Raw genomic sequence first — 40,897 nt, forward strand, 5'->3', positions numbered from 1 at the left:
AGGCCGTGGACGAGGACGATGGTGTCAGGTGTGGTGGTCATGGCGGTCTCCGATCGGTCGGTGCGGAGAAGGGTCTACGACCCACCCACCCTACGATCCGCGGTGCGCTCCGATCTGGTTGTGGGCGCACGGTTCTGTGCTCACAGTGTCGCCGGACCGGCTCCACCAGGGATCACGGTCCGGCGTTGTCGCGTCTCCATTGCGACGGCGAGACACCGAAAGCGGCTCGGAACCGTTTGGTGAAGTGCGTGGGGTCGGCGAATCCATGTGCCCGCGCGACCGCGGGGACGGTGAGATGGCGCCGGGTGATCAACGCGTCGCGCGCACGCTCGAGACGCCGGCGGATGATGTAGTTGCTCAATCTCCCTTCCTCGCTCGGCCACTCCGCGTACAGCTTTCGCACGGAGATGTTGTGATCGGCGGCGATGGTGTCCGCGCAGAGGTTCCGATCGGTGAGGTGTTCGGAGATGTAGAGCTTCACCCGGACGAGGAGTTCGGCCGCCGACGACTGCTCGCGGGTTTGCGCAGACGTGAGCAACAGTGATCGCAGCATGTCAACGGTCGGCGAGGCGAGGTCGGGCAGGATGTCCGGGTGCCGTGCGCCGATGCGGCCGAGGTGCACGAGGTGGTTGCGGACGAACGGCACCAGGGGGTTGGTGTCGCGCAGTTCGTCGATGCCGCGGTGGATCGTCTCGTCCGGAAGCGTCAGCCAGGAACACGGAAGATCCAGCACGACAATGGTTCCGGTACCGAATGCGCGGAAGTCGAACAGCAGCGACGGATCTGCGACGACGAGTGCACCGGCATCGGCGGCCCGCATGTGGGTTCCATGGCGAAGTGTCCACCGGTCGTCGTCGGGTACCACCACGACAAGTCTCTGCGCGGTCGGCGTACCCGGTGGCCGCCGCTTGTTGGTTGCCGCCAGCCCGTGATGGCGCACGTGGGTCAACCACATGTCGTCGCCCATCGACCACTCGCGCCAGGCCGGCGCACCTTCCGGATGTCCGTTGGACGCCGAGATGCTGATCAGGTCGGCGATATGTCTGACCATGGGCGCCACGGATCACTCGACCGGGTCGAGGGCGAGGTGTCGCCACGCGCGCGGAGTCATGCCGAACGCCTCACGAAACCGCCGGCTTACGTGCGAGGCGTTGGTCAGTCCCCACTGTCGCGAGATCTGTGCCACCGACCGATGCCGGTATTCGGGACGGGCCAACGCGTCCCGAATACCGTCCAGACGGTTCGCGAGGATCCACTGTTCGAGACTGAAATTCGCGTCCGCGCAGAGCGCGAACAGCTTTCGCACTGAAATGTCGTGTGCGGCAGCGATCATCGCCGGCGACAGGTCCGGGTCGCCGAGATGACGGCGGACGTATCCGCGAACACGGGGTAACAGCACGTCCGACATCGCGGCTCGGCCATAGTCGAGGTCGTAGGCCGACGCCAGCAGCGCCCGGGCCAAGTCGATCGCGGCCGCACCCACGGTCTCCGCTGCGATGGGATCCGCCGCGACGTGATCACCCAGGTCGGTCATCTGATCGATGTGCGCGCGCAGCAATGGGTAGAGCGGACTCGCCGCCAGGCGCGTCGATGCGACCCGGGTGACCTCCGTCGGGAGATCCAGCTCCTCCAACGGCACATACAACGCACGCGAGCTGCCACGTCCAGGCCAGGCGTAGACGTACGGCGAGTTCATGTCGTTGACCATGAGGTCACGGGGTGCCACCAGGCGCTGCTCGCCGTACATCTGGTGGCGTGCCGTGCTGCGCTCCTGCACCGCGATCGCCAGGACGTCAGCGGGACTCGACCGCACCTGTCGAGCCGACCTCGACAGGTGCACCCCGGTCATCTGTGCGCGAAAGATGCTCGCCCGTCCGTAGGAGAACACCTCGATGAACGAGTCGGGCGTCCTCGGCTCGTCGAGTTCGACGGTCGTCGGCCAGGACTGTTCGAGAAATGCCGCTCGGGTAACCTCCTCGCGGTCACCCTCCGCCACGTCGGCGGATCGGTACACGATCGCCATGTCTCTCCCCACACGGATCAGTCGCACGTCGAAACAGCCCTGTGACCTGCAAGGATATCGCGTACTGCGCAACCGCGCTGCTCGCCCGCACCAGGGGGTGCCCCGTGGTCACCACTCATCCCGCAGTGCCCACCAGTCTCGCGGGTCGAGTCCATACGACATCGAGAATGCCGCGGCGAACGAGCCGAGATCAGGGAATCCGTGCGCACGCGCGAACGCCGGATCGGGGCGCGTCGGCGAGTCGGCCAGTGCGGCACGCGCGAGGGACAGGCGCCGGGCCTCGATCCAACGGAGCAGGTCCACCCCCGCTTCCATGGTGGTCCGGAGCAGGTCGGGCTCCGACACCCCGACACCTGCGGCGATGGCCCCGACCGTCAGGTCGGGGTCGATGAGGTGGGAGGCCAGGAAGTGATCCACCCGTCGCACCAGAAGAGCAGGGTCCGGCGCCGCACCTTCTTCGTCTTCTTCGTCCCGGGCTCTCGTGGTCGTCAGTAGTGAACGGACGAGAGTGACCGACGACGCGCCGAGCGATCGCGCCGCGCCTGCGGGCACCTCGGCGTCGCGACCGATACAGAGGTCGTCGATATGCCGCCGCACGATCGGGTAGAGCGGACTCGCGTCGATATGAATGGCGGCGGATCGGATCTGTTCATGCGAGAGCCCGAGCGTCTCGGCGGGGACATGCAGACATCGTGACCGTCCCCATCCCCGCCATCCGAAGTCGTAGGGAGCGTCGAGGTCGACGATCATGATGTCGCCGGCCCGGACCACCCGCTGGTGCCCGAACTGTTCGAAGCGGCCGACACCGAATGTCTGGACTGCGACGCCGACCGTCCCGGCGGGACCGGTCCGTACGTCGCGGGCGGTTCGCCGGAGCCTGTTCCCGGTCATCGAGGCGCAGAACAGGCCGGCGTCGCCGAGGTCCCACGCCTCCATCACTGCGACCACGTCTGGCGAGTCGTCGAACGACACGGTCGACGGCGCGGACTGCTCCTGGAGAACGGTCCGGGCCACGTCGACGCGGTCGCCCGGCGGATGGTCGAGGCTGTCGAAGACGACCGCCATCGTCAGCGCTGCACGGCGGTCGCCGCCGCCAGCACAATGGCGGTCACGTCGGCGGGACGCGAGACGAGCGATGCATGCGAGGCGTCGACCGCAGCGGTCCGGCCGGGAGCGGCCCGAGAAGACATGAAACGCTGCAACGCCGGCGGGATGACCCGGTCCTGCGTTGAGATCAGGTACCAGCTGGGCACCGTCGCCCAGGACGGCGCACCGGACGGTTCGAGGTTCGCCACGAGTGCCGCGGACTTCTGATGGGCGAACATGTCGGCCGCCACCGCAGGTGAGACGTCCTGGGCGAAGATGTCGCGGAAGTACGGGCGGGCGATGTAGCCGTCGATGTTGCGGCCACCGATGCCGGTGGGGTCGTTCTCGACCAGCTTCAACTGCAGCGCCGGCGGCAGCAGACGACTGCCCGGATAGGTGATCGGGTTCAGCAGCCCCTGGACGAACTCGCCGCTCGCCGGGGCGAACGCGGCGATGTAGACATTCGCCCGGACGTCGGGATCGTGGGTGTTGGTGATGACGAATCCACCGTAGGAGTGACCGACCAGGACGATCGGTCCGGAGATGGTCGCGAGCTGTTTCTCGAGCTGTCCGGAATCGTATGCCGGTGACCGGAGCGGATTGTCGAAGGTCTGCACCGGGTAGCCCTCGGAGCGGAGGTTCGCGGCCACGTCCCGCCACCCCGAGGAATCGGCGAACGCCCCGTGGACGAGCACGATGGTGGGCTTCGGGCCCTGCGCGGTCGCCGGACCCGCCGACAGGCCCAACAGCAGCGCCACCAGCGAGAGTACGAGCGCCCCACGGACGACCACCATTCGCGGACAGGATGAGAGAACCGACATGGGTGGGCCTTTCTCGAGACCGGACGCAATCACGGTAGGACGCAGCCGACACGGGGATCTGGCTCTGACCGCAGAGATCTGTGCTCTGCGTGCAGCAGCTCCGAACCGGCGGTGCGCGCAGGTTCTCATCCCACGGCACATACGGGGATGGGATCGTGGAGCCATGTCAGGTCAGTTGGCGGTGGTCCTCGCGGTCACGATCATGGCGATGGTCGCGGTCGCGCTGGCGGTCGTGTTGCGCACCCGCCGGGTCGTCGCCACCCCGAGCGAGTTGGCCGTTCACTTCGCACTGCAGACCGCGGCACAGGCGGCGCGATCGCTACGGTCGGGGCTGTCGGCGGCGTCTGCCCGCGACGCGCTCCCGCATCTGCGCGCGCTGACCGAGGGGCAGGCGGTCGCACTCTACGACGAGCGCGGCACGCTGCTGGCACACGAGCCCGCCGACGACCCGCTGTGGGACGACGATCTCGTCGACGCCGCGGCACGGGCCGCCGAGTCGGCCGAGGCCGAGCAACGCCGGGTGCTGGTGAACGACCCCTGCGGGGAGATGTCGCTGGTGCGCGCGGTCCTCGCCCAACCATTGATTGCCGGTGACACCGGTGTCGGCGTGCTCGTGGTGGCCACCACGCGCCGCCCCGGACCGGGCATGCTCGGTGCCGTCGCCGAGGTGGCTCGTTATGTCTCCAGCCAGATCGAACTGGCGGATCTCGAGACCTCCCGCGCCCGCCTGGACCGTGCGGAGGTCCTGGCACTGCGCGCCCAGATCAGCCCGCACTTCATCTACAACGCGCTCAACACGATCGCGTCGTTCGTCCGCACCGACCCCAATCGCGCCCGTGAACTGATCCTCGACTTCGCCGACTTCACCCGCTACTCCTTCCGCGCGGCCGGCGAATACACGCTGCTGGCCGACGAACTGCGCAATATCGACCGCTACCTCACACTCGAACGCGCCCGGTTCGGCACCGCCCTGAACGTCAAGCTGCAGGTGGCGCCGGAAGTCCTCAACGTCGTCGTGCCGTTCCTGGCCCTGCAGCCCCTCGTCGAGAACGCCGTGCGCCACGGCCTGGCCGCCAAGGGCGGCGGCACCATCACGATCATCGCCCGCGACGAGGGCACCGACTGCGTGATCACCGTCGAGGACGACGGGGTCGGCATGGACCCCGAACTGTTGCGGTCCGGCGACATCGACGCCCTGGGCCCCGACGACGACAAGCCCACCGGCGAATCGCACGGTGCCCGGGTGGGGTTGACGAATGTGGATCATCGGCTGCGCGCCGCCTTCGGCAACGACTACGGTCTAGTGGTCGAAACGGGGATCGGCGCAGGTACCCGGGTCGGTATGCGGGTGCCGAAGTTCCGCGCGGGGATCCGCGCCTGAGACCGTTGGTGGATGGAGGTTTGGCGATGTCGTTGGTCGTCCTCGCCGTCGACGACGAACCTCCGGCCCTCGACGAACTCGTCTACCTGCTCGGCCGCCAGCCCGACGTCGGCGAAGTACTGCAGGCCGGCGACGCCACGACGGCGCTGCGGGTGCTCAACGAACACCGCACGGACGCGATCTTCCTCGACATCAACATGCCGGGGCTGTCCGGTCTCGAACTCGCCGGGGTGCTGACCAACTACGCCGATCCCCCCGCCGTGGTGTTCGTGACCGCACACGACGACAAGGCCGTCGACGCCTTCGAGGTCGGCGCCGTCGACTATCTGCTCAAACCGCTGCGGGAGGAACGCCTGGCCCAGGCGCTGGCCCGTGTCATCGCCGCGCGGCAGAGCCCGGCCCGCACCGAGGAACCGGCTGCCCCGGCGACCCCGACAGCGCCGTCGGCCGACGAGGTGATCCCGGTCGAACTGTCCGGGGTCACCTCGCTGGTCCGACGCGACGACATCTCCTGGGTCGAGGCCGTCGGCGACTACGCGCGGCTGCACTCGGTCACCGGGTCCCATCTGGTGCGAATCCCGCTGTCCACATTGGCGGCCCGGTGGCAGGACCAGGGATTCCAGCGGGTACATCGGTCCTATCTGGTGGCCTTGGGGATGGTCACCGGGCTGCGCACGAGCGGGTCGTCGACGGTGGTGTGCGTTCGCGCGAACGGGGCGTCCGGAGCGGTGGAACTGCCGGTCAGCCGTCGTCAGATGCGCGAGTTGAAGGATCGGCTGATCCGGGATCCGATGCGGCAGTACCGGGGCGGAACCGAAGGCGGCGAATCCCATGGCTGAGCCGAGCATCCGATGACCGACCAGACCCCGCATCGCGAGCGCGTCGTGCTCGCCCGACGCCGCGGCGCGCGGATCGTGCGGACCCGCGTCGAGGTCGAGGAGCAGACCGAGGTCGGCGACGCACTCGTGCGCGGCCTCATGCGCGCCCAACTCGGACTGGCGTTGCGGCTGGCGATCCTCGTGTCCGCGGTCATCGTCGCGATCCCGTTGGTGGGCAGCCTGTTTCCGTGGCTCACCACCGTCATCGTGGCGGGCATCCGACTGAACTGGATCGTGTTGGCGATCCTGCTCTATCCGCTGCTCTACCTCACCGGACGGCTCTACGTCCGGTTCGCCGAACAGGCCGAACGCGATTTCGTCGGTGTGGTCGATGACGACACGTGACCGGTCGTGACCACCGACGTCGACACGCTCACCGCGGTGGCGCTGGCCCTCGCGGCGATCGCCACTGTCGCGGTCGGCGCCTACGGGGGGCGGCTGTCGCGCACGACGTCGGACTTCCTCGTCGCCTCCCGCAGCGTCGGCTCCCGCTGGAACGCGGCGGCGATCTCCGGAGAGTACCTCTCGGCCGCATCCTTTCTCGGCGTCGCCGGACTCGTCGCCAAATACGGCGCCGACGCGCTGTGGTATCCGGTCGGCTTCACGGCCGGATATCTGGGCCTGCTGATGTTCGTGGCCGCACCGCTGCGCCGCTCGGGGGCGTACACGGTCCCGGACTTCGCCGAGTTCCGTCTGGGATCGCCATCGGCGCGACTGGCCGCGATGACCGTCGTGGTGGTGGTGTGTGTGCTCTACCTGATCCCGCAGTTCCAGGGCGCCGGTCTGACCATGAACATTCTGCTGGGAGTACCGGTCTGGACCGGGGCGGTGGCGGTCGGGGCGATCGTCATCATCAACGTCGTCGGCGGCGGCATGCGGTCGATCACCTTCGTCCAGGCGTTCCAGTACTGGCTCAAACTCACCGCGATCGCCGTCCCGGCGCTGGCGCTGACGGTCGTGTTCTTCTCCGACCCCACCGGTCTGGGCCAACCCGCTCCGCCCCGGGTCTCCCACGCGACCGTCGTCGACATCACCACCGACGTCATCGTGACGGTCACCGAGACCGACGGGGTGACGGTGACCGGCGTCATCGACGGCGAACGCGTGTCGGCGGTGCCGATCGCCGTCGGATCGCATGAACTCGCCTCCGGCACCGTCATCCATCTCGACACGGGTGCGGCCACCCCTGTCGTCGAAGGCGCGCCGACGACGGGTTCGAACTGGATCGCCTCCGGCGGCGGCCTCGGCGGCACCCATCCGCTGTTCGAGGTGCTGTCGTTGATAATCGCGACGTTCCTGGGCGCCATGGGCCTGCCCCACGTGCTGGTGCGGTTTTACACCAACCCCGACGGCCGGTCGGCGCGGCGCACCGCGCTGGCGGTGATCGCGCTGCTGTCGCTGTTCTACCTGTTCCCGACACTGCTAGGGGTGTTCGCGCGCGTCTACGTGCCCCAGCTGTTGCTGACCGGTACGGCCGATGCGGCGGTGCTGCTTCTGCCGCACGCCGCCGTGGGCGGGATCCCCGGTCAAATGCTCGCCGCGCTGGTCGCCGCCGGCGCGATCGCGGCATTCCTGGCGACGTCGTCGGGCCTGCTGGTCAGTGTCGCCGGTGCGCTGTCCACCGACGTCCTGCGCGGACGCGTCCGTGACTTCCGCGTCGCCGCCCTCATCGGCGGGCTGATCGCGATCGCGCTCTCGCTGGCCGCCGGATCGCTGGAACTGTCACGCACCGTCGGGCTGGTGTTCGCAGTGGCCGCGTCGACCCTGTGCCCGCTGCTCGTACTGGGGATCTGGTGGCGAGGGCTGACCGCCCCGGGCGCGGTCGCGGGTCTCGCCGTCGGCGGTGTGACGTCCGGTCTGGCGACGAGCCTGGCGATCGCCGGTGTCGTCGACGACGACGTCTGGGGCGGATGGCCGGCCGAGATCATCGGGTATCCGGCCGCGGTCACCGTCCCACTGGCCTTCGCGACGATGATCGGGGTGAGCCTGGCCTCACGCCGCCACCTGCCCACCGATCTGGCCCGCACCTTCGCCCGGATGCATGTGCCCGAACGGCTCGGCATGGGCATCGAACGGCTACCCGGAGACCACTGACCGCTTACCGTTCGTCGGGCCAGATCGACCGCCCGGCGCACAGAAAACCGGCTTCACCGTGTGACCTGCGCCACCCCATTCTCCTGTGACGTGCACCTCAATACTCTTTCGGATCGAAAGCCATCACAGCCATCAGGGAGGTCCGCGTGTCCACCATCGAACATCCGCCGGGGCCGGTGTCGCACTCACCGACCGGGGAGCAATTCATCGCCATGCAGGCGAGTCCACAGTTCCAGGACCTCAAGCGCCGGCTGCGCCGCTTCGTGTTCCCGCTGACGGCGTTCTTCCTCATTTGGTACGCGCTGTACGTCCTGCTCGGCGCCTTCGCCACCGACTTCATGGCGACCAAGGTCTGGGGAGACATCAACATCGGCCTCATCCTGGGCCTGCTGCAGTTCGTGTCGACCTTCGTGATCACCGGACTCTACGTCCGCTTCGCCAACCGTGAACTGGACCCGCGCGCCGAGGCGATCCGCACCGAGATGGAAAGCGAGATTCCCGCATGAGCACCACCGTCGACACCCAGTTCCTGGCCGCCGCGGTCGGTAACCCGGTCGCCAACATCTCGATCTTCCTGGCCTTCGTCGCCGTGACCATGGTCGTGGTGATCAAGGCGAGCAAGAACAACACGTCTGCCGCCGACTTCTTCACCGGCGGCCGCGGCTTCTCCGGGCCGCAGAACGGCATCGCCATCGCCGGCGACTACCTGTCGGCAGCCAGCTTCCTCGGCATCGCCGGCGCCATCGCCGTCTACGGCTATGACGGCTTCCTGTACTCCATCGGCTTCCTCGTCGCCTGGCTGGTCGCCCTGCTGCTCGTGGCCGAACTGCTACGCAACACCGGCAAGTTCACCATGGCCGACGTCCTGAGCTTCCGGCTCCGCCAACGTCCGGTGCGTCTGGCGGCGGCCATCTCGACCCTCGCGGTGTCGCTGTTCTACCTGCTCGCGCAGATGGCCGGCGCCGGCGGTCTGGTCGCCCTGCTCCTCGACATCGAGGGACGTCTGGGCCAGTCGATCGTGATCGCCGTGGTCGGCGCCCTGATGATCGTCTACGTCCTCATCGGTGGCATGAAGGGCACCACCTGGGTGCAGATCATCAAGGCCGTCCTGCTCATCACGGGCGCCGCGGTCATGACCCTGATCGTGCTCGCCAAGTTCGGCTTCAACATGTCGTCGATCCTGGGCTCGGCACAGGACGCTATCAGCGGGTCGTCGAGCGAGAAGGTCGCCTCGCGTGACGTGCTGGCACCCGGCGCGAAGTACGGCGGCTCGCTCACCAGCCAGATCAACTTCCTCTCACTGGCCATCGCACTGGTGCTCGGCACCGCGGGCCTGCCGCACGTGCTGATGCGGTTCTACACCGTGCCGACGGCCAAGGAGGCACGCAAGTCGGTGGTCTGGGCGATCTCTCTGATCGGTGCGTTCTACCTGTTCACCCTGGTCCTGGGTTACGGCGCCGCCGCACTGGTCGGGCCGGACAAGATTCTCGGCGCGGCTGGTGGCGAGAACGCCGCGGCCCCGTTGGTGGCCTTCGAACTCGGCGGTGTGGTGCTGCTCGGCATCATCTCCGCGGTCGCGTTCGCCACGATCCTCGCCGTGGTCGCCGGTCTGGCCATCACCGCCTCGGCATCGTTCGCGCACGACATCTACGGCTCTGTCATCAAGCGCGGCCGCGCCAGCGAGGACGATCAGGTCCGCGTCTCGCGCTACACCGTGGTCGTGCTCGGTGTGCTGGGCATCGTGCTGGGCATCCTGGCCAACGGCCAGAACATCGCCTTCCTGGTGGCCCTGGCCTTCGCGATCGCCGCGGCGGCGAACCTGCCCACCATCCTGTACTCGCTGTACTGGAAGCGGTTCAACACCCGCGGCGCACTGTGGAGCATGTACGGCGGCCTGGGGTCGACGATCGTGCTGATCATCTTCTCGCCCGCGGTCTCCGGGGCCCCGAGCTCGATGATCCCCGGCTCGGACTTCGCTTACTTCCCGCTGGCCAACCCGGGCATCATCTCGATCCCGCTCGCGTTCGCCCTGGGCATCATCGGTACGCTCACCGCGCCGTCCGACCGCGGCACCCCGGAACGCAACGCCGAGATGGAGGTCCGCTCGCTGACCGGTGTGGGTGCGGAGAAGGCAGTGGTCCACTAGGTCACGCTTCCCGGCTGATCGATCGCCCGCTGGTCGAAACATCCCTGACGGATGTCTCGACCAGCGGGCTTTTTGCGTCGCTACGCCCCTCGGCTAGTCGACCTGCGGGGTGGATGCTCGGTCCTGGATACGCGCGAACGGCTGCGCCGCCTCGATCTCGAAGGCCAGCTCGAGCAGGGTGCGCTCGCGGCCGAGGTCGGCGGAGAAGTGGATGCCCAGCGGCAGTCCCTCGGAGGTCTGCGCCATCGGCAGGCTGATCGCGGGCAGGCCCGAGGTGTTGTTGGCCGGCGTGAACGCGACGTAGCGCAGCAGCCGTTGGAAGATCACATCGAAGTCGCCGGCGGGATCGAGGTAGCCGATCTTCGGGGTGGCGTGACCGAGGGTCGGCGACATGAGGACGTCGAACCGCTCGAAGACCCCGCGCACCCGGGCGGTCGCGCGCCGCAGCCCCAGCAGCGACGCCGGGGTACGCCAGAAGGCGCGCCGGTATTTTCGCGACAGCCCGAGGGTGAACGGGTCGAGGGCGTCGTGGTCGAAGCCGTCGCGGATCGCCCGCTTGCCGAGCCGGTCGACGGCGAACGCGAGCATGGCCCAGTATTCGATGAACTGCCGGGCGAAGGTGCCGTCCACCGGTAGCGGGATCTTCTCCACCTCGTGACCCAGCGAGGTGAGCAACGCGACGGCCCCGTCGACCGCGGTGGCCGTGTCGTCGTCGATCGGAACACCGGTCACCGTGTCGGTGAGGACAGCGCAGCGCAGTCGTCGACGACCCGGGCCCTCGACGAGACCGACCAGCGGCAGATTAGCCGGACGCCGATACTTTTCGGCGTCGGAGATGAAGTGTGCGGTGTCGCGGACCGTTCGGGTGAGCATCCCGTCGCAGATGATGTTGATCGGGAGGATCTTCCCGGTCGGTGAGGGTATGACCCGGCCGCGGGACGGTTTGAGACCCACCAGACCGCAGGCGGCCGCGGGGATGCGGATCGATCCGCCGCCGTCGTTGCCGTGCGCGATCGGCAGCGCCCCCGAGGCCACCAACGCGGCCGATCCACCCGACGACGCGCCACTGGAATAGTCGCTGTCCCAGGGGTTGCGGGTCGGGTCACGATCCACGAATTCGGTGCTCGCCGTCAGCCCGAACGCCGGCAGCGTCGACGCACCGACGATATTGACCCCCGTGGAGAGCAGCTGGTCGGTGAACGGTTCGTTGGCGGTGGCGGGCCGGGCGGGCACCGCCGCCGAGCCGGACTGCGTCGGCAGCCCCTCGAACAGGGTGTTGTTCTTGATGATCGACGGCACGCCGGCGAAGGACCCTGCGGGGAAGTCGCTGTCGAGGGCGCGGTCGCGGGCACGCTCACGGTCGTCGACGGCGATCGCATTCAGGTGCGGGTTCACCTTGTCGATCCGGCCCAGCGCGGCTTCGAGCGCCTCGGCGGCCGAGATCTCCCCGGACCTGATGGCGGCCGCGACCGCGACGCCGTCACCGTCGCCGAGCGCGTCGTCACAGAATGCGTGGACGTACTTCATGCGCCGAGACTAGCGTTTTCGGGCGCTCCGATCGGTCATGCGTATGACGTCGGCAGCCAGCGCTTCGGCGTACGCGTCGTCGAGGGCGAGGCCGAAGACGGCGTGGTGATACAGCGGCGCGATCACGTGATCGAGGATCTGACGGACCGACGGCGCATCCTGTCCTCGCGCAGCCGCACGGCCGACCATCACTTCGGCCTGCTCCCGGCGGATCTCCCAGCACGGACATTCCTCGACGACGTCGTTGCGGGCGACCACCATCGCGCGTAGGTATGCGCGCCGCTTCGGACGGCCGATGTCCGCGGCGATGATCCGGGACCACTCCGCGAGGTCGTCGACCAGTTCGCCGGTGTCGGGCAGCGGCTCCCCTTGGGTCAGCGCCGCGACGGCCACCTCCCCGAGCAGCGTCTCGATAGTGCCCCACCGACGATAGATGCTTGTCGGGTTCACGCCGGCGACCGCGGCGACCTCGGGGACCGTCATCGTGTCGCGCTGTCCGGAACCCACCAACTGCCCGACCGCCGCATACACGGCCGACTGCACCCGTGCGCTGCGGCCGCCCGGTCGCTTCGCGCCGGGGGAATGAACGCTCGCCGCTGCGGTTGAACCACTCATGCCGACCATTATTGCAAGTCTGGTTGCTTTAGTGTCCAGGCCTGGATAAGTTCGATCTAAAGCAAATAGCTTTGCTTTAGGAGAGGAGATGAGATGACTCGGTTGCACCCGCGTCGCGCGTTCTGGGTGATCACCGCGACCTTCGTGATGGTTCTCTTCGCCTCCGCCGCACCCTCGCCGCTCTACCCCGTCTACCAGCAACTCTGGGGCTTCTCGGCGTTCACCCTCACCACCGTCTTCGCGATCTACGTGGCGACGATGCTGGTCAGCCTGTTGACCGTCGGATCACTCTCCGACCACATCGGACGACGACCAGTGTTGGCGGTCGCCCTGCTCCTGCTGATCGGGAGCATGGTGTTGTTCGTGTCCGCCGACGACGTCGGTGTCCTGATGGCGGCCCGCGCACTGCAGGGTCTGGCCACCGGCGCCGCGATGGGGACGCTCACCGCCACGGTCGTCGACCTGCAACCGACGCCTCGACTCGGCTCGGCGATCACCGGCGCCGCCCCGGCGATCGGCCTGGCCGGTGGCGTGGCCATCGCGGGACTCTTCGTCGAATACGCACCCGCCCCGCGCTTCCTGGTATACGAGGTCATCCTGGCCTTGTTCGCGGTCCTGCTGATCGCGCTGCTACTGGTCCCGGAGACCTCGGACCGGATCGGATTCACCTCCCGACGGCACCTGCTCGCGACCCTCGCTCCGCAGATGCGGCTGCCCGCACAGGTACGACGAGTGTTCCTCGCGGTCGCGCCGGCCCTGGTCGCCACCTGGTCACTGGGCGGTCTGTATCTCTCACTCGGCTCCTCGGTCGTCGCGCGCGTGTTCGGCGTCGACAACCACGCCGAGGCCGGCGTCCTGCTGTTCGTGTTCTTCGCCTCGGCCGCGGTCACGTCCCTGCTGATCACCGGGAAATCGGCGGCCACCAAACTCGCCTTCGGCTACCCGGCCCTCGCCGGCGGCGCCGTCGTCTCGCTGGCCGGGGTGCTCGGCGAGACATTGCCGCTCTACGTCGCCGGCTCGGTCATCGCCGGCGCCGGATTCGCCGCGACGTTCCTCGGGGCACTGGACAGCATCAGCGCCGCCACGCCTGCGCAGCAGCGGGGCCAGGTCTTCTCGTCGGTGTTCGTCGCGAGCTATCTCGCGTTCAGCCTGCCCGCCGTCGTGGCCGGGATCATCGTGTCGCACATCGGTTTGCGGGAGACGGTCCTCGGCTACGTCGCCTACGTCCTGCTCCTCGCGGTGGTCGGCGCCCTGGTGACCGCCCGTGCCCGGCGGCGCGCGACGACAGCCGCACCGGCGGCGCCGACAACCGTCGCAATGGAGTCCGACCGCGCGATCTCCGCGCGACGCTGACGCGATCGCACGTGGTCGCCGGCCTTCGCGGCGGACCCGGCTTTCGGGTCGTCCGAACAGCGGCATCACAGAGGTGACTCGTCCGCCCGCGCGCCGACGATCCGAGCGGCCATGTCCGCGTGAAAGTCACCGATCTGCTGTGGCGTCATCGCGCCGGACTCCCGGTACCAGCGCGCGACGTCGACCCCCATCGAGAGCAGCAGGGTCGTCGTCGCCTGGGGGTCGTCGACGTCGAAGGTTCCGCCCGCGATGCCCGCGTCGACGATCGCGCTGACACGTCGGGCGACCTCCCGGCGCATCACCCCGATGGCCTCACGATGCTCCGTCGACAGCGAGTCCAACTCGTAGTTGACGACCCTCGACCACACGTGATCGCGTGCGTGGTGGGCTGCGAGCGCGCCGATCACGGCCCGTAGCCGCGCGGTGGGCGGCTGCGCGGGATCGTCGGCGTCGTCGATCAACTCCAGGAACGCACGGTGCCCGGCATCGGAGAGTTCGTAGAGCACCTCCTCCTTGGACCGGAAGTGCACGTAGACCGCTGCCGGACTCATCTGCGCTCCGGTCGCGATGTCGCGGGTGGTCGTCGCGGGGAATCCCTTGGCCGCGAACGCCTCCACCGCGGCTCTCAACAACCGTGAGCGCGCCTGGACAGCGCGGGTCGCCGGTTCCGGGACTGACACGTCGCCGGCCTCCGTTTCCGATGTGTTTCCGATGACATTGACATGTGCCGCTGGTCGAGGCATAGTGGGAGAGTACCACTAAGCAAGCGCTTAGTCAGCAATCGCTTAGTCAGCAAGCGCACCGCCTGGCCCCGCCGAGTTTCGCGTCTGCACCCACACCCCGACCAGGAGTAAGACAGAACACATGCAGCTGAAATACAGTCCCGAGGAAGAAGCGTTCCGCGAGGAGCTGCGCACGATCTTCGCGAAGGTGCCCGAGGACATCCGCAACCGGTCGGAGGCGGGCAAACTGAACTTCCCTGAAGACCTCGTCACCACCACCCGCATCCTCAACGAGCACGGCGTCGCGACCCCGGGCTGGCCGGTGGAGTGGGGCGGCCGGGACTGGACGCCCATCCAGAGTCACATCTACCGCGAGGAGATGAGCCTCGCGCACGTCCCGGACATGCTCGCGTTCAACGTCGGCATGATCGGTCCGGTCATCGCGCAGTTCGGTTCCCCGGAGATGAAGGAGCGGTTCCTCGCCAAGACCGCCAACCTCGACATCTGGTGGTGCCAGGGCTTCTCCGAGCCCGAAGCGGGTTCGGATCTCGCGTCGCTGAAGACCCGCGCGGTTCGCGACGGCGACCACTACGTCGTCAACGGCCAGAAGACCTGGACCACCCTCGGCCAGTACGCCGACTGGATCTTCTGCCTGGTGCGCACCGATCCGGACGCGAAGAAGCAGGCCGGCATCAGCATGCTGCTGTTCCCGATGGACACCCCCGGCGTCGAGTTGCGCCCGATCCAGCTGATCGACGGCGGCTTCGAGGTCAACGAGGTCTTCTTCAACGACGTCCGCGTGCCGGTCGAGAACCTGGTCGGCAAGGAGAACGAGGGCTGGACGCAGGCCAAGTTCCTGCTCGGCAACGAACGCAGCGGCATCGCCCGCGTCGGTTACACCAAGACCAAGCTCGCCAAGGCCAAGGAACTCGCCCGCGACACCACCACGGCATCCGGTGGCACCCTCCTGGAGGATCCGCTGTTCGCGGCGCGTCTCGCCGAACTCGAGAACGATCTGCTCGCCCTCGAGATGACCCAGCTGCGGGTCGCCGCGTCGTCGGCGGACGGCAAGCCGAACCCGGCGTCGTCGCTGCTGAAACTGCGCGGCAGCCAGCTGCAGCAGGACGCCATGGAGCTCCTCGCCGACGTCGCCGGCGCGAACTCGCTGCCGGTTGCCGGCCTCGACGCCTCCGCCGCCAACGGGACCGCCGAGGTGGACTCGCCGGAGTGGGCGCAGATGTCCGTGCCGACCTACCTCAACTACCGCAAGGTCAGCATCTACGGCGGCTCGTCCGAGGTTCAGCGCCAGATCATCGACAAGGCCGTGCTGGGACTCTGAGAAGCCCACCGCCTCATTACTTTTCACGACACACGAGAACCTGGGAACCTTTCATGGATTTCGAACTTTCCGACGAACAAACGATGCTGCGCGACACCGTGCGCGAAGTGCTGACCCGCAAGTACGACATCGAGACACTCCGCGCGGTCACCGACACCGAACTCGGCTGGGACAAGGGGGTGTGGAAGTCGTTGGCCGACATCGGCATCCTCGGCCTCACCTTCCCCGAGGACGACGGCGGCATGGGTGCCGGCCCGGTGGAGTTCACCAGCGTGATGACCGAACTCGGTCGCGCACTGGCACCCGAGCCCTACCTCGACGCGGTCCTCGTCCCGGGCTCGCTTATCGCCGCGACCGGCGACGACGACACCCGTGCAGAGCTTCTCGGCGGGCTCGCCTCGGGTGAGCTGCTGATGGCGTTCGCCCACCTCGAGGCCGGCGACCGCTGGCCGGGGGCGAAGGTCGCCACCACCGCCACCGACGGCAGAATCAATGGCACCAAGGTCCTCGTCGGACACGGTGATTGCGCAGACAAGCTGGTCGTGTCGGCACGCACCGACGATGGTGTCGGCCTGTTCCTGGTCGACGCGGACGCCGAGGGTGTCACGCGCACCGGCTACCGCACCCACGATCGCCGTCGTGGCGCACAGATCGAGTTCAACGACGCCGCCGCGGTTCGACTGGGCAGCGGCGACGCCACGCAGCTCATCTCCGACGCCGAGGTCGGCATCCAGACCGCGCTGTGCGCCGAGGCCGTCGGCGCCATGGAGCGCTCGCTCGACCTCACCGTCGAGTACCTGAAGACCCGTAAGCAGTTCGGTGTGACGCTGTCACACTTCCAGACGCTCACCCAGCGCGCCGCGGACATGTACGCACAGCTGGAGCTGGCGCGCAGCATGAGTCTGTATGCGACCACCGCGCTCGCCGACGGCATCTGTGACCCGACCATCGCCTCGCGGGCCAAGCTGCAGATCTGCCGGTCGGCCCGGGTCATCGGGCAGGAGGCGGTGCAGATGCACGGCGGTATCGGCATGACCGCCGAGTACCCGGTCGGCCACTATCTGAGCCGGCTCACCGCGATCTCGCACACCTTGGGCGATGCCGCCGATCACGTCTCGGTGTTGGCACGGTCGGTCGGCGACTACGAGATGGTCACCGTCGGCTGATCTCCGATCGAGCGTCGCTACTGTTGCCCCCATGGGACAACTGCGCGACAACCTGGGTGACGCCGCCGCGTACAGCATCGTCGGAATCGTGCTGCTGGTCATCGGGTTCCTCGCCCTGGATCTGGTCACACCGGGGCGGCTGCGCAACCTGATCTGGCTGGAGCACAACCGCAACGCGGTTATCCTGTCCACCGCGCAGGTGATCGGGCTGTCCATCGTGATGGTCGCCGGTATCCGCGACTCGCTGGCGCTGGAATTGTGGCGCGGGCTGCTGTACACGGCGATCTACGTCCTCCTGGCCATCGCCGTGATGATGTGGTCGTTCGTCCTCGTCGACTGGTTGACCCCGGGCAAACTCGGCGCTGTTGCTCGACGACGACGGCCACCCCGCGGGATGGATCTGCGGGGCCGTGTTCCTGGGGGTCGGCGGCGTGATCGGTGCGACGCTCGGTCTGTGATCGGCGCCCGGTCTGTGATCGGCCTCGATCGCTATTGACGGTCAGACAACAAGCCCCTAGGGTCGAGCCCGATCTGTCATCGACGACATCGAGGGGAAAACCATGGCCGCACCACTGATTGAGGAATCGATCGAGATCAACGCCTCCGCCGACGACGTCTGGGCGGTGATCTCGGACCTGCGCCGCATGGGCGAGTGGAGCCCGCAGTGCAAGAAGATGTTCATGCTCGGGGGCCCGGTGGCGGTGGGGACCCGGACGGTCAACATCAACCGGCAGGGGCTCAAGGTCTGGCCGACGACCGCCAAGGTGATCCGCGTGTCCCCGGGCACCGAACTGGCGTTCCGGATCGGCGAGAACCGCACGGTGTGGAGCTACACCATCGAGCCCTCGACGAACGGGGTCCGGGTGACCGAGCGGCGTGAGGCCGCCAACGGGACCACGACCTGGATCTCGTCGTTCTTCGTCGACAAACTGCTCGGCGGCAACGACGATTTCGAGGCCGAGCTGAAGGCCGGTATGGCCGAGACCCTCGGCAAGATCAAGCAGGCGGCCGAGTCGGCGGCCACGAACGCCGCCTGACGGCTCGCCGGTTCCTACCGGTTGGCCAGCTTCTCCATGAGGGCCGGCAGGTCGGCGACCGAGTCGATCACGTGGTCGGGCACCGGGCCGAACTCGTCGCGCTGCAACGCGCGCAACGCCTCCTCACGGAACTTGCCGGTGCGCACCAGCACGCCGATGAGGGCCGCCGCCTGCGCGCCGAGGACATCGTTGTACATGTCGTCGCCGACCATGACCACCTGTGTCGGTTCCAGCTGCATGATATCGACGGCGGCCCGGAAGCCGAGCGGCGACGGTTTGCCGATCGCCCGGATCTTGCGCCCGGCGGCCTTCTCCAGTCCCTCGAGGTAGACCCCGGTGTCGATGCTGAGGCCCTTCGCCGTCGACCAGGTCATCGAGCGGTGCATGGCGATCACCGGGACACCCGACATCATCAGCTCGAGCACCCGCGACAGCGCCTCGTGGGTGAACACCGGGCCGGCACCGCCGAGCACCACGACCTGCGCCTGCTCCGGGTCGTCGGTGATCTCGACACCGGTCATGTCCTCGGCGATCGGCCCCTCGTTGATCACCCACACGCGTTTGCCCGGGTGATTGGCCGTCAGATACTCGGCGGTCAACTTGGCCGCGGTCAGAATCTCCTCGGCGCGCACGTCGAAACCGCATTCGGTGAGCAGCTGGGCGATCTCGCCTCGCGATCGCGACGTCGTGTTGGTCAGGAACATCCGCGGATAGCCCTGCTCGGACAGCTCCGCGATGGCGTCCACGGCCCCCGGCAGAGCCTGCCACGAGGTGACCATCACCCCGTCGATGTCCAGCAGCAGCCCGAGCGTCATAGTCTGAAAATCTAGTCGCGTCGGGCGCACCGCGCACGGCCGACGGAATCGGATGGCATGCTGAGCGGATGCGATCGGTGTCAGATCACCAGACTGTCGTCGCCGCACTGTTCGGTGCACCCGGATCGGTGCGGATACCCGCCACACAGGCCCTCGGCACCGTCACGGTCGCCGAAATCGCCGCTCCTCTCGGGCTGCCCGGCTTCGACAATTCCGCGATGGACGGCTACGCCGTGCGGGCCGACGAGATCGCCTCGGCCACCGACGGATCCCCGGTGCGTCTGCCCGTCGCCGAGGACATCCCGGCCGGACGCACCGATCGGTTGACGCTGCAGCCGGGCACCGCGCACCGCATCATGACCGGCGCGCCGGTACCGGTCGGGGCCGACGCGGTCATTCCCGTCGAGGTCACCGACGGCCGCGTCGACATCGTCACCATCCGGTCCGCGGTTCCGGCCGGCAGACACATCCGCACCGCAGGCTCCGACATCGCTGCGGGGGAACCGGCGATCCCTGCCGGGACCCGGCTCGGCGCCCCCCAGATCGGCCTGCTCGCCGCCCTCGGGATCACCGAGGTCACGGTCGCACCCCGCCTCCGCGTGGTAGTGCTGTCGACGGGTTCCGAACTCGTGACGCCGGGGACACCACTGCAGTACGGGCAGATCTACGAATCCAACGGGCCGATGCTCACCGCCGCGGCCACCGAGGCAGGCGCCGATGCAACCCACGTGCACTTCGTCACCGACGACGTGGGCGCCTTCCGCGCCCGCCTCGACGAGATCAGTGACGACGCGGACCTGATCATCACCTCCGGCGGCGTGAGTGCCGGGGCGTTCGAGGTGGTCAAGGACGCACTGGCGGCCTCGGGCGAGGTCGAGTTCGTGAAGGTCGCGATGCAGCCCGGCATGCCACAGGGGTGCGGCCGCTATGCGAGTCCGTCCGGGCGCGCGGTCCCGATCGTGACCCTGCCCGGTAACCCGGTCAGTTCGCTGGTCTCGTTCGAGGTGTTCATCCGGACACCCCTGCGGGCCGCGATGGGCCTGCCGCCGGACCGCCGGCGGGTACACGCCCATCTGGAATCCGACATCCGGTCCCCGGCCGGGAAGCGACAGTTCCTGCGCGGTGTGCTGAGTCGGTCCGAACCCGACGACGCCGAGGGTTTCGCGGTGAAGCCGATCGGCCCTCCCGCATCGCATCACCTCCGTTACCTCGCCCGCGCCGACGCCCTCATCGACATCGCGGCGGACGTCGATGCCGTGAGCGCCGGGACACCGGTAGACGTCATCATGCTCTGACGCGGACCCACTAAGCTGGTACGAGGTCCGGGCCCGCCGGACACTTCGCCCGGTGCAACAGGAGGTTGATGGTGGCCAGGCGCCCGCGTCCGGACGGATCCGCGACCGGAGTCGCTCACCTCGTCGATCTGGCACGCGAGACCATCCCGCCGATCCATCCGGCCGGGGTGCCGTTCGTCGCGGCACCCGCAGCCATTGCGGTACTGGGTCGTCGGCATCCGTGGATCGCCCGGCCCGCCGCACTGACCGCCGCGGCCTGCGCGGCCTTCTTCCGGCATCCGTCGCGGGTTCCACCGACGACACCCGGTGCAGTCGTCGCACCGGCCGACGGAACCATCTCGCTGGTCGACGAGGCGGCGCCGCCGCCCGAGGCGGGTCTCGGCCCCGATCCGCTCCCGCGGGTGTCGACGTTCCTGTCGATCTTCGACGTGCACGTGCAGCGGGTGCCGGTCGCGGGCACCGTGATGTCGGTGACCCACACCCCCGGCGCGTTCGTGTCGGCCGATCTTCCGGACGCCAGCTCGGTCAACGAACGCACGACGATGACGCTGCGCGTACCGGGCCGCGACGCCGTGCACGACCTCGCGGTCGTGCAGATCGCCGGACTGGTGGCCCGGCGCATCGTGTGCGAACCCGTCGTCGGGGACGTGTTACGGACCGGCGACACCTACGGACTGATCAGATTCGGGTCCCGCGTCGACGTCTACCTGCCGGCCGGATGCGAACCCCAGGTGCTGGTCGGCCAACGCGCGGTCGGCGCCGAGACCGTCCTCGCGACGCTGACCTGATCCGATGGTCACCGCCCGCAAATCAGACCGTTCGGTGTCGTCGCGCACGCCGAGCACCCGCGCCGAACGCCGCACCGCCACCCGTGCGACGGCACCGACCACGCCGGGAAACAGGCGCACCCGGCTGGCCCGGCAGGTCCCCGCCGGGCGGATGTTCATCCCGTCGGCGCTGACCATCCTGGCCATCTGCGCGGGCCTCACCGCGGTCCGCTTCGCGGCGAACGACAACATCAACATGGCGATGGCTCTCGTCGTCGCCGCGGCGCTGCTCGACGGCATCGACGGTCGGGTCGCCCGGCTGATGGGCGCCACCACCCGGATCGGCGCCGAGATCGACTCCCTCGCCGACGCCATCAACTTCGGCGTGGTGCCTGCGCTCATCGTCTACCTGCACCTGATGGACGGCGAGGACTTCGGCTGGGTTCTCACGCTGGTCTACTGCTGCGCGATCGTGCTGCGCCTGGCCCGCTTCAACACGCTCCTCGACGACGACACCGCGCCCGGCTACACCCGCGACTTCTTCGTCGGTGTCCCGGCGCCGGCCGCCGCGATCATGGCGCTGCTGCCCATCGGGTTGTCGCAACAGTTCGGGTCGGGCTGGTGGACGTCGCTGCCCGTGGTCGGCGGATGGCTGGTGTTCGTCGCGCTGCTCGCGGTCAGCCGGGTGCCGACGTCGTCGTTCAAGACCGCGTCCATCCCGCCGCGCGCGCTCGCCGGGTTGCTCGTGATGGTGGCGATCGGCGCGGCCGTGCTGCTGACCTTCCCCTACGTGCTGATGATGATCTTGATCGCCGCCTACCTGATCAACATCCCGTTCGCGTGGAGCAGTCAGCGGTGGGTGGCCTCCCGTCCCGAACACTGGGAGGACCGTCCCGCGGAGCGGCGTGCGCAACGGCGGGCCATCGCCCGCGCCCAGCCGGGTCGTCGCCGTCGGCTGACCGTGGCCGGCCGGTCGCAGGCCCGACTGGGTCTGCGACGACCCGCGGCCCCACCGCCCGCCGAGGACTCCACCCGATGACCTCACCGGTCCGGCTCACCCTGACCGCACGCGTCAATCCCTCGGCGGCCGAATCGCGCCGAGGCATCGTTCGTATCCACACCGAGGTGCTCGCCGCGCTGGGGTTGCGGGAATGGGACGCGGTCTCGATCACCGGCGCCCGGGTCACCGCGGCCGTCGTGGCCGCGGCGGGTCCCGAGACGCCGACCGGTACCGCGCTCCTCGATGACATCACCTTCGCCAACGCCGGTGTGCGGGAGAACGCATCGGTGGTGTTGGCGCCCGTGCGGGTACACGGCGCGACCCGCATCCGGGTATCGGGGTCGGCGCTGGCCACCCGCTCCGTCGACGAACCCACACTGCGTCGCGCCCTGTTGGGCAAGGTCGTCACGGTCGGGGATGCGGTGTCGCTGCTGCCCCGCGATCTGGGCCCTGAGTTCGCCGCCGGGGACGCCACCCGGGCCCTGGCGGTGTCGGTCGGGATCACCTGGACGAATGAGTTGCTCACGGTGGCAGAGACGGACCCGCCGGGCGCGGTGAGTGTGCAGACCAACACCGCGGTGCTGTGGGCCGGCGACGGTGCGTCCGGCATCCGCCGGCCGGAGGCCGGGCCACCCCCGACGACGTCCATGGGGTTCGCGGCCGCGGCGGTTCCGGTCCCACCCGCATCGTCCGGCCCGACCGACAGCGCCGCGGCCGTGGCGCCCGGTGTCTCGACCGGCACACCGTCGAACCCCGGCGCGGTCCGCCCGGTGTCCACGCTGATCGGGGTCGACGGGCCGGTCGCAAAGCTGACCGAGTGGCTGTCGATCACCCTCGACGAGCCGGAGGTGCTCCGCACGCTGGGCGCGAGCCCTCGGCTCGGTGTACTGATCACCGGACCGCCCGGGGCGGGCAAGGCGACACTGGCCCGTTCGGTGTGTGCCGAGCGCCCGCTGACCACGATCGACGGGCCCACCGTCGGTGCGTTGGAGGCCAACGCCCGTCTGGGCGCGGTGCGGTCGGCGATCTCGGTGCTGCGCGACACGGGCGGTGTCCTGCTCATCACCGACGTCGATGCGTTGCTGCCCGCTCCGCGGGAATCCGCGGCACCCGAACCGGTCTCGACGCTGATCCTCGATGAACTGCGATCCGCGATCGCCGACGGCGCCGACGTGCCGCATCGGGGCACGATCGCGTTGATCGCCACCTCCGCCGAACCGGTCCGGCTCGACAGCCGGCTGCGTGACCCGTCGCTATGTGACCGCGAACTGATCGTCGGCCTGCCCGACGCGGCGACCCGCGCGCGGCTGCTGGCCGTGATCCTCACCGACGTCCCGATCGACGGTCACCTCGATCTCGATGCCGTGGCCGCTCGGACACCGGGTTTCGTCGCCGGTGATCTCGCGGCCCTGACGCGGGAGGCCGCGCTGCGGGCGGCGGCCCGGGTGACGACCGGGCACGACGACGACGAGCGGCCCGCGACCGCACTGCGCACCGCCGACCTGCTCGGCGCCCTCGAGGTGATCCGCCCGGTGTCGCGGCTGGATTCGCCCGAGGTCAGCGTGGGAGCGATCACGCTCGATGACGTCGGGGACATGGTCGAGACCAAGCAGGCGCTCACCGAGGCCGTGCTGTGGCCGCTGCAGCACCCGGACACGTTCACCCGGCTCGGGGTGGAACCACCGCGGGGTGTGCTGCTTTTCGGGCCGCCCGGATGCGGCAAGACCTTCGTGGTGCGCGCGCTCGCCGCGTCGGGCCGGCTGTCGGTGCACACCGTCAAGGGTGCCGAACTGATGGACAAGTGGGTCGGGTCGTCGGAGAAGGCGGTCCGGGATCTCTTCGAACGGGCCCGCGAGTCCGCGCCGTCGTTGATCTTCCTCGACGAGGTGGACGCGCTGGCCCCGCGTCGCGGGCAGTCCACCGACTCGGGCGTGGGCGATCGGGTCGTCGCGGCCCTGCTGACCGAACTCGACGGTGTCGAGCCGCTGCAGGACGTGGTGGTGTTGGGTGCGACGAACCGCCCCGATCTGATCGATCCCGCTCTGCTGCGGCCGGGGCGTCTGGAACGGCTGGTGTTCGTGCCCCCGCCGGATGCCGACGCGCGCGCGGAGATCCTGCGGACGGCAGGACGCAACGTCCCGCTCGCCGACGAGGTGGATCTGGAGGCGCTCGCCTCCGACCTGGAGGGTTATTCGGCCGCGGATTGTTCGGCGTTGTTGCGCGAAGCCGCGCTGTCGGCGATGCGTCGCGACATCGATGCCGCGACCGTCGGACCCGAGGACGTCGCGGAAGCGCGCCGCCGGGTCCGACCGTCGTTGGATGCGGCGCAGGTGGAGAACCTACGCGCCTACGCCGACCGACGCTGAGGTATCAGGCCCCGGTCGAACCCTGCGGGGTCGTGGTCTGACCCGGCGTGGTCTGGCCCGGTGTGGTCTGACCTGGGGTCTGCTGCGGCATCTGACTCTCCCCCGGCAGCTGACCGTCACCCGGACCGTGCCCATGTCGACCGGGGAACTGACCCATCCCGCCCTGACCGTCCTGGCCGCCGGGCATCTGTCCGAAGCCGCCGTACCCGTCGGCGCCCGAGCCGGCCCCGGGTCCGAAGCCACTCTGCTGCCAGGCGGCGCCGGGCCCCTGGTTCGATGACGACGAGTCGCCGACCGCGTAGCCGACACCGAAGCCGACGAGCGCCATCACCACGGCGACGCCGATGCCGCCGGCGATGATCGCGTTGCGGACCTTGTCGGTCACGCCCTGCGACGGCGCTGCGGGCTGCTGGGCCATCGGCTGTTGGGCCATGGGTTGCTGGGTCGACTGCCACGCCATCGGCTGCTCGGCTCCCGGCTGCGGTCCGGGCGACACCGGGATCTGTTCGGTTTCCGCATCCGGCGCGGGTCCAGGGGTGAATGGGCGCTCCGCGCCGAGCGGCTCGGTTCCCGGGTACTCCGCCCATGACTGGTCCGGCGCCGCCTGGTCCGGCGCCGCCTGGTCCGGCGCCGCCTGGTCGGGCGCCGGCACATCCGCCGACTGGTCGCCGCGGGCCACGTTGTCGTCCTGAGGTGTGGACATCGTTGTCTCTCGCTTTCGTGCAGATGAAGAGTGATATCCACCGTGCTGGCGTCACCTGGTGGGTCGCTGCCGCGAACCTGTCAATCACCTGTGAGAACCCGACAAACCCGACACCCGCCACCCAGCCACCCCGCGCCACCCGACCCCGGCAGAGAACGCGGGCTACCGACCGGCGGTGATCTGGTAGAAGACGGCGCGGGCGCCCGCGGCGCCCGGGGTCGTCCCCACCTGCACCCAGTAGGTGTCACCGTTCTTCGTTGCCGACAGGATCACCACCCGGCGGTCTCCGTCGCTGGTGCGCTGCGACTCGGTGTAGCCCTGTTCGGTGAGGGTCTGCACCGCGGCGTCGAGGACGTTCCCGGCATCGGGGCCACCTTGGACGGTGACCGACCAGCCGTCGGCGCGGTTGCCGTCGGCGCTCAGCACCGTGCCGGTCACCAACGGGACCTGCGCCGTCGGGAAGTCGCCGGGCAATCCGGCGTTACCCGACTGTTCATCGCCGCCCCCACCGCAGCCCGCGAGCACCGCGATCGCCACGAGAAGTGTGACGATCAACGACGACGACCTGGCGAAGCGGATCATGCCAGCAACGGTAAGGTAGACACCGCGGGCGATGCCCGTGACACCCCGCCCGAATCCGAAAGACGGTGTGCCCACTTGATCTCCGTGCTGGCTGCGCTCGCGCTGTGCGCACTGCTCGCGCCCCCGGTGATCCGGTTGCTCGGTACCCGCGGTTTCTATGTGCTCGTATTGGCCCCCGCCGGCGCCCTCGTGTGGGTCATCGCCAACTGGCCCGCCGACGATGCACCGCCGGCCGTCGAGACGGTGGAATGGGTGCCCGTCCTGCACATGGACATCGTCACCCGCTTCGACACGCTCAGCGCGATCATGTCGGTCCTCATCCTGGGCATCGGGGCCCTGGTGTTGTGTTACTGCGCCCACTACTTCGACGACGCGCGACCGCGGGTGGCGGTCTTCGGCGGGGAGATGATCGCGTTCGCGGCCGCCATGTTCGGCCTGGTGGTCAGCGACAACATGCTGGTCCTCTACGTGTTCTGGGAACTGACGACGGTGCTGTCGTTCATGCTGGTCGGTTTCTACGGCATCCGCGCCACCGCGCGGCGCGCGGCCACCCAGGCCCTGCTGGTCACCACGGCCGGCGGCCTGGCGATGCTGGTCGGCATCATCATGCTCGGCGAACGCGCCGGCTCGTTCCTGCTGTCGGACATCCTGGCCAACCCGCCCGCGACGGGGGTGTACGTCGACTGCGCGGTGGTGTTGATGCTGATCGGGGCGCTCAGCAAGTCGGCGATCGTCCCGTTCCACTTCTGGCTCCCCGGCGCGATGGCCGCACCCACCCCGGTCAGCGCCTATCTGCACGCGGCGGCGATGGTGAAGGCAGGCATCTACCTCATCGCGCGGCTCGCACCGGGTTTCGCGACCATACCGGGCTGGCAGGTCCTCGTCGTCGGCCTGGGCATGGTCACGATGGTGCTCGGCGGGTGGCGGTCCCTGCGGGAGCTCGACCTCAAACTGGTGCTCGCGTTCGGCACGGTCTCCCAACTCGGCTTCCTGTCCGTGCTCGTCGGGATGGGTGACGCCAACGTCGCGATGGCCGGCCTCACGATGCTGGTCGCGCACGCCATGTTCAAGGCCTCCCTGTTCATGGTGGTCGGGATCATCGACCACTCGACCGGCACCCGCGACATCCGCCGGCTGGCACGCCTCGGGCATCGTCTGCCCGTGCTCGCGCTCACCGCTGCGGTTGCCGGCGCGAGCATGGCCGGGCTGCCCTTCACCATCGGCTTCGTCGGCAAGGAGACCGCCTTCGGATCGGTCTGGGACACCGGGGCCTTCCTGCCGTGGCAGGCGGAGACGATCGACGTCGTGCTGTTGGTCGGTTCGACCATCACCTTCGCCTACACCTGCCGATTCCTGTGGGGTGCGTTCGGCCGCAAGGTGCGCACCGCCCCGAGCCCGGTGGTCGCGAAGCTGCACCCGCCGGGGCCGCTGTTCCTCGCCGCCCCGATCCTGCTCGCGCTCGGCGGCGTGGTCGCCGGGTTCGCGAGCCCGTGGATCGGCAGTCTCTTCGAACCGTATGCGCAGACGTTGCCCGCCTACGGACACGAACTCGAGCATCTGGCGATGTGGCATGGTTTCGGTCTGCCGGTGATCTTCTCGATCGTCGTGATCGTCGCGGGCACCATATTGTTCGTGGCGATCCGGCTGGTCGGCGACAGGCTGTTCCGCCGCCCGCTCGTCAACGCCGACCGCATCTACGACGCGACACTCCGCGCCGCCGACACCGCCTCACTGATGCTGACCCGCAACACCCAACGCGGGTCGCTGCCGATCACACAGGGTGTGATCTTGTCGACCACGATCCTGCTCCCCCTTGGGGCGCTGGCCCTCGGGTCACGGAATCGGCTGGAGGTCGCCGGATTCGACACCGTGAACCAGCTCGTCATCGGCGGCATCATCGTGGCTGCGGCACTGACCGCGACCGTGCTGCGCAACCGTCTCGCCGCGACCCTGGTGGTGGGCCTCACCGGATACGGGGCGGGCATGCTCTTCGCGCTCTACGGCGCCCCGGACCTGGCGTTGACCCAGTTCCTGGTCGAGACGCTCACGCTGGTGATCTTCGTGCTGGTGCTGCGCAAGCTGCCCGCCGAGCCCGAACCACGGCACGCGACCGGTTTCCGACCGCTGCGTGCGGCGGTCGCCGTCGCCTTCGGCGCAACCCTGGTGACGGTCGGCCTGTTCGCCGCGGCAGCCCGCTCCGAGCAGCCGCTGCACGTCGACATCCCCGAGGCCGCCTACGAGTTCGGGCACGGCGCGAACGCGGTGAACGTCCTGCTGGTCGACATCCGCGCGTGGGACACGCTCGGTGAGGTCTCGGTCCTGATCGTCGCGGCCACCGGGGTGGCGTCGATGGTCTTCCGCAACCGTCGGTTCGGCGCGGTGCCGCGTGTCGCCGACGCCGCCCGGATGCAGGCGGGCTTCAGCGGCGACGCCGACGACCCGATCCCACCCGATCGAACCACCTGGCTGTTGGGCAGCGACTTCCGTGACCCGCGGCACCGGTCGATGATCCTCGAGGCCACCACCCGGCTGATCTTCCCGACCATGGTGGTGCTCTCGCTGTACTTCTTCTACGCCGGGCACAACGCCCCCGGCGGCGGTTTCGCCGGCGGCCTGACCATGGGCCTGGCGCTGGTGCTGCGGTATCTGGCCGGCGGCCGCTACGAACTCGGTGAGGCCCTGCCGATCGAACCAGGACGCATTCTCGGCCTCGGGCTCGCCATCTCGGCGGGCACCGCGGTCACCTCGCTGTTCCTGGGCGCCCCGGCGCTGTCGTCGGCGGTCTTCTCGGTGACGCTGCCGGTGCTCGGCGAGGTCAAGCTGGTGACGGCGCTGTTCTTCGACCTCGGTATCTACTTCATCGTCGTCGGGCTGGTGCTCGACATCCTGCGCAGCCTCGGTGCGCGCCTCGACGTGGAGTCCAGCGCGATCGACAACCAGCCGGCTCCGGAGAGCCCGACCGCCGGGCAGGTGAGCCGATGACCATCAACCTCGGATTGCTGATCGTCATCGGGGTGCTCGCCGCGTGCGGCGCCTACCTGCTGATGGAGCGCAGCCTGATCCGGATGCTGCTGGGTCTGCTGCTGTGCGGTAACGCGATCAATCTGTTGATCCTGGTGGTCTCCGGCCCCATCGGCAACCCCCCGATCCTCGGCCGCACGGCCGAGGCCCGCGCCGCGGACGCGGATTCCCTCGCACAGGCCATGGTGCTGACCGCCATCGTCATCACCATGGGCGTGGCGGCGTTCGTGCTGTCGCTGGTGTACCGGCTGTTCGTCATCAACCGCGACGACGACGATGTCGAGGACGACACCGAGGACGTCAAGATCCTCGGCAGTTCGTTGCAGGACGCCCCCGACCGCGACCGCAGCGACGACCCCGTCACCCTCGCCGACACCACCGCCGGTGACCTCTTCGACGACGAGGGCAATCCGCTCACCCCCGCCGAATACGCCGCGCGCCATCTCGGGGTCATCGAGACCGACCTGATGCCCGAGGACGTGGAGGTCATCACCGCGAACGCCGACGACACCGACACCGTCGAGGGGGCAGACCGATGACCCCGCAGCCGTCCTGGGTAACGGTGCTGATCGCGCTGCCGACGCTGGTCCCCATCGTCGCGGCCGCGCTGACCCTGGTGATGGGCCGCAGTCCGCGCTTCCAGCGCGTCGTCACCGTCGGCGCCATCTCGGTGGCGTTCGCCACGTCATGTCTACTGCTCTACCTCACCAACACCTACGGGACGTTCGCGGTCGCCATCGGCGGCTGGGGCGGACGGGGATACCCCAACGGCCCGCTCGGCATCACCCTCGTGGTCGACCAGCTGGCCGCGTTGATGCTGGTGGTGTCGACGATCGTGTTGCTGTGCGTCGTCCTGTACGCGATCGGTCAGGGTATCCGTGACGGCACCGAACAACAGCCGGTGTCGATCTTCCTGCCGACCTATTTGATCCTGACGGCCGGGGTCTGTAACGCCTTCCTGGCCGGCGACCTGTTCAACCTCTACGTGTCGTTCGAGGTGTTGCTGGCCGCGAGCTTCGTGCTGCTCACGCTCGGCGCCAGCCCGGACCGGGTCCGGGCTGGAGCGTCGTACGTGATGGTGTCGATGGTGTCGTCGCTGATCTTCCTGTCCGGGATCGCATTCGCCTACTCGACCACCGGCACCCTCAACCTCGCGGAGATGGCCACGCGGCTCGATCATGTCCCCGACGGCACCCGCAACGCGCTCTACGCGGTGCTGCTGGTGGCGTTCGGGATCAAGGCGGCGGTGTTCCCGCTGTCGACCTGGCTGCCCGACTCCTACCCCACCGCGCCTGCTCCGGTCACCGCCGTGTTCGCCGGCCTGCTCACCAAGGTCGGTGTGTACGCGATCATCCGGGCCCACACCCTTCTGTTCCCGGGCGGGTCCATGGACGACATCCTGCTCGTGGCCGGCCTGCTGACGATGCTGGTCGGCATCTTCGGCGCGATCGCGCAGTCCGACATCAAACGACTGCTGTCGTTCACCCTGGTCAGCCACATCGGCTACATGGTGTTCGGCATCGCCCTGTCGTCGCGGTTCGGGCTGTCGGCGGCGATCTACTACGTCGCCCACCACATCCTGGTGCAGACCACACTGTTCCTCGTGGTCGGTCTCATCGAACGGCAGGCCGGGTCCGCGTCGCTGCGGCGGCTCGGCGGCCTGATCGCCAGCCCGCTGCTGGCCGGGCTGTTCCTCATCCCCGCGCTGAACCTTGGCGGCATCCCACCGTTCTCCGGATTCATCGGCAAGGTCGCCCTCCTCGAGGCGGGAGTGCAGGACGGTTCGGCACTCGCGTGGGTGCTGGTGGCCGGGTCGGTCATCACCAGCCTGCTGACTCTCTACGTGGTGGCCCGCGTGTGGACGAAGGGGTTCTGGCGTCCACGCGCCGACGCCCCGGAGGGCGATCTGGCCGATCGGGCGCCGTCTGCGCTGATCGACGAGAGCACCGACATCGCCTTCGACGACCGCGCCGACGTCGGGCGGATGCCGATCGGCATGGTCGTGCCGACGGTGCTGATGGTCGTGGCCGGGCTGGTCCTGACCCTGTGGGCGGGCCCGATCCTCGGGTTCACCGACCGGGCCGCGAACGACATCGTCGACCGTGGCGTGTACATCGAGGCCGTGTTGGGAGGTGCACAGTGAAGGCACGGATCATCACGGCGTGGCGGGTCTCGCTGCTGTTCATCTTCTGGAACTTCGTCAGCGCGCTGGTCTGGCTGCGGCAGAACATCCGCATCCCAAATTGGCTGGGCAGCGACTCCCGTGAGGTGTGGGTCCGGCTGTGGACGCTGGGCTGGCTCACCTTCGTGTGGGTGCTGTTGTGGGGCACGGTCACGTGGGCGAACATCATCGGCGGTCTGGTGGTGGCGGTCGCGGTGGTGACCCTGCTGCCGCTGCCGCGGGTTCCGGTCGAGGGCCGGATCCACCCCATCGCGCTGCTGGTCATCCTCGTCCGACTGGTGTTCGATCTGGTCCTGTCGAGTGTGCAGGTCGCGTGGGCGGCGATCCGCCCGGGCCGTCCACCGATGGGCGCGGTGATCCGGGTGCGCGTGGCGATCAAGTCCGACATGGTGCTCACCCTGGCCGTGGACTACCTCAACATGGTCCCCGGCACGATGGTCGTCGAGATCGACCACCGCCGTCGGATGCTCTACGTCCATGTCTTCGACGTGCGCACCGACAAACAGGTGCGGGCCTTCTACAAGCAGATGAAGTTCGTCGAACGCGCCTTCGTCCAGGCCTTCGAGCGGGACAGCGAATGGCACCCGAGCCCTTACCACGGCATCGACGACGACTTCCACAACGTCCGACATACCGACCGGGTGCACGTCGCGGAGCGCACCGCCGGCCCCGACGTGATTCCCGATCAACGCCCCTCGGGAGGCCCACGATGACGATTGTGTGGCTGATCGTGACCGCGCTGCTGCTGGTCTCGGCCGTACTGACGACGATCCGCGTCCTGCGCGGTCCGACGACACTGGACCGCCTCGTCGCCCTCGACACCATCGTCGCCATCTGTATGGGCGGCCTCGCCGTCTGGGCCGCCTACAGCCTGGATTCGACGGTCGTCCCGGCCATCGTCGCCCTGTCGCTGCTCAGCTTCGTCGGGTCTGCCGCCATCGCCCGTTTCCGAGTGCGGGACGACCAGACATGATCATCGACGTCATCTCCGCGATCCTGCTGTTGCTCGGCGCGACCGCCTCGTTGACCACGTCGATCGGCCTGCTGCGGTTCCCGGACACGCTCAGCCGGATGCACGCCGCCACCAAGCCGCAGACCTTCGGACTGTTGCTGATGCTCGCGGGGGCGATTCTGCGGCTCGGCGACAGCGTCGACATCGGCATGCTGATCCTGGCGGGACTGTTCGCCCTGACGACGGCACCGGTGATCGCCCATCGCATCGGCCGGCTGGTCTACCAGGAGCAACGCGCCCGCGACGGGCTGATGTCCCGCGCGGAAATGGAAAACCCCACTCAGGATTGACTCGATGGGCTTGGTGACATCCGTTCGCTGAGGATTGGCCGAGGGCTCGTTTGCATCGCTATAGGTGTGCGACTCGTAGGTAGATGGGCGTTGTTGCTGGGCGGCGCTGGTGGCTGATCGGTCGTTGGAGTCGTTGATTGTCGGTGAGGTCTTCGGGGTTCGTGGGCAGTGCCCACCGCAGGTGTTGGCGGTCGTTGTCGCAGAGTCCGGCCACGGTGCCCAGCAACCGTGATCGGCATCGGTGCGGGCTCGGTTGGCCCATTGAATGATGCATGGCGGGCGCAGCGTAGCCGCGACACCCGCGCCTCGCCGAAACAGCGTGTGCCACCGATGTCGAGGTGCCGCCAGCGGCGCGCCCGGTCAGCGCGGTCGTAACAACCGCACACGCGATTGCAGTGGGGGCATCGGGACCGGGCCCGCGCGTGTGCCTCGACCCGGACCAGCACCAGCGGGCCGTGACCATGGGCCGTGAACTCGGCGTCGACCACCCGACCACGAGCGATTCGCAGGCCTTCCACAGTATCCTGACCACACGCAACGCCTACTCCTTCAGAGTTCAGTCTTCGCAAACCAAATCCATTGAGGGACAAGGTGTTACGGGTTTCATCCTGGCCTGTGGATAACCCGCCAAAGCGTCGCAATTCGCACAGGTGTTCGACTACTATAGGGGCATGCCGATCGACACCCTGCTCCCCACCGTCCGTGACCTGACCATCACCTCCGACGCCACCGGCCGCGAGGTGTACGAGACCACCAAGATCCTGATGGGCCTGCGGAACGTGGTCGACCATCAACTCGCCGTACACGCCGGCGCCCTGGACCGGTTGGGGGTGGCCCGCCAGACCGGCGGGAAGACGCGGGCCCTGTTGATCGAGATGGGTGCCGCACCCGCCATCGCGGATCGGTGGCTGCGGATCGCGGCCGCCCTGACCACCCTGGAACGGGTCGCGGCGTATTCCGGCGATGGGGTCTTCTCCTCAGAACACGTCGACGCGCTGGTCCGCGGCATGGGGCACATCGAGAAGAGGTCGCCGGAACCGTTGAGCGAGGTGTCACGCATCGAACACCAGTTGGCGTTGATCGCCCAGGCGTTTGCCGGGGCCACCCCACGCGAGGTGCTCGACACCGCCCGCAGCATCGGCAACCAGATCGCCGACGACCACGGCGGTGTCCCGGCCGGTGAGGACCGCACCATCAACGAGTGGACCACCACGCCCACCGACGACGGCCGGTTGGAGGTCTCGGCGAACCTGGACATCGTGATCGGGGAGAAACTGGTGTCGGCGATCGAATCCCTGGCCGGTAAACGCCCCGAACCCGACGGCTCTGAGGATGCCCGATCCGCGGGGCAGCGCCGTGCGGATGCGTTGGAGATGATCCTGGACGCGGCCGCACGCGCCGCCAGTTCGGGTGTCGCGGATCTGGTGGCGGCCCCGAAAACGCAGTTGAATCTGACCGTCCCGGCCGACACCCCGGATGCGGCGGCGTTGCAGTGGCTGGGCCCGATCTCGCAGACCCTGGCGAAAACGCTGTCCTGTGACGCGACGGTGACCGCGATCATCGTCGACGGCGAGAAGGTGCCGTTGGACATGGGACACCCGCAGCGCCTGTTCACCCATCATCAACGCAAGGCGTTGATCGTCCGCGACCAGTGTTGTGTCAAATGCGGTGCGGCAGCAGGATATACACAGTGCCATCACGTGCGGCATTGGGCTGATGGGGGTCCCACCGACCTGGACAACGGGTGCCTACTCTGCACCTCGTGTCACGCCCAAATCCACGCCTCCGGCTGGGACATCATCATGGGCGCCGACCGGCATCCCTGGCTGCTGCCGCCGGTGGAGCAGGACCCGACCCGCACCCCGATACCCGCCTACAACCGCCGGACCATGCACCTCGACGACATCGCCGCCTGACCGAAGCATCAACCACAACACCTGACCTGCTGCATCGTTAGCCCGACGTGACCGGCGACCCGAATCCTGGGCCGCGTATGAACTTTGAGAACTCCATAGTGTGAAGAGGCGAGGCCCGGCGTGACCGTCGGAATGGGATCCGAGCGCACGCCGGGCCGCGCCTCGCGGCGTCCCGTCCTGACCCTGACTTGGGTGGTCAGCGGAGTTCGGCGACGACCGAACTGACCACGGCCCGCATGTCCCCGGACTGCTGATACACCGCCCGCTGCCGCTGGTAGCTGGCCCCTGCGGTGACGATGTTGCCGACCCGGGCGAGTTCGGTGACACAATTCAGGTCACGCGCGACCGGTTCGAGCCGGGTGAGGAGCTCGGCGAGATCCTCGGTGACCAGTCGCTCGCGACAGTCCGAGTCGAGAATGACGATCGCGTCCAACCCGTATCGCGCCGCGCGCCACTTGTTCTCCTGGACCAGCCAGGGAGCCATGTAGGGCAGCTCCTCCCCCGCCTCCAGCCGCCGGTCGAGATCGACGACGAGGCAGTGGATCAGGGCCACCAGCGCGGACAGTTCGGTGAGATTGGTCATGCCGTCGCACACCCGCACCTCGATGGTGCCCAGATGCGGTGAGGGCCGGATGTCCCACCGGATCTCGTTGATGTGGTCGATGATGCCGGTGGTCTTCTGGTCGGCGACGAACGCCTCGAACTCCGACCAGGCGGTGAACTGGAACGGCAGACCCGCGGTCGGCAACTGCTGGAACATCATCGCGCGGTTGCTGGCGTAGCTGGTGTCCTGGCCGGCCCACATCGGCGACGATGCGGACAGCGCCAGCAGATGCGGGTAGTACTTCAGCAGCGAACTCAGGATCGGCAGCACCTTGTCGCGGTGACTGATCCCGACATGCACGTGGACGCCCCAGATCAGCATCTGCCGACCCCACCACTGGGTCCGTTCGATCAGTTCGGCGTAGCGATGGCCCTCGGTGAGCAGCTGCGTCGACCACTGGGCGAAGGGATGGGTGCCCGCACCGTAGAGGTCGACCCCGAGTTCGTCGGTGAGGTCACGGACCGCGGCGATCGTCCCTGCGAGATCGGCCACCGCCTCGGGGGTGTCCCGGCAGATCCCGGTGACGAGCTCGACGGTGTTGCGCAGCAACTCCTTGTGGATCTTCTCGCGACGCGACGGCACCCGTTCGGAAACCAGGGCGAACAGAGCGGCCGCCGAGTTCGACAGGTCCCCCGACTCCTTGTCGGTCAGCGCGAACTCCCACTCCACCCCCAGCGACGGGGTCGGAGAGCCGTCGAACTCGATCGGCGTGATCATGACCACGGATCACCGCAGCGCCATGTCATGCGCCGCCTCGATGACCTCATCGACACCAGATCACGGCTGGGCGGGTTCAGACACCGGCGCACTTTCGGTCGTCGACGCCGCAGCGCTCTCCGATGCCGACTCCGGAGTGCTCTCCATCGACGCCGAGGCGCTCTCGGCTGCCGTCTCCAAGTTGTGGTAGGCCTCGCCGACCTCTGGGAGCTCCGGCACCTGGTTGCCCGTGATCACCGACGGGGTCGTGCCGGGGACGTCGCTGGGCGGCTCGTTGGGGGTGCACGCAGCCAGCGCCGCACCGATGATGCCCGCCGCGGCGAGCACGGTCAGCGCGCGTCGAGCGGTCCGGCCTTTCGATCCGGTGGCGGTCGAGGCGTTGGTCGAACTGACGGTCATGTCACTCCTTGCGATCTGAACGGGCCGGTTGTTGTGGTGCAGACTCGGGGCGCCTCGGCGCGGACGGTCATCGTGACACCACGATGACCGGGATGCCGGTGGAGCATCGGGTGAACGAGGACGGGCGGGGATCGACACTCGCGTCACCGCCGAGTGCCTCGGCCACCACCTCGGCCTGTGCCTTCTGGCCGTCGTCGTAGAAGATGGTGTTCTCGGTGATCGACGACGTGGACAGGTTGCCGGGGGTGGCGGTCTCGAATCCCTGCGCCTTCAGTTCGTCGGTGATGTCGCCCGCGAGCCCGGCGATCGTCCCGGCGTTGTAGACACACACCCGCGGTTTGTCGGCCGACGCCTTCGCCGACGTACTCGCCGGGGCGGTGGTCGCCACCTGCCGTTGGGCCTCCTCGAGGCCCTTCTCCGGGTTGTCCCCGGAGGTCGCCGCGGAATGCCAGCCGAGACCGACGAAGACGATGGCGACCGCCAACAACAACATGGCACCGGCCCGCAACGGCAGGCGGCTCGGTTCGCGATCAGGATTCATCACCGAGAACCTTAGCTCACGCCGGCCGATCGGCCGGTCGAGGTGGCCCCGCGGTCACCTACGTGATCTCGAAGCCCAGACGCCGTGCCGCGCGCGCCTTCTGCCGGGACGCGCGGAGCCGGCGGAGACGCTTGACCAGCATCGGATCGGCGGCCAGCGCCTCGGGTCGATCGACGAGTGCGTTGAGCACCTGGTAGTAGCGCGTCGCGGACAGACCGAACAGTTCCTTGATCGCTTCTTCCTTGGCACCGGCGTACTTCCACCACTGCCGCTCGAACGCCAGGATGTCGCGCTCGCGACGGGACAGGCCATCGGGCCCGACCTCATGAGGGTCGGCGGCATTCGTGGTCGGGTCAGCAGCGGCGTCGGTACGTGTGGGGTCTGCGGGTGTGGGTTGATCGCCCTGTTTCGGGCTTCGCGCAGCTGCGCCGTCCATCTCGCTCCCTCAAGATCGCCTCGTGCACATCACATCGCCGCCATGTTCGCCGACCAGGCCGGTCCGATCAACCGGTGAACTCTCGGGCCGGATTCGTGTCGACGAACGAATCACAGCAATGTGGTTCGGTGATCATCTAACCACGATCAGAGAGCCGCTTCGCGGTGTGACTCGCCATGACTCGCAGGCTCGCCCGACGTCGCTCGGTAATCTGTGGCGCATGGCAATTCTCCCGATCTGCATCGTCGGCGAACCCGTCCTGCACCATCCGACGGAACTCGTCGAACTCGATGCGCAGCGCCGCCCGGCGCCCGGTGTCGTGACGCTCCTCGACGACATGTACGAGACCATGGACGCGGCGCACGGGGTCGGGCTGGCCGCCAACCAGGTCGGGGTCGGCAGGCGATTGTTCGTCTACGACTGCCCCGACGGCGAGCGCTTCGAGGCCCGCCGGCGGCGTGGCGAGGTGATCAACCCGGTCCTGGAGACCTCCGAGATCCCGGAGACGATGCCCGACCCCGACGACAATGACGAGGGATGCCTGTCAGTTCCCGGAGAGCAGTTCCCGACCGGGCGCGCCGACTGGGCGCGGGTCACCGGGGTCGACCGCAACGGCGACGAGGTTGTCATCGAGGGTACCGGGTTCTTCGCCCGCATGCTGCAGCACGAAGTGGGTCACCTCGACGGATTTCTCTACGTTGATGTGCTGATGGGCCGCAACGCCCGGGCCGCCAAGAAGGCGATCAAACGCAACGGCTGGGGAACCCCGGGACTGACGTGGACCCCCGGCGAGGTCACCGACCCGTTCGGTCACGACGACGACGACTGAGCCCGGTGACCGACCGCCTGCCCTTCATCGGCGACCGCGTCGTCGTCCGCTACCGGCTCGGCGACCGGACACCCGCCGACTGGCGCGGTAACCCCACCGCGACGCTGTCGGACGTCACGGGCCTGCTCGTCGATGACGGCGACCCGCTCGTGGTCGACCGCGACGGCACCCCCGAGTCGGTCCCGCGTACCGCGATCTCCTCTATTCGCATCCTGTCGCGGGTGACGGTGCGCAACTCGCAGATCCGCGCGCTGGAAGGCGCCGCCGCAGCCGCGTGGCCGGGGGTGGAGTCGACCACCGTCGCCGGTTGGCTGCTGCGCTCTGGCGGCGGATTCACGCGGCGCGCCAACTCGGCGATCCCGCTGGAGTTCGGTGCGCGCGCCGACGATGCGACGTTCGGCGAGATCCGGGCCTGGTACCGCGAGCGCGGCCTGCCGCTGCTGGTGGCGCTGCCCGACCGGCTCGTGCCCGCCGGGCAGATCACGGGCCGGCCGGTGAGCGGCGAGATCGATGTCCTCGTCCGCGACGTCGACGGTTTTCCCGCGGCCCACGATCGGGCGGTCCGGTTGGCCACGACGCCGACACCTGCCTGGCTGCGCGCCTACCGCGGCCCCGAGGTCGACGTCGACACCGCGACCGCGGTCGTGAGCGCGTCGCGGGGTCCGGTGACCTTCGCGGCCGTCGACGACGACACCGCCGAACTCGGCGGGCCCCGATCGATCGGCCGCGCGTCGGTGACCGCGGCCGACGACGGCACCCGGTGGCTGGGTCTGACCGCGATCTGGACGCATCCGGCGCGGCGCCGCTCGGGTCTGGCGAGCGCCGTGCTGTCCACGCTGGTCGCCTGGGGGAGCGACGAGGGCGCCGAGCGCATCTACGTACAGGTCGAGGGCGACAACCGGGTCGCCGGGAACTGGTATCGCGCACTCGGTTTCGGGCTGCATCACACCGCCCGCTACCTCGAGGTCGGGTGAGGTGATCGGATGACGCACCCCACCGGACCCACCCGACGACCCACAAGACGACCCACCCGACGACGAGGCCCGATCCTCTCCGCCCTCTCGGTGGTGGCGATTCTTACCGTCATCGCGATCGGCTGGTTCGTGGGCGGCGGTGCTGATGACGGCGCAGCATCGACCACCTCATCGACCCCGACGACGACCACCGCGAAAGTGCCGGCCCGGGTGACGCGCACCCTGGCCCTGATCGACGCCGGCGAGTGGCCGGAGGCGGCGAACGCACCCGGAACACAGGGCGGCAACGTCTTCCGTAACAACGAGGGCCTGCTCCCGGCGACGGACGCGGACGGCAAACGCATCTCCTATCAGGAGTGGGACGTCAACCCGAAGGAGCCCGGGCAGAGCCGCGACGCCGAACGGATCGTCACCGGCAGCGACGGCACCGCCTGGTACACCGATGACCACTACCGATCCTTCGTGATGATCCGGGGGCCGAGTTGACGAACACATCCGCGGGTGCACCGATGCCGATGTCGCGGTTCCTGTCCGCGGCGGGCGGTCACGGACGTGTCGTCGGGGTGTGGCCCGGCGACGACGCCCCGGCCCTGTCCGCCGGGGTCCGGTGGGTCGTCGTCGATGCGGCCGAGATGTCCACCATTGCGGCCCTGTTCGACGAGTTCTCCCGGGCCTGGGGGTTCCCCGGCCATTTCGGACGCAACAAGGACGCCTTCGACGACTGCATGCGCGATCTCGCCGGTGACGTCGCGGACGGACACGAACCTTCCGCGTACGTCACCGTCATCGTCAACGCGGAGCACCTGCTGCGCGACGACCCGGACGAACTGCGGTGGTTCGCGTCGTCGCTCGGGTTCTACCGGGATCACTATCGCGACGTCGCCCGTCCGACGGCGACCTTTGCGGCGATCCTGGTGACCGCCCCCGACCTGGCCGAGGGCGTCGAGACGTGTTGGCGTCGTGCCGGTTCACCCGTCGCGATACTCGAGGCCTGAGATGCGTATCGCCACCTGGAATGTGAACTCGATCCGCGCGCGCTCGGAGTTCGTGGTCGCGTGGATGGAACGCAACGAGATCGACGTGCTCGCCATGCAGGAGACAAAGTGCCGGGACGACGAGTTCCCGCTGATGAGTTTCCTGGCGTCGGGTTACGACGTCGCCCATCTCGGTGACGGCGGCTTCAACGGCGTCGCGGTCGCGTCGCGGATCGGGCTCGAGGAGGTCGAATGCGGCTTCGAGGGGCAGCCTGCGTTCGGTGCCGGGGACGCGACGCCGCAGCGTGAGGCGCGGGCGATCTCCGCGGTCTGCGGCGGCGTGCGGGTGTGGAGCCTGTATGTGCCGAACGGTCGCTCTCTCGATGATCCGCACTACCGCTACAAACTGGCCTGGCTCGCGGCGCTGCGGGACATCGGTGCGCTGTGGCTCGCCCACGATCCGGGCGCGCAGATCGTGCTCGCCGGCGACTGGAACGTGATCGGAACCGACGACGACGTCTGGGATGTCACGGAATTCGACCGGAGGACACACGTCTCCGAGGCCGAACGCGCCGCTCTGGGTGCGATCCGCGACGCCGGATTCCGCGACTCGGCGCTGCCGTACGCCGACGGCTACACCTTCTGGGATTACCAGCAGCTGCGATTCCCGCGCGACGAGGGGATGCGCATCGACATGCTGATGTGCTCCCCCGCATTCGATGACCGCGTGCGCAATGCGTTCGTCGACCGGGAGGCACGTAAACCCAAGGGCGCCAGCGATCATGCACCCGTCGTGCTGGAGTTCTGACCGCCCGGACGAGACGGACCGTCAGTAGAGCAGCGGCCCGAGCCCGGCGGCCAACGTCCGGCACCGCGGGGCGAGCTCGGTGAGCACCTCGATCCGCGACGCGACACCGGTGAGCATCACCGCTCCCCGCACCCGACCTGTCACGTCGAACACCGGCACCGCGACGCTGGCCTGCTCGGCGACGAGTTCACCGACGTCACAGGCGAGATCGGTACGGCGCACCTCGTCGATCTCGGCCGCGAGCGTGGCGAGGTCGACGACGGTGTACGCGGTGAGCGCCGGCAACGGCGGACGCACGATCTCCCGCCACTGCGACATCGACGCCAACAACAACTTGCCCGCCGACGACGCGTGCGGGCAGCGCATGAGCTCACGCTCGCCGTAGAAGGGGTGGTCGGGGTCGGCGTCGAGCAGCCGCACCGACGTCGGGCGGAAGTAGACGATGTGCACCCCGAACCGCACGCCCGCCCGGAAGTCC

Annotated in this window: 42 protein-coding genes and 1 pseudogene; 27 read left to right on the plus strand and 16 right to left on the minus strand. The window is 68.6% G+C overall.

Features of this window, described 5'->3' with window-relative positions; all coding sequences use genetic code 11:
- Positions 1–172 precede the first annotated feature (172 nt).
- From GORHZ_RS00760 to GORHZ_RS00775, 4 genes are all read right to left on the minus strand, one after another.
- On the minus strand, positions 173–1,051 hold the full coding sequence (locus tag GORHZ_RS00760; RefSeq protein ID WP_051998712.1) for a helix-turn-helix domain-containing protein: 879 nt from the start codon (positions 1,049–1,051) through the stop codon (positions 173–175).
- Between the two features lie 12 nt (positions 1,052–1,063).
- Positions 1,064–2,023 carry a helix-turn-helix domain-containing protein gene (locus GORHZ_RS00765; protein WP_006329400.1) on the minus strand — a complete coding sequence of 320 codons (960 nt, stop codon included), beginning with the start codon at positions 2,021–2,023 and terminating at the stop codon, positions 1,064–1,066.
- Between the two features lie 108 nt (positions 2,024–2,131).
- Positions 2,132–3,088, minus strand: coding sequence for an AraC-like ligand-binding domain-containing protein (locus GORHZ_RS00770; RefSeq protein ID WP_006329402.1), 957 nt, complete (start codon positions 3,086–3,088; stop codon positions 2,132–2,134).
- A gap of 2 nt (positions 3,089–3,090) precedes the next feature.
- The gene (locus GORHZ_RS00775) at positions 3,091–3,903 is read right to left on the minus strand and encodes an alpha/beta hydrolase (RefSeq protein WP_006329404.1); all 813 of its coding nucleotides are present in this window, start codon (positions 3,901–3,903) and stop codon (positions 3,091–3,093) included.
- Between the two features lie 190 nt (positions 3,904–4,093).
- Here GORHZ_RS00775 and GORHZ_RS00780 point away from each other — a divergent pair, with 190 nt between their 5' ends.
- The 6 genes from GORHZ_RS00780 (at position 4,094) to GORHZ_RS00805 (ending at position 10,429) form a co-directional block, all read left to right on the plus strand.
- Positions 4,094–5,311 carry a sensor histidine kinase gene (locus GORHZ_RS00780; RefSeq protein WP_006329407.1) on the plus strand — a complete coding sequence of 406 codons (1,218 nt, stop codon included), beginning with the start codon at positions 4,094–4,096 and terminating at the stop codon, positions 5,309–5,311.
- Between the two features lie 26 nt (positions 5,312–5,337).
- Positions 5,338–6,150: a LytR/AlgR family response regulator transcription factor gene (locus GORHZ_RS00785; RefSeq protein ID WP_006329410.1), complete on the plus strand. Its 813-nt coding sequence runs from the start codon at positions 5,338–5,340 to the stop codon at positions 6,148–6,150.
- A 12-nt stretch (positions 6,151–6,162) separates the two neighbouring features.
- Positions 6,163–6,534 (plus strand): hypothetical protein, encoded by a 372-nt coding sequence (locus GORHZ_RS00790; protein ID WP_006329411.1) that lies wholly within the window; start codon positions 6,163–6,165, stop codon positions 6,532–6,534.
- Positions 6,535–6,540: 6 nt separating this feature from the next.
- Positions 6,541–8,283, plus strand: coding sequence for a sodium/solute symporter (locus GORHZ_RS00795; protein WP_006329412.1), 1,743 nt, complete (start codon positions 6,541–6,543; stop codon positions 8,281–8,283).
- Between the two features lie 146 nt (positions 8,284–8,429).
- Positions 8,430–8,789, plus strand: coding sequence for a DUF485 domain-containing protein (locus tag GORHZ_RS00800; RefSeq protein ID WP_006329413.1), 360 nt, complete (start codon positions 8,430–8,432; stop codon positions 8,787–8,789).
- A complete protein-coding gene (locus tag GORHZ_RS00805; RefSeq protein ID WP_006329415.1) occupies positions 8,786–10,429 on the plus strand; it encodes a monocarboxylic acid transporter in 1,644 nt (547 codons plus the stop codon). The genes GORHZ_RS00800 and GORHZ_RS00805 overlap by 4 nt, the downstream gene beginning before the upstream one ends.
- 93 nt (positions 10,430–10,522) lie before the next feature.
- Here GORHZ_RS00805 and GORHZ_RS00810 read toward each other — a convergent pair whose 3' ends face one another.
- Both GORHZ_RS00810 and GORHZ_RS00815 read right to left on the minus strand, forming a co-directional pair.
- Positions 10,523–11,956, minus strand: a complete 1,434-nt coding sequence (locus GORHZ_RS00810) for an amidase (RefSeq protein WP_006329416.1) — start codon at positions 11,954–11,956, stop codon at positions 10,523–10,525.
- 9 nt (positions 11,957–11,965) lie between these two features.
- Positions 11,966–12,571 carry a TetR-like C-terminal domain-containing protein gene (locus tag GORHZ_RS00815; protein WP_083877152.1) on the minus strand — a complete coding sequence of 202 codons (606 nt, stop codon included), beginning with the start codon at positions 12,569–12,571 and terminating at the stop codon, positions 11,966–11,968.
- A 93-nt stretch (positions 12,572–12,664) separates the two neighbouring features.
- On the opposite strand from GORHZ_RS00815, the gene GORHZ_RS00820 reads away from it, so the two are divergent.
- Positions 12,665–13,924, plus strand: coding sequence for an MFS transporter (locus GORHZ_RS00820; protein WP_006329420.1), 1,260 nt, complete (start codon positions 12,665–12,667; stop codon positions 13,922–13,924).
- A gap of 65 nt (positions 13,925–13,989) precedes the next feature.
- Here GORHZ_RS00820 and GORHZ_RS00825 read toward each other — a convergent pair whose 3' ends face one another.
- Positions 13,990–14,604: a TetR/AcrR family transcriptional regulator gene (locus tag GORHZ_RS00825; protein ID WP_006329422.1), complete on the minus strand. Its 615-nt coding sequence runs from the start codon at positions 14,602–14,604 to the stop codon at positions 13,990–13,992.
- 184 nt (positions 14,605–14,788) lie between these two features.
- Between GORHZ_RS00825 and GORHZ_RS00830 the strand changes: the two genes are divergently transcribed.
- The 4 genes and pseudogenes from GORHZ_RS00830 to GORHZ_RS00845 all read left to right on the plus strand — a co-directional run bounded on the left by GORHZ_RS00830 (position 14,789) and on the right by GORHZ_RS00845 (position 18,188).
- Complete coding sequence (locus GORHZ_RS00830; RefSeq protein WP_006329423.1) at positions 14,789–15,985, plus strand: acyl-CoA dehydrogenase family protein; 1,197 nt, start codon at positions 14,789–14,791, stop codon at positions 15,983–15,985.
- Positions 15,986–16,038: 53 nt separating this feature from the next.
- Entirely contained in the window at positions 16,039–17,151 is a 1,113-nt protein-coding gene (locus GORHZ_RS00835; protein WP_006329425.1) for an acyl-CoA dehydrogenase family protein, read from the plus strand.
- Between the two features lie 31 nt (positions 17,152–17,182).
- Positions 17,183–17,609 (plus strand): annotated as a pseudogene (locus GORHZ_RS00840) (DUF350 domain-containing protein).
- A 102-nt stretch (positions 17,610–17,711) separates the two neighbouring features.
- Entirely contained in the window at positions 17,712–18,188 is a 477-nt protein-coding gene (locus GORHZ_RS00845) for an SRPBCC family protein (protein WP_006329434.1), read from the plus strand.
- Positions 18,189–18,202: 14 nt separating this feature from the next.
- Here GORHZ_RS00845 and GORHZ_RS00850 read toward each other — a convergent pair whose 3' ends face one another.
- Complete coding sequence (locus tag GORHZ_RS00850) at positions 18,203–19,003, minus strand: HAD-IIA family hydrolase (protein ID WP_006329440.1); 801 nt, start codon at positions 19,001–19,003, stop codon at positions 18,203–18,205.
- A gap of 68 nt (positions 19,004–19,071) precedes the next feature.
- Between GORHZ_RS00850 and moeA the strand changes: the two genes are divergently transcribed.
- The 4 genes from moeA (at position 19,072) to GORHZ_RS00870 (ending at position 24,431) form a co-directional block, all read left to right on the plus strand.
- A complete protein-coding gene (gene moeA / locus GORHZ_RS00855) occupies positions 19,072–20,298 on the plus strand; it encodes a molybdopterin molybdotransferase MoeA (protein ID WP_040529569.1) in 1,227 nt (408 codons plus the stop codon).
- Positions 20,299–20,369: 71 nt separating this feature from the next.
- Entirely contained in the window at positions 20,370–21,086 is a 717-nt protein-coding gene (locus tag GORHZ_RS00860) for a phosphatidylserine decarboxylase (RefSeq protein WP_040529570.1), read from the plus strand.
- 4 nt (positions 21,087–21,090) lie between these two features.
- Positions 21,091–22,104 carry a CDP-alcohol phosphatidyltransferase family protein gene (locus tag GORHZ_RS00865; protein WP_006329449.1) on the plus strand — a complete coding sequence of 338 codons (1,014 nt, stop codon included), beginning with the start codon at positions 21,091–21,093 and terminating at the stop codon, positions 22,102–22,104.
- Positions 22,101–24,431, plus strand: a complete 2,331-nt coding sequence (locus GORHZ_RS00870; protein WP_006329452.1) for an AAA family ATPase — start codon at positions 22,101–22,103, stop codon at positions 24,429–24,431. Before GORHZ_RS00865 ends, GORHZ_RS00870 begins: the two co-directional genes overlap by 4 nt.
- A gap of 4 nt (positions 24,432–24,435) precedes the next feature.
- Here the strand turns inward: GORHZ_RS00870 and GORHZ_RS00875 are convergent, their stop codons facing one another.
- Positions 24,436–25,134, minus strand: coding sequence for a hypothetical protein (locus GORHZ_RS00875; protein WP_006329454.1), 699 nt, complete (start codon positions 25,132–25,134; stop codon positions 24,436–24,438).
- 162 nt (positions 25,135–25,296) lie between these two features.
- Positions 25,297–25,716 (minus strand): hypothetical protein, encoded by a 420-nt coding sequence (locus GORHZ_RS00880; RefSeq protein WP_040529572.1) that lies wholly within the window; start codon positions 25,714–25,716, stop codon positions 25,297–25,299.
- A 75-nt stretch (positions 25,717–25,791) separates the two neighbouring features.
- Between GORHZ_RS00880 and GORHZ_RS00885 the strand changes: the two genes are divergently transcribed.
- Genes GORHZ_RS00885 through mnhG form a run of 6 tightly spaced genes read left to right on the plus strand, consistent with a single transcriptional unit; the run spans position 25,792 to position 32,221 of the window.
- Positions 25,792–28,698, plus strand: coding sequence for a Na+/H+ antiporter subunit A (locus GORHZ_RS00885; protein ID WP_006329456.1), 2,907 nt, complete (start codon positions 25,792–25,794; stop codon positions 28,696–28,698).
- Positions 28,695–29,276, plus strand: a complete 582-nt coding sequence (locus tag GORHZ_RS00890; RefSeq protein ID WP_006329457.1) for a Na(+)/H(+) antiporter subunit C — start codon at positions 28,695–28,697, stop codon at positions 29,274–29,276. Before GORHZ_RS00885 ends, GORHZ_RS00890 begins: the two co-directional genes overlap by 4 nt.
- A complete protein-coding gene (locus GORHZ_RS00895; protein ID WP_006329459.1) occupies positions 29,273–30,880 on the plus strand; it encodes a Na+/H+ antiporter subunit D in 1,608 nt (535 codons plus the stop codon). The genes GORHZ_RS00890 and GORHZ_RS00895 overlap by 4 nt, the downstream gene beginning before the upstream one ends.
- The gene (locus GORHZ_RS00900; RefSeq protein WP_083877149.1) at positions 30,877–31,632 is read left to right on the plus strand and encodes a Na+/H+ antiporter subunit E; all 756 of its coding nucleotides are present in this window, start codon (positions 30,877–30,879) and stop codon (positions 31,630–31,632) included. The genes GORHZ_RS00895 and GORHZ_RS00900 overlap by 4 nt, the downstream gene beginning before the upstream one ends.
- Positions 31,629–31,892: a monovalent cation/H+ antiporter complex subunit F gene (locus GORHZ_RS00905; RefSeq protein WP_006329463.1), complete on the plus strand. Its 264-nt coding sequence runs from the start codon at positions 31,629–31,631 to the stop codon at positions 31,890–31,892. The genes GORHZ_RS00900 and GORHZ_RS00905 overlap by 4 nt, the downstream gene beginning before the upstream one ends.
- Positions 31,889–32,221 carry a monovalent cation/H(+) antiporter subunit G gene (mnhG, locus tag GORHZ_RS00910; RefSeq protein WP_006329465.1) on the plus strand — a complete coding sequence of 111 codons (333 nt, stop codon included), beginning with the start codon at positions 31,889–31,891 and terminating at the stop codon, positions 32,219–32,221. The genes GORHZ_RS00905 and mnhG overlap by 4 nt, the downstream gene beginning before the upstream one ends.
- Here the strand turns inward: mnhG and GORHZ_RS32150 are convergent.
- Complete coding sequence (locus GORHZ_RS32150; RefSeq protein ID WP_373279549.1) at positions 32,212–33,012, minus strand: transposase family protein; 801 nt, start codon at positions 33,010–33,012, stop codon at positions 32,212–32,214. The two genes, mnhG and GORHZ_RS32150, sit on opposite strands and share 10 nt — an antisense overlap.
- On the opposite strand from GORHZ_RS32150, the gene GORHZ_RS00920 reads away from it, so the two are divergent.
- A complete protein-coding gene (locus GORHZ_RS00920; RefSeq protein ID WP_051998713.1) occupies positions 32,893–34,137 on the plus strand; it encodes an HNH endonuclease signature motif containing protein in 1,245 nt (414 codons plus the stop codon). The genes GORHZ_RS32150 and GORHZ_RS00920 overlap by 120 nt on opposite strands.
- A gap of 196 nt (positions 34,138–34,333) precedes the next feature.
- Here the strand turns inward: GORHZ_RS00920 and GORHZ_RS00925 are convergent, their stop codons facing one another.
- From GORHZ_RS00925 to napA, 4 genes are all read right to left on the minus strand, one after another.
- Entirely contained in the window at positions 34,334–35,455 is a 1,122-nt protein-coding gene (locus GORHZ_RS00925) for a glutamate--cysteine ligase (protein WP_040529589.1), read from the minus strand.
- Between the two features lie 63 nt (positions 35,456–35,518).
- Positions 35,519–35,857 carry a hypothetical protein gene (locus tag GORHZ_RS31495; protein WP_006329471.1) on the minus strand — a complete coding sequence of 113 codons (339 nt, stop codon included), beginning with the start codon at positions 35,855–35,857 and terminating at the stop codon, positions 35,519–35,521.
- Between the two features lie 67 nt (positions 35,858–35,924).
- A complete protein-coding gene (locus tag GORHZ_RS00940) occupies positions 35,925–36,398 on the minus strand; it encodes a LytR C-terminal domain-containing protein (protein WP_006329472.1) in 474 nt (157 codons plus the stop codon).
- Between the two features lie 58 nt (positions 36,399–36,456).
- Positions 36,457–36,834 carry a nucleoid-associated protein NapA gene (napA, locus tag GORHZ_RS00945; RefSeq protein ID WP_006329474.1) on the minus strand — a complete coding sequence of 126 codons (378 nt, stop codon included), beginning with the start codon at positions 36,832–36,834 and terminating at the stop codon, positions 36,457–36,459.
- 220 nt (positions 36,835–37,054) lie between these two features.
- Between napA and GORHZ_RS00950 the strand changes: the two genes are divergently transcribed.
- Genes GORHZ_RS00950 through GORHZ_RS00970 form a run of 5 tightly spaced genes read left to right on the plus strand, consistent with a single transcriptional unit; the run spans position 37,055 to position 40,419 of the window.
- Positions 37,055–37,663 carry a peptide deformylase gene (locus GORHZ_RS00950; RefSeq protein WP_006329476.1) on the plus strand — a complete coding sequence of 203 codons (609 nt, stop codon included), beginning with the start codon at positions 37,055–37,057 and terminating at the stop codon, positions 37,661–37,663.
- 5 nt (positions 37,664–37,668) lie between these two features.
- Positions 37,669–38,637, plus strand: coding sequence for an N-acetylglutamate synthase, CG3035 family (locus GORHZ_RS00955; protein WP_006329478.1), 969 nt, complete (start codon positions 37,669–37,671; stop codon positions 38,635–38,637).
- Between the two features lie 9 nt (positions 38,638–38,646).
- A complete protein-coding gene (locus tag GORHZ_RS00960; RefSeq protein WP_006329480.1) occupies positions 38,647–39,123 on the plus strand; it encodes a guanyl-specific ribonuclease in 477 nt (158 codons plus the stop codon).
- Positions 39,120–39,632 carry a barstar family protein gene (locus GORHZ_RS00965; protein WP_083877151.1) on the plus strand — a complete coding sequence of 171 codons (513 nt, stop codon included), beginning with the start codon at positions 39,120–39,122 and terminating at the stop codon, positions 39,630–39,632. Before GORHZ_RS00960 ends, GORHZ_RS00965 begins: the two co-directional genes overlap by 4 nt.
- A gap of 1 nt (position 39,633) precedes the next feature.
- Positions 39,634–40,419 carry an exodeoxyribonuclease III gene (locus GORHZ_RS00970; RefSeq protein WP_006329482.1) on the plus strand — a complete coding sequence of 262 codons (786 nt, stop codon included), beginning with the start codon at positions 39,634–39,636 and terminating at the stop codon, positions 40,417–40,419.
- Positions 40,420–40,440: 21 nt separating this feature from the next.
- Here the strand turns inward: GORHZ_RS00970 and GORHZ_RS00975 are convergent.
- A partial coding sequence (locus GORHZ_RS00975; protein WP_006329483.1) for an IclR family transcriptional regulator domain-containing protein occupies positions 40,441–40,897 on the minus strand: 457 nt, incomplete at its 5' end.

The organism is Gordonia rhizosphera NBRC 16068, from assembly GCF_000298195.1.
Classification (GTDB): domain Bacteria; phylum Actinomycetota; class Actinomycetes; order Mycobacteriales; family Mycobacteriaceae; genus Gordonia; species Gordonia rhizosphera.

Bases quoted from the DNA above. Each gene is read 5' to 3' on its own strand.
- napA (WP_006329474.1), bottom strand. From the start codon at position 36,834: ATGGACGGCGCAGCTGCGCGAAGCCCGAAACAGGGCGATCAACCCACA.
- GORHZ_RS00960 (WP_006329480.1), top strand. From the start codon at position 38,647: ATGACGCACCCCACCGGACCCACCCGACGACCCACAAGACGACCCACC.
- GORHZ_RS00895 (WP_006329459.1), top strand. From the start codon at position 29,273: ATGACCCCGCAGCCGTCCTGGGTAACGGTGCTGATCGCGCTGCCGACG.
- GORHZ_RS00775 (WP_006329404.1), bottom strand. From the start codon at position 3,903: ATGGTGGTCGTCCGTGGGGCGCTCGTACTCTCGCTGGTGGCGCTGCTG.
- GORHZ_RS00770 (WP_006329402.1), bottom strand. From the start codon at position 3,088: ATGGCGGTCGTCTTCGACAGCCTCGACCATCCGCCGGGCGACCGCGTC.
- GORHZ_RS00905 (WP_006329463.1), top strand. From the start codon at position 31,629: ATGACGATTGTGTGGCTGATCGTGACCGCGCTGCTGCTGGTCTCGGCC.
- GORHZ_RS00850 (WP_006329440.1), bottom strand. From the start codon at position 19,003: ATGACGCTCGGGCTGCTGCTGGACATCGACGGGGTGATGGTCACCTCG.
- GORHZ_RS00875 (WP_006329454.1), bottom strand. From the start codon at position 25,134: ATGTCCACACCTCAGGACGACAACGTGGCCCGCGGCGACCAGTCGGCG.
- GORHZ_RS00780 (WP_006329407.1), top strand. From the start codon at position 4,094: ATGTCAGGTCAGTTGGCGGTGGTCCTCGCGGTCACGATCATGGCGATG.
- GORHZ_RS00950 (WP_006329476.1), top strand. From the start codon at position 37,055: ATGGCAATTCTCCCGATCTGCATCGTCGGCGAACCCGTCCTGCACCAT.
- GORHZ_RS00940 (WP_006329472.1), bottom strand. From the start codon at position 36,398: ATGAATCCTGATCGCGAACCGAGCCGCCTGCCGTTGCGGGCCGGTGCC.
- GORHZ_RS00785 (WP_006329410.1), top strand. From the start codon at position 5,338: ATGTCGTTGGTCGTCCTCGCCGTCGACGACGAACCTCCGGCCCTCGAC.
- GORHZ_RS00760 (WP_051998712.1), bottom strand. From the start codon at position 1,051: ATGGTCAGACATATCGCCGACCTGATCAGCATCTCGGCGTCCAACGGA.
- GORHZ_RS00810 (WP_006329416.1), bottom strand. From the start codon at position 11,956: ATGAAGTACGTCCACGCATTCTGTGACGACGCGCTCGGCGACGGTGAC.
- GORHZ_RS00880 (WP_040529572.1), bottom strand. From the start codon at position 25,716: ATGATCCGCTTCGCCAGGTCGTCGTCGTTGATCGTCACACTTCTCGTG.
- GORHZ_RS32150 (WP_373279549.1), bottom strand. From the start codon at position 33,012: ATGGTCGACCACGTTCCGCAGGCCCATCAGGATCTTGGTGGTCTCGTA.
- GORHZ_RS00970 (WP_006329482.1), top strand. From the start codon at position 39,634: ATGCGTATCGCCACCTGGAATGTGAACTCGATCCGCGCGCGCTCGGAG.
- GORHZ_RS00830 (WP_006329423.1), top strand. From the start codon at position 14,789: ATGCAGCTGAAATACAGTCCCGAGGAAGAAGCGTTCCGCGAGGAGCTG.
- mnhG (WP_006329465.1), top strand. From the start codon at position 31,889: ATGATCATCGACGTCATCTCCGCGATCCTGCTGTTGCTCGGCGCGACC.
- GORHZ_RS00845 (WP_006329434.1), top strand. From the start codon at position 17,712: ATGGCCGCACCACTGATTGAGGAATCGATCGAGATCAACGCCTCCGCC.
- GORHZ_RS00920 (WP_051998713.1), top strand. From the start codon at position 32,893: ATGCCGATCGACACCCTGCTCCCCACCGTCCGTGACCTGACCATCACC.
- GORHZ_RS00790 (WP_006329411.1), top strand. From the start codon at position 6,163: ATGACCGACCAGACCCCGCATCGCGAGCGCGTCGTGCTCGCCCGACGC.
- GORHZ_RS00815 (WP_083877152.1), bottom strand. From the start codon at position 12,571: ATGAGTGGTTCAACCGCAGCGGCGAGCGTTCATTCCCCCGGCGCGAAG.
- GORHZ_RS31495 (WP_006329471.1), bottom strand. From the start codon at position 35,857: ATGACCGTCAGTTCGACCAACGCCTCGACCGCCACCGGATCGAAAGGC.
- GORHZ_RS00805 (WP_006329415.1), top strand. From the start codon at position 8,786: ATGAGCACCACCGTCGACACCCAGTTCCTGGCCGCCGCGGTCGGTAAC.
- GORHZ_RS00820 (WP_006329420.1), top strand. From the start codon at position 12,665: ATGACTCGGTTGCACCCGCGTCGCGCGTTCTGGGTGATCACCGCGACC.
- GORHZ_RS00890 (WP_006329457.1), top strand. From the start codon at position 28,695: ATGACCATCAACCTCGGATTGCTGATCGTCATCGGGGTGCTCGCCGCG.
- GORHZ_RS00870 (WP_006329452.1), top strand. From the start codon at position 22,101: ATGACCTCACCGGTCCGGCTCACCCTGACCGCACGCGTCAATCCCTCG.
- GORHZ_RS00835 (WP_006329425.1), top strand. From the start codon at position 16,039: ATGGATTTCGAACTTTCCGACGAACAAACGATGCTGCGCGACACCGTG.
- moeA (WP_040529569.1), top strand. From the start codon at position 19,072: ATGCGATCGGTGTCAGATCACCAGACTGTCGTCGCCGCACTGTTCGGT.
- GORHZ_RS00765 (WP_006329400.1), bottom strand. From the start codon at position 2,023: ATGGCGATCGTGTACCGATCCGCCGACGTGGCGGAGGGTGACCGCGAG.
- GORHZ_RS00865 (WP_006329449.1), top strand. From the start codon at position 21,091: ATGGTCACCGCCCGCAAATCAGACCGTTCGGTGTCGTCGCGCACGCCG.